This window comes from Jidongwangia harbinensis (assembly GCF_020216025.1).
Classification (GTDB): domain Bacteria; phylum Actinomycetota; class Actinomycetes; order Mycobacteriales; family Micromonosporaceae; genus Actinoplanes; species Actinoplanes harbinensis.
The window spans coordinates 456,334-504,105 of record NZ_JAIWNC010000002.1; the positions used below are offsets into that span (position 1 = coordinate 456,334).

Here is a 47,772-nt window from a genome sequence, read left to right on the forward strand (position 1 = left end):
GGCGGCGGCGAGACCGGTCAGCGCGATCAGCCGGACCACGTCACAGACGATCATCGCCCGGCGGCGGTTGACCCGGTCGGCGAGAACGCCGGCGGGCAACCGGCAGATCAGCCGTACCACCAGCGCCAGCGTCCCGACCAGCCCGGCCTGCACCGGTGAGCCGGTGAGCACCAGCACCAGCAACGGCATGGCCAAGGTGGAGACCGAGGCGCCCAGGTCGGACAGCGCCTGACTGGTCCACAGCAGATTGAACTCGCGGTTGTGCCACAGGCCGGGCGCGGTCATTCCACGACCCTGCGCGGGTACGCCTGCAGCACGACCACCACGGACTCGGCGCCGTCGGCCGACCGGTCCGTCAGGTCATGCCGCGCGACCACCGCCTCGATCTCGTCGCGCATCGCGGTGAGACGCTCGGGCGTCAGGCGGACCACCATGTCGCCGGCGCCCGCGGCGTCGCGCCAGGCCGGCTCCCACTCGCCCCGGTCGACCTGATCGCGGTAGGTGTCGACAAGGTTGTCCCAGACCCGGCGGGCGGCGTCCGCCAGGGCCCGGACCGCGCCCGCCCCGTCCGGGCCGAGACGGTCGAGGTCCTCGGTCCAGTACGTGCTCCGAGTGGCCGCTCGCCACCAGCGTTCCCGTCCGCGCGGGCCCTTGCCGAGTTCGGGGGCCTCGACGACGAAGCCGTACCGGGCGAGCAACCGCAGGTGGTGGCTGGTCTGCCCGGAGTCGGTGCCGAGCCGCCGGGCGAGCACGGCGGACGTGGCCGGGCCGTCCACCCGCAACGACCCGATGATCCGCATGCGCAGCGGATGCGCCATCGCGCGCAGCGTCTGCACCTCGGTGAGATGGAGGTCGTGCGGTCCGTCCGGCGGTGTCATGGAATGCACAATAGTTAATGCATAAGACCTCTGCAATGGTTGTGACTGGCCGGGGCGGCAATCCATTCGAGCCGCACGTTCCGGGCCGCGCGATCCGGAGCCGCACGACCGAGGCCGGCCGTTGTCATCCGGCTTCACCGGGTCGGCCGGCGGCGGCCCGCGAGGACATGGACGAACAGGATCGCCATGACGCCGACTCCGGCCCACATGGCCTGGCGCCAGCCGTCCACGAAGGACTCCTGGGCGGCCCGGATCAGCGCGGGGGACGCGGCGCCGGCCTGGTCCGCACCGGCCAGGGCGTTGGCGATGCCGTCGCGGGCGGCGTCGGCGCTGCCGGCCGGAACCCCGTCGAGGCGGTCGTCGACGGCGCTGCGGTAGCCGGCGGACAGGACGGCGCCGAGCAGCGCCACGCCGAGGGCGGTGCCGAACTCGCGGGTGACGTCGTTGAGTGCGGACGCCACACCCTGCCGGTCGCGCGGCAACGCGGAGGTGATGGCCTCGGTGGCCGGCGTCATCGTCAGGCCCATGCCCAGCCCCATGGCGAGCATGCCGGGCAGCACCGACCGGTAGCCGCCGTCGACGGAGACGAAGCTGGCCATCAGCGCCAGGCCGGCACCGCCGAGGAGGATCCCGGACGTCATGGTCGCGCGGCCGCCGGCCCGCGCGGCCACCCGGGGAGCGAGGCCGGAGGCGACCATCATCAGCAGCGCCATCGGCATGAGGGCGAGCGTGGAGCGCAGGCCGGACCACCCGAGCACCGCCTGGAAGTAGGGGAAGAGCACCACGAAGATCCCCGCCAGCACGCCGAAGACGGCCAGCAGCGCCACCGACCCGTCGGCCAGGCCGCGCTCCCGGAACAGCCGGACGTCGAGCAGGGGAGCCGGGCGGCGGAGTTCCCACGCCACGAAGGCGGCCGTACCGACGACCCCGGCCAGCAGGCTGACCAGCGTCACCGGGGCGGACCAGCCCCGCACCGGGCCCTCGTGCAGTACGACGATGAAGCCCACCGCGCCGACCACGGACGCCAGCGAACCGACGGTGTCGTACCCGTGCGCCGACTCCTCGCGCGAGTCGGGCACCGACCGCAGCGCCATGACGACGGCCACCGCGACCAGCGCCACCGGCAGCACGAACAGCCACCGCCAGCTGGCCAGGTCGACCAGGACCGCGGACAGGAACATGCCCAGGATGCCGCCACCGCCGGCCACGCCGGTCCAGACGCCGATGGCCCGGGAGCGTTCCTCGTCCGGGAACGTCGAGGTGATCACGGCCAGGGTGACCGGCATGATCATGGCCGCGCCCACGCCACCGACGAGACGGGCCGCGAGCAGGACGCCGGACGACGTGGCGAGACCGGCCGCCGTGCTGGCCGCGGCGAAGACCACCAGGCCGGTGAGCAGCACCGGCCGGCGGCCCCACCGGTCGCCGAGCGCGCCGAGCGGCAGGAGCAGCGCGGCCAGGGTGATGGTGTAGACGTTGATGATCCACAGCACGGTGCTCTGCGAGGCGTCGAACGCGACGGCGATCTCCTGCTGGGCGACGTTCAGCCCGGAGACCGAGGCGATCACCGCCATCAGGGCGACGCACACCGCGACCAGGATCGCGCGCCGGCGGCGCGGGTCCTGGACCGTCGTGCCGGCGGTGCGCACCTGCGAGGGAAAACCGGGGGAGGTCACGTGCGGTTCCTTTCGGATCGGCCATGGGGTACGCGCGCCGGAACCGGCCGTCCCCGCCGCCGACTGTGAACGGGCCCCGGCCGATGCGCAAAGCTTCTTGCCGAATGGAAATATGGGGGGATGGACGAGGAAGTGGAACGCACTCTCGACGCGGTCGGGCACCGGCTGAAGCTCCTGCGGCAGCGTCGCGACATCACGCTCGCCGACCTGGCCGCGGAGACCGGCCTCTCGGCCAGCACGCTGTCCCGGCTCGAGGCGGGCGTGCGCCGGCCCACGCTGGAACAGCTCCTTCCGCTCGCCCGCGCCTACGGCGTCACCCTGGACGAACTCGTCGGCGCCCCGCCGACCGGCGACCCGCGGATCAACCTACGACCCATCGCCTGCGGCGACGGATCGATCATCCTGCCCCTGACCCGGCGGCCCGGAGGCATCCAGGCGTACAAGTTCGTCCTGCCGGCCGGCGCCGGCGACCGCGAGCCGGAGCTGCGCACGCACGAGGGCTACGACTGGGTCTACGTCCTCAACGGCACGCTGCGCCTGGTCCTCGGCGAGCACAACCTGACGCTCGGACCAGGGGAGGCCGCGGAGTTCGACACCCGTACCCCGCACTGGTTCGGCGCCGCCGGTTCCGGTCCCGTGGAGTACCTCAGCCTGATCGGCAAGCAGGGCGAACGCGCCCACGTCCGCGCCGCACCGAAGGGCCGCCCGGCCTGATCCGGCTGCCCGCCCGCCCGCCCGGCCTGGTCCGGCCGGCGGGTCAGCCGGGTCAGCCCGGGTCAGCCCGGGTCGGCCGGGCCGGCCTTCCGGGTCAGGAGGGCGGATTGCCGGCCCAGGTGGGCCAGCTGCCAGCGCAGATCCGGCGCCGGGCCGCAGGGCCGGCCGGGACGGCCGTAGTACCTGGCCAGAACGTCCCGGACGCCGAGGAACAGCCACGCCCGGAACGTCGGCCGCACGAGGTGCCACTCCAGATCGGACAGTGCGCGCACCTCGTCGTAGCCGCGGAGCACGTCGTCCTGGTACCCGCGCCAGGACAACGCGAAGTCGGCCACCTGGAACGTGTGGTGGGTGGCCTCGAAGTCCACCACGCCGGTCAGCCGGCCGTCGTCGTACAGCAGGTTCCAGGGTGTGAAGTCGCCGTGGATGACGCTGCGCGGCGCGGCCGGATCGGCGTGGTCGGCGAACCACTGCGCGGTCGTCTCCCGGACCGACCGCAGCACGGTGCCCTCGTCCGGGCGGACCGCCTCGTGCGCCCGCAGCCATCGGTCCAGTTCCGGGTCGGCCACCACGTCCGCGGGGGAGCGGAACCCGTCCCGCTGATCGGTGATGCCGGTGGCCAGCGCGTCCGCGTGCAGCTCGGCGAGCAACCGTCCGCGGGCCCGCTGCTCGGCGGGCCGGCCCCGGTCGCCCGGCCCGGTCGGGCTGCCGGGCAGCCGGCGGAACAGCACCCAGGTGCCGCCCGCACCGGTCAGCGGCTCCTCGGCCGGTTCCGGGGTGGGCCAGCCCCGGGCGCGCAGCGCGGCGGCGACCCGCAGCGTGTACCGCCAGCCCGGAAACGTCACGGGGTCCAGGTGCTTCACCACGAACGCCGCGTCGCCGCGGGTCGCCGCCCAGGTGCCGCTCGGCCGGTCGCCCAGCACCGGGCCGGGGACGAGCCGCCACCGCGCGCACACGTCCGGGTCGATCACTCGGGGCGTACCTCCGGGGGTGTCGGGGTGAACCGGTAACCGATACCGGGCTCGGTGCGAAGGTAGCGCGGGCTGGCCGGGTCGGGCTCGATCTTGCGGCGCAGGTTCGCGAGATGCACGCGCAGATAGTTCGTCTCGGTGTCGTAGGCGGGTCCCCAGACCTCGTGCAGCAGCTGCCGGTGCGCCACGACCTTGTGCCGGTGGCGGACGAGGATCTCCAGCAGGTGCCATTCGGTCGGGGTCAGCCGGACCGGCTCGCCGGCGGTGGTGCTGAGCCGTTTGGCGGCGAGATCGAGGACGAAGTCGGCGGTGGTGACGATCGCGGTGTCGGCGCCGGCGGCGGGGGCGGCACGGCGCAGGGCGGCCCGGATGCGGGCGAGGAGTTCGTCCATGCCGAAGGGCTTGGTGACGTAGTCGTCGGCGCCGGCGTCCAGCGCGTCGACCTTGGCGAACTCGGTGTCGCGGGCGGACAGCACGATGATCGGGACACGGGTCCAGCCGCGCAGGCCCTCGACCACCGTGACGCCGTCCAGGTCCGGCAGACCGAGGTCGATGATGGCCAGGTCGGGCGGATTGCGGGCGGCGACGGTGAGCGCGGTGGCGCCGTCCGCGGCCGTGCTCACGTCGTATCGCCGCGCGGTGAGGTTGATCCGCAGGGCGCGCAGCAGCGCGGCGTCGTCGTCGACGATCAGGATCCGGGTCACGGTGCACCCGGCCCGGTGGCCGCCAGCGGCAGCGTGATCGTCATGGTCAGTCCGCCGTCCGGGGTCCGGCCGGGGGTCAGCGTGCCGCCCTGGGCCTCGGTGAACCCCTTCGCGATCGCCAGGCCGAGGCCGAGGCCGCCGCGGTGGTGGTCGTCGAGGCGCTGGAACGGTGCGAACGCCCGGTCCTGGTCGTCCTCGGCGAGCCCGGGGCCGTGGTCGATGATGTGCAGCCGCAGGTGGTCCCGGCCGGCGCGGCCGGCCAGCCGCACCGGCCGGCCCGGAGGGCTCGCGGCGCAGGCGTTGGACAGCAGGTTCGCCACCACCCGCTCCAGCAGTCCCGGGTCGGCCAGGGCCCAGGGCAGGTCGTCGGGCACGTCGACCTCGACCGCCGTGCCGCGCGTGTCGGTGGTCAGCACGGCGCGGGCGACGACCGCGTCCAGGGCGGTCGGACCGGGGTGCACCGACAGCACGCCGGCCTGCAGGCGGCTCAGGGACAGCAGGTTGTCCACGACGGTGGTCAGCCGGTCGGTGGACTCCTCGACGGTGGCCAGCAGCTCGGCGCGGTCACCGGGGCTGAAGTCGACGTCGGACTGGCGCAGGCTGGACACGGCGGCCTTGATCCCGGCCAGCGGGGTGCGCAGGTCGTGGCCGACCGCGCCGAGCAGCGCGGCGCGGACCCGGTCGATGTGCGCCAGCTCGGCGGCCCGGGCGGCCTCGCCGGCCAGGCGGTGCGTCTGCCAGGTGCGTCCCGCGGCGGTGGCCAGCCGGGCCAGGGCGCGCCGGTCCTCCGCGAACAGGTGTGGTCCCCAGCCGAGCAGCCGGGATCCGCCGCCCGCCGCGACCGACAGGACCGGATCACCCTGCGGCGGCGGCCCGATCCGTTCGACGGTGCGGCCGTTGTCGGTGAGCGCGACGGTGCTCATCCGGTACGTGGTGCGGACCTGCTGCAGCAGACGGGTCAGCGATGCCTGCTCGATGGGCTGGGCGCTGGCCGTGGCCAGCAGTGCCGCCTCGGCGTCGCGGCGCTCGGCGGTGGCGCGGTGCCGGGCGGCGAGGTCGACGGCGACGCTGAGCGCGACGGCCACCCCGACGTAGACGGCGAGCACGACGACGTCGTCGCCGGTCGCCACCACGAAGCTCCGGTACGGGGGTACGAAGAAGTAATTGACGAGCAGGTCCGCGACCACCGCCGCGGTCACCGCCGGTACCCAGCCGCCCGCCGCGGCTGCCGCCAGCACCGGCACCAGGAACAGCAGCACCAAGCTGGCCAGGGACAGGTGACCGCGGGCCGGTGCCAGCACGGCGGTCGCGGCCACCGGGCCGATGGTCGCCGCCACCAGCCCGGCCGCGGTACGCCGCACTGGGCCGAAGCGCCGGCCGGCCGGCCCGGCCGTGGTCGAGATCCCCATGTCGATCAGGTCTACCCGATCGTGGCTACGGTTGGCGCCGACCGGCCGGAACCGGCTGCGGGTCGCCGGGCGGCCGGTGGCTGGACGCCAGCTGCCACGGCACGCTGACCACCATGACCCGGCGCTGGAACAGCAGGCGCGCCTTGAGCCGCAGGGCGCTCTGGTTGTGCAGCAGTTGCTCCCACCAGCGGCCCACCACGTACTCGGGGATGTAGACCACCACCAGGGCGCCGGGGTCCTCGGCGCGGAGCCGCGCGACGTGGTCCAGCACCGGACCGGTGATCTCCCGGTACGGCGACTCCAGGACCGTCAGCGGCACCGGCAGGCCCCGGTCCTCCCAGTGCTGCCGCAGGCGTACCGCCTCCTCGCGGTTGATCTCCACGGTCAGTGCGGTCAGCGTGTCCGGCCGGGTGGCCCGGGCGTACGCCAGCGCCTGCAGCGTGGGCCGGTGCACCCGGGACACGAGCACCACCGCGTGCACCCGGGCCGGCATCACCACTCCGCCCGGCTCGGGTTCCAGCTCGGCGCCGAACCGGTCGTAGTGGCCACGGACCGCCCGCATCAGCACGAACAACGCCGGCACCGCGATCACCACCAGGTAGGCGCCGTGGGTGAACTTCGTGACCAGCACGATCACCAGCACCAGTCCGGTGAGCGCGCAGCCCAGCGCGTTGATCGCCCGGGAACGGTGCAGCTGTCGCCGTACCCTCGGGTCCTTCTCGCCCGCCAGGGCCCGGTTCCAGTGCCGCACCATGCCGGCCTGGCTGAGCGTGAAGGACGTGAAGACGCCGAGGATGTAGAGCTGGATCAGCCTGGTCACCGACCCGTCGAACGCCCAGATCAGGCCGGCGGCGACCACCGCCAGCACGATGATGCCGTTCGAGAACGCCAGCCGGTCGCCGCGGGTGTGCAGCTGGCGCGGCAGGTACCGGTCCTGCGCCAGAATCGAGGCCAGCAGCGGGAAACCGTTGAACGCGGTGTTCGCCGCCAGGATCAGGATCAGCGCGGTCAGGGCCTGGATCGCGAAGAATCCGGCGCTGCCGTCGCCGAACACCGCCGCGGCCACCTGCGCGATCACGGTGCGCTGCGGGTCGGCCGCGCAGTCACCGGGGAAACCGATCAGGTCGCAGGTGTGCTCGGCGACCCGCACCCGGGTGATCAGGGCCAGGGCGGTGATCCCGGCGAACAGGGTGATCGCGGTGGCGCCCATCGCCAGCATCGTGCGCGCGGCGTTGGCGGCCTTCGGCGGCCGGAACGCCGGAACGCCGTTGGAGATGGCCTCCACGCCGGTCAGTGCGGTGCAGCCGGACGCGAACGCCCGCAAGGTCAGCAACGCCAGCGCCAGCCCGGTCAGCCCGACCTGCTCGGGGCGCACCTGCCACCCCGCCGACTCGGCGACCGGGGCGTCACCGGCCACCGCCCGGCCCAATCCGACCGCCACCATCACCAGGACCCCGGAGATGAAGAGGTACGTCGGCCAGGCGAACGTGGTGCCCGATTCGCGAACGCCGCGCAGGTTCATCGCGGTCAGCACCGCCACGAACGCCACGTTGATCAGCACCCGGTGCGGTTGCCACGACGGCACCGCGGAGATGATGTTGTCGACACCGGCGGCCACCGACACCGCCACCGTCATCACGTAGTCCACCATCAGCGCCGCGGCGACCACCAGACCGGCCGGCCGGCCCAGATTGCGCGACGCCACCTCGTAGGAGCCGCCGCCACTCGGATACGCCCGGACCACCTGCCGGTAGGAGGCCACCACCACCGCCAGCAGTACCACCACGGCCAGGGCCACCCACGGCGCCAGGTACAGGTACGCCAGCCCGCCCAGCGTCAGCACCAGCAGGATCTCCTGGGTGGCATAGGCCACCGAGGACAACGGGTCGGAGGCGAAGACCGGCAGCGCCAGCCGTTTCGGCAACAACGTCTCGCCCAGGCGGTCACTACGCAGCGGGCGCCCCACCAGGAGGCGTTTCACGGAGGTCGGCACCCGCCCAGTGAAGGCCGCGGCGGCGCCGGTGCCGGAGATCTTGACGCGTTCTTGACGCCCGGCCACCAGATCTTGACGGGACCTTGCCGGCCCGGCGGGATGCCACCTGCGGACGCGCGGTCAGGCGTACTGCCGGACCAGGCCGGCCAGGATGTCGCGGGTGCGGTGCAGACAGCTGATCTGATCCTCGACCCTGGCCAGTTCACCGCGCAGCCGCTCGGCGAGCCAGGGCGTGCGGATCGCCTCCTCGGTGATGCACGGCAGCACGTCGTGGATGGTGCTGCTGGACAGGCCGGCGGCCAGCAGGGACTGGATCAGTCGCACCCGCTCGACCGCGGACGGCGGGTAGCGCCGCTGCCCGCCGGTGGTGCGCTCGCTCACCAGCAGGCCCTGTTGTTCGTAGTAGCGCAGCGATCGCGCGCTCGCCCCGGTCGCCGCGACCAGGTCGCCGATCCGCATGGGGTCTCCTTCGTCACAGGGCTTGAACCTGACATATGTGTCAAGTTCTAGCGTGGGGTCATGACCGAGACAAGCACTCTGCTGAGCCCGCTGCTCCGGCCCACCACCCTGGCCGGGGTGCCGTTGACGAGCCGGTTCGTGATGGCCGCGATGACGCGTTCGCGGTCGCCGGGTGGGGTGCCGACGCCGGAGGTGGCGGCCTACTACCGGCGCCGGGCCGAGAACGGCATCGGTCTGATTGTCACCGAGGGCGTGCTCGTCGGCCACCCGAGCGCGGGCCACGAGACGGCCGTGCCCCGGATGACCGCGGGCCCGGCGGAGCGGGGATGGCGGCGGGTGACCGGCGAGGTGCACGCCGCGGACGGCCGGATTGCCGCGCAGCTCTGGCATGTCGGCAGCGCTCGCGAGGCGGTGGACGGCATCGCCGCCTGGACCCCGTCGGGCGTTCCCCGGGGCACCCACGCGATGACGCTCGCGGACATCGACGTCCTGCTCGCCGCGTACGCCGACGCCGCGCGGGTGGCGGTGCGCGCGGGCTTCGACGCGGTGGAGATCCACGCCGCGCACGGCTATCTGCTCGACGAGTTCCTCTGGCCGCACACCAACCGCCGCACCGACCGGTACGGCGGCTCCCCGGCCGCCCGGGCCGCCTTCCCGGCGGAGGTGGTCCGGGCGGTCCGGGCCGCGATTCCCGCGGGGATGCCGATCATCGTGCGGTTCTCGCAGTTCAAGGAGCGCGACTACGCCGCCCGGATCGCCGAGTCACCCGCCGAGCTGGCGGTGCTCCTCGGCGCCCTGGCGGAGGCGGGTGCCGACGCGCTGCACGCCTCCCAGCGGCACTTCGCCGATCCGGCGTTCCCGGGCTCGCCGCGCAACCTGGCCGGCTGGGCGCGCCACCTCACCGGCCTGCCCGCCATCACGGTCGGCTCGGTCGGACTGACCCGCGACTTCCTCGGGTCGCCGATGCTGCGCACCCTGGTCGAGCGTCTCGACGCCGGAGACTTCGACCTGGTCGCGCTGGGGCGTGTCCTGCTCGGCAATCCGGCCTGGGTGAGGCTGGCCGCGGCGGGCCGTCTCGACGAGATCCGCGACTACCGCAAGTCCGACGAGGACACCTACTTCTAGGCGGCTGTTCCGGCCCGCCGGACCGCTACACGACGTTGGTCAGCCGCATCAGGCGGACGACGGCGCCCAGGCGGAGGCGGGACGGAAACGCGACGTACTCCGGTGCGCTGCTCACCGGCTTCCACTTGCGTTTCCAGGCGACCGCACCCGCGACCGGATAGAGCGACTCTCCGTACCGGGCCAGCAGGCGCATCGCCCGGGTGCCCAGGCCGCTGGTCGGGATCCCGGGGGCGACATGGCCGTCGTCGAGGTCGGCGAAGGGGGTGAAGCCCAGGTGGAGATGCGCGACCCCTTCGTCCTGCAACCGCTTCATGACCGACCAGACCTGCAGGTTGCCCACGTCCGGGGAGCCGGGTATCAGGCGGTTCAGATCGTAGAGCCAGCCCGGCTGGGTACCGAAGGCCGGCGCGCACTGCGAGTAGCCGATGGTCCGGCCGTCGATCTGCACGACGAACAGGCGACGCTGATCGGCCAGCGGACCGCCGCGGCTGCCGACCAGGAACCGCAGGGCCTTCGCGGACTTGCCGTTCGCGCCGAGCCATTGTGCATCGACCGCGTCGAGCTGAGCGTGCAGCTCCGGGGTGACCGGGAGGTCCACGCCGGCCTCGAGGACCTGCGCGCCGGCCCGCTCTCCCCGCCGTACCCCCTGGCGGGTCTTGCGCATGGCGGCACCGTCCAGGGTGGCGTTCGCCAGGTCCACGACGTAGGTGGTGCCGACCTGATTCAGCACGAAACCGCGCTCGGCGAACATGGTCAGCGACCGCCGGGGCACCTGGATCGCGACGACGGTGCGGCGGGCCCGCCGGGAGTCGGCGAGGAACCGGTCGAGGATCCGCGGTTCCTGGGTGGTCTCGCCGACCGGTCCGGAGAACACGAAGCGGTAGCGGCCGGCGCTCCGGTAGGCCACGAACCCGTCGTGCTCGTCGTCGAGGAAGAACTCGTTGCCCTCCTCCAGCGCGAGAAAGCCGGACGGGTGGTCGCCGTGGCGACGCAGCGTGTCGAGCAGCCGGGCGCGGTGCGCGGCCGGCGACGTCGGTGTCAGGGTCATCTGATCCCGGCCATTCCCCGGTTCGGCGCGGCGTCGTCGGTGGGACCCCGGTCGGCGGGGATGACCGGACGGCGCGACGGGCGGCGGCCGGGCCACCAGTTCCCCCGGCCCATGAGCACCATCAGGGCCGGCAGCAGCGTGCTCCTGATGACCATCGCGTCGACCAGCACCGCGATGGCCAGGCCGGCGCCGAACATCTTGATCAGCGAGACCGACGACGTGGCCACGCCGAGGAACACGATGGCCATCAGCGCCGCGGCGGTGGTGATGACGCCGGCGGACCGTTGCAGGCCGCGTGCCACGGCCTCGCGGGTGTCGAAGCCGTTGTCGTACTCCTCCTTGACCCGGGAGATGACGAACACCTCATAGTCGATGGACAGACCGAAGGCCACGCAGAACATCAGGATCGGGGTGGTCGCCTCGAGCACGCCGGTGGGGGTGAAGCCCAGCAGGCCGGCCAGGTGACCGTCCTGGAAGACCCACACCATCAGGCCGAAGACCGCGGTCAGGCTCAGCGTGTTGAGGATGATCGCCTTCACCGGAACCAGGAACGACCGGAAGGCCCAGAAGAGGATGGCGAAGTTGACCAGGACGACCACCACGATCGCGGGCACCAGGCGGCTGGCGATGGCGGACTTGGCGTCGACCACGCTCGCCGAGTCGCCGCCGACCAGGACCTCGAACGGCGCGTCCAGGGCGCGGATGTCCTGCACCACCCGTTCGCCGTCGCTGCCCAGCGGTTCGACGTCGAGGGCGACCGACAACCAGGTGCCGGTCTCGTCGGCGAATCGCTGCGACAGCGCGTTCGGCGGGAAGGCACGCCTGCCGTCGACGAACGACCCGGTCAACGCGTCGACCCGGGCGACGTTCGGGATGGCCGAGAGCCGTACCGCGTAGTCGGTGACGGCCGTCCGTGCGGCGGCCGGTTCCCCGGTGTCCGGGACCACCACCGCGATGGGCTGGGCCTCCTTGGTGGCGAAGAGGTCCCGGACGGTGTCGTTGAACGCCCGCGCCCGGTTGTCCTCCGGCAGTGCCCGGTCGTCGACCGCGCCGGGTACCAGGCCCAGGAACGGCAGCAGCAGGGCGAGCAGGAAGCCGGTGACCGCGACCAGGACCATGCCGGGACGGCGCATGACCCGGTGCGAGAACCGATACCACCGGCCGCCGTCCGGTTCGCCGACGGCGACCTTCCGGACGGCGAAGCGATTGATCCTCGGACCGAGCACGGAGAGCAGCGCGGGTACCACGAGGAGGGCGCCCAGCGCCGCTCCGGTGACGACGGTGATCCCGGCGAGACCGAAGGACCGCAGGAACATGTGCGGGAAGATCAGCAGGGCGGCCATGCTGCCGATCAGGGTGGCGGCGCTCACCGCGATCGTCTCGCCGGCCGTCTTCATGGTGCGGATCAGCGCGGCTTCGGTGCTCGCCTGGCGGGGGAGTTCCTCACGGAACCGTCGGACGAGGAAGAGGCTGTAGTCGATCGCGAGTCCGAACCCCAGCGCCGTGGTGAGGTTGAGCGCGAAGATGTGGATGTCGGTGATCTGGGTCAGCGTCTTCAGTGAGACGTACGCGGCGAGCACCGCGACGATGCCGACGACCAGCGGCACCCCGGCGGCGACGACCGCGCCGAAGGCGACGACGAGCGCCAGCAGGGTGAGCGGGATGACCACCATCTCGGCCAGGCGGAGATCGCGGTCGATGGTCTCGGTCAACTCGTGGGACACGATCAGCGGACCGCCCACCCGGACCCGGAACGCCCCGTCGGCGCGTTCGAGTTCCTCCGCCAGCGTGACCGCGCGTGTGATCGCCGCGCCCTGCTCGCCGGTGACCCGGGCGATGATCAGCGCCTGCCGGCCGTCGGTGGAGACCAGTGCGGGTGCCGGCGTCGTCCAGTAGGAGTAGACGTCCACCAGGTCCGCCTCGCCGGCCAGGCGCTGGGTGAGGGCGAGACCGGCACGGGCCACCGCCGGGTCGGAGACCGCGGCGCTGTCGCTGCCGGCCATCACGACCAGATTGGGCGGCTGGATGCCGAACTGCTCGGTGGCCTGTTCCAGCGCCTCGGCCGACTCGCCGATCGCCGGGACGGACGTGCCGCCGCGCAGGTGCTCGGCGACGTCGCCGCCGAACGCACCGCCCGCGATCACGAAGCCCGCCGCCAGGATCAGGATCAGGATCCGGAACTTCACTACGGCCTTGGTTATGCGGCCCATCTCTCTACCTTTCGAAGTCTGTTCTGCGGACCTGGTCGGCGGGGGTCTCGTCGCCCGGCAGGCTCTGGAAACGGCCGCGGAAGAAGGTCAGTGGCGAGCCGGGCCGGCTCGCGCCCAGCCCGGCCACCCGGGCGACGAGGAGGTGGTGATCACCGACCGTGATGTCGTCGGTGATCGTGGCCTCGACCCAGGCGAGCGTCCGGTCCAGCAACGGCAGTCCGAGCACCGGTGACGGCCTCCAGTCCAGCCCGGTGAACCGGTTGACTCCCGGTGTGCCGAACCGGCGCGCCAACGGCTCGGCGGTTCGGTCCAGGATGTTGAAGCAGGCCACGCCCTCCGCCCGGAGCCGCGCGCCGGACGACGAGTCGCCGGCGACGGCCACGCCGACCAGCGGGGGATCGAGCGACAGCGGACAGAACGTCTGGCAGGTCAGGCCCGTGGGCCCGCGGGTGGTCACGATGACCACGCCGGTGGTGAAGGTCCCGAAGACCGCCTTGAGCGCACCTGTCTCGAACGTCTCCGGTGCCCAGGTCCGTGTCATCAGCCGGCGGCCCGCAGAGTCCGGAGCACGATCGAGGGGGCGAGCAGCGAGGCCGACGAACGCTCCAGGTTGATGACCCGGCCGAACGCGTGGACCAGCTTCTCGTCGTGATGCATGCCGCGCTGCAGGCGGGCCAGGTAGCGGTTCGCCAGGTCGGTTCCGAACGGCTTGCGACCCTCCGTCGCGGGGAAGCGGAAGTCGCCGCCGACGGCGACGCTCCACGGGATGTCGATGGACCGGGCGGCCCGCTTGAAGAAGCGCTGTGCGGTCCGGTCCAGTCCGCTGTGGAGCAGGGTGTCGCGCAGGTCGTGCGCCTGCATCGCGGCCGACGACATGCCCTGTCCGTAGGCCGGGTTGTAGCTGGTGATGGCGTCGCCCATGACGACCAGCCGGTCCGGGAAGCGGGACATCCGCTCGTAGCGGCGGCGGAGACCGGCCGGGAACCGGTGCGTGACGATGTCGGAGATGGGCTCCAGGTCCTGGATCGCCTCGAAGATGTCCGGGGCGGCGAGCGATTTGGCGTACGCGAGGAAGCCGTCGGGGTCGGACGGCGGCAGGTCCCCGGACCAGCCGGTCAGCGTCACCATCCACCGGTCGCCCTCGACCGGCACGATCATCGCCGCGCGGGTGTCCGGCGCGGTGGGCTGGACGCCGAGCGAAGCGCGTTCCCAGTCGATGGCGGTCCGGCGGTAGATGCGGGTCGCGTAACCGATGTTGACCTTGACCTCGTCGGAGGGCACCTGGCCGTAACCCGCCTTCGCCAGCCACGAGGCCACCGCCGAACCGCGACCGCGGGCGTCCACCACGAAGTCGGCGTCGATCCGGGTGGTGCGGCCGGTCTCCGGATCGTCCACCTCGACCGCGACCACCCGGTCGGCGGACGGCGCGGTGATCAGGTCCTGCACGGCGCGGCCGGGCGTGATCGTGACGTTGCCGATCGCGCCGACCCGGCGGCGCAGGCACCATTCGAACATCGGCCGGGTCGCCCAGAGCATCCGATAGTCCGTGGTGGTCTTCCGCGTGTAGCCGCCGCCGATGTGCCACACCAGTCCGCGCCCGGGGTCGAACTCGACACCTCCGGCGGCCAGCACGTCGTCGGTGAAGCCCGGGAAGAGCCGCTCGAAGCACTTGCGGCCGGCCTCCTGCAGGAAGTGGATGTGCCGGCCCTGCGGAACGGCCCGGCGCGGCACCGGCAGTTCCGGGATGTCGTCGCGGTCGAACACGTCCACCCGGGTGAAGAACTCGGCGAGCACCCGGGCCGCCAGAAGGCCGGCGATACTCCCTCCGACCACGACGGCACGCCCGCCGAGCTTGGAATCCATCATCGTTCACGTCCCCACAAACTAATTAGATATTGGACGATGAAATGAGGGGTGTTTTGCGTTCGTGAACGAACGCAGAAACCGTGAAACGTAGTACCGAAAAGTACGGGGCGAGCTCGTACATTACTCTAGGCGGGGTGCGCGGCCTTTTGGGGCTCGAGTCCACCGTATGTGTGTCTGCGACCCACTCAAGAATGCCCGGATATCGATAGTGGTGTGCCCTGCGCCGCCGAAGTCTCCGATATAGAAAATTGTCGAAGGAGTACGTGAAGAAAGTGATCAATCAGCATTGTCCCGCGGGTCGGCTCGCTCGGCCGGGTGCTCGTCGATGACCTTTCTCAGCGAGGCGGACCACGCCCTCGACACCTTGCTGCCCGGGCTGTCCGACCGGTTGCGTGACTACCCGATGACCACCCTGGAACGTCCGGGCGGCCCCGGCGTCAAGCTTTTCCGGGAGGCCGGCGGCTGCGGCCTGGTGATCCCCGCCGCGCTGGGCGGGGTGGGGGCCGACATCCGGTCGGCGATGCGGGTGCAACGGGCGCTGGGCGCGATCTCGCCGTCGCTGGCGATCGCCACCACCATGCACCACTTCTCGGTCGCCACGTTGGTGGCCATGTCCGAGACCGCGGACAGCCGCGAGGGTTTCCTGCTCACCGCGATCGCCGAACAGCGCCAGTTGCTGGCGTCGGGATTCGCCGAGGGCCGAGCCGGCCAGGGCGTGCTCGCCCCGACGATGCGGGCCCGCCGGCTGGGCGACGGGTACGTGCTCAGCGGCAGCAAGAAGCCGTGCAGCCTGGCGCACTCGATGGACCTGCTCACCGCGTCGGTGTGCCTCACCGGGGACGAGGGCGGTGACCAGGTGGGCGTGGCGATCGTGCCCGCCGGCGCGCCGGGGGTGAGCGTCGAACCCTTCTGGAACTCGGACGTGCTCGCCGGTGCGGAGAGCGACGCGGTCCTGCTCGACGACGTGTTCATCGAGGCCGAACTGGTGGTCGCGCTGCCCGGCGGGGCCGCCGACCGCATCCAGGCGACCGGCCTGGTGTGGTTCCAGCTGCTGATGTCCGCCGGGTACCTCGGTGCGGCGAGCGCGCTCGCCCGCCGCCTGCTCGACCGGGGGCCACGGGACCGCGGCGTCGAGGCGATCATCGACCTGGAGGCCGCGTACGCCGGGCTCGAATCGATCGGAATCCGGCTGATGCAGGGCGAGCCGGCGAACGAACTTCTCACCAAGGCGCTCATGTGCCGTTACGCGAGCCAGGATGCCATCAACCGAAGTGTCTCCGGTATCGTGGAGCAACTCGGCGGAATGGCATTCATCCGCGATCCCTCGGTCGGCTATCTGAGTGCGGTCACCCGTGCACTGGGCTTTCATCCACCGAGTCGTGCCGCGACCCTTTCATCGATCGGTGCCGCATTGACCGGAAAGGAACTGGAAATTTCGTGAATTCGCCATCGGGAACAATCGTGACGGGTGGCAGCGGAATGCTGGGCTCCGCCGTGGTGGAGCGCCTGCGCCCGCGCGGCCTGATCTGTCTGACCCGACGGCAGCCGGTCCCCGCCGTGCCGAACGTCGTCGTCGACCTCGCCGACGACCGCCTCGGCCTCGACCGTGCGGCCTACGACCGTCTGGTCGCCGAGACCGCCGTGATCGTCCATTGTGCCGCCCGCACCGGCTTCCGCGTCGGCCGGGAGACGATGATGTCCACCAACCGCGACGGCACCGGAAATCTGCTGAAGCTGGCCGAACGCGGCGGCGCCCGGTTCGTCCACGTCAGCAGCGCCTTCGTCGCGCGGCGGCGCTACGCACCGGCCGAACCGCCGGCGGGACAGCCGAGCCCGTGGCACTACCTCGACTCCAAACAGGCGGCCGAGGATCTCGTCGGCGCCAGCGCGGTGCCGAGCGTCATCGTCCGGCCGTCGGTGGTCATCGGTGACAGCGCCACCGGACAGATCACCACCCAGCAGGGCTTCCACACGATGTTGGAGTCGTTCTGCAAGGGGCTGCTGCCCATCGTGCCGTTCGAGGCGGAGTCCACGGTCGACTTCGTGCCCCAGGACATCGCCGCCGGGGCGATCGCCGACATCGTCGCCGATCCGGCCGTCACCGGCGAGCGCTGGCTGACGTCGGGGTCGCACGCGGTGACCGCCGAGGCGATCAGCGTGGCGTGCTGCGCCGTCATGGCCGAAGCGGGCCGTGAGCCACGCAGGCCGCGTTTCGCCCCGCCCGACATGGTCGACCGGCTCATCCTGCCGACGTTCGCCCCGGTCCTACCGCCCCGGTTGCTGCGCATGTTCCTCGGCCTGGTGGCCATGGGACGGCTCTTCGGACCGGATCGTGAGCCGTTCCCGACCTCGCTGCCGCCGCTGGTCGCCGGTGTCCCGCTCGGGCAGGTGATGCGGCAGGCGCTGGAGGCCAACATCCGATACTCCAGCGACCTGCCGGCGCACGTCCGCGACGAGGCGGCCTGACATGGTCACGTCGCAGAAGGCGCGGATCCTGCGCCAGTACCGTGACCATCTGGGAGCCGGGCGAGCGAGCCTCGCGCAGCTGATCGGCGGACGGATCGAGGTCCGCTCCGAAGGCGGCATCGTCGTCACCGACGACGGCAGCCGGCTCCTCGACTGCGGTGGTTACGGCGTCTTCCTGCTCGGGCACCGCCACCCCACGGTGGTCGCGGCGGTGGCGGAGCAGCTCGGCCGGCATCCGATGTCGTCCCGGATCCTGATCGAGCCGACCCTGGCCACGGCGGCCGCCGACCTGGCCCGGGTCAGCCCGGCACCGCTGCAGTACGTCTACTTCGTGAACTCCGGGGCCGAGGCCACCGAGACCGCGCTGAAGCTGGCCCGCCTGCACGGCCGGAAGACGGTGATCTGCGCGGAGGGCGGATTCCACGGCAAGACCCTCGGCGCGCTCAGCGTGACACCGAGGGCGCAGTTCCAGGAGCCGTTCCAGCCACTGCTCTCCGGCATCACCGTGGTGCCGTACGGCGACCTCGAGGCGATGGCCGCGGCGCTGGCCGCCGCACCGGATTCGGCGGTGGTGCTGGAGCCGATCCAGGGGGAGGGCGGGGTCAACATCCCGCCGGCGGGTTACCTGCGCGCGGTGCGGCAGTTGTGCGACCGGCACGGCGCGCTGCTGATCATCGACGAGATCCAGACCGGGCTCGGGCGGACCGGGCGGTGGTGGGCACACGAGCGGGACGGGATCACCCCGGACATCATGCTCGTCGGCAAGGGGCTGTCCGGTGGCGTGGTGCCGGTCGGCGCCGTGGTGGCGACGCCGGCCGCGTTCGCCCCGCTCGGCCGGGATCCGTTCGTGCACACGTCCACGTTCGGTGGGTCGCCGCTGGCGATGGCGGCGGTGTCGGCGACCGTCGCCGTGCTGGAGACCGAGGATCTGATCGCGCGCTCGGCCGCGGTCGGGGCCATCATTGTGGAGCAGTTCCGGGAGATCGTGGCCAGGTCCGGCGGCAACCTGATCAGCGAGGTTCGCGGGAGCGGGCTGCTCATCGGCATCGAGTGCCGGACGCCGCACGCGGCCGTCGAACTCTTCCTGGCGATGCTGGAGCAGAACGTCCTGGTGAACCACTCGCTCAACTCCCACACCGTCGTCCGGCTGACTCCGCCCGCGATCCTGGACGATGCGCAACTGGACTGGCTCTCCGCGGCTTTCGACAAGGCGGTCCAGCAACTGTGCTCGCTCGAGATCGCCGGGCAACACCTGAGGGAAGGGAACGAATGATGCACCCTGTTCGTGTCGAGAAGTGGGTGTCCGGCGTGTCCGCCGAGGCAATGTTCGAGCGGATCGTGGACTTCGCCTCGTACCCGAAGTATTCGGACGTCATCCGCAGCATCCGGATCGAGGAGGCGCCGGGGGGACGACTGCTCTCGCACTGGAGCGTCCGGTTCCGCAACGGTACGGCGGAATGGTCGGAGGTGGACGCCATCGACCGGGCCGCCCACGAGACCCACTTCGAGCAGACGGCGGGCGACTTCGCGCACTTCAGCGGCTACTGGCGGGCGATACCCGGCGGCACGGGCACGACCGTGCTGTTCGAGGCGAAGTTCGACATGGGCATGCCGTCGCTCGCCGAGCTGGTCAACCCGGTGGCCGAGCGTGCGCTGCGCGACAACATCGCGCTGCTCATCGACGGTTTCGCCGCAGCGGAGGGTGCGGTGGCGACGGAGCCGGCCGAGGCCCTCGCCGCGTCCTGCGGAGCGCCACCGGCGTGAGCCGCCGGCGGCCGGGCGCCGGTGGACCGGGTCGCCCCGGCCTACTGCTCCATCGGCGCCTCGGCCGCGGACACCGGCGGGCCCACCCGCACCGCGTAGGCGACGAGCCCGGCCAGGGCGAACGTCGCGGCCGTGACGGCGGCGACCCGGTTGTCCGGTTCCTGGACCATCCAGAGTGCCGCCTGCCGCCATTCCGGCCCGCCCGGCGCGGCCACGAAGCATCCGACCGCGGCCCAGCTGAGCGGCAGCTGCCAGGCGTTGCCGGCCCCGGCCAGCGCGGTGCCCAGCGCGGTGAGCCCGATCAGCCCGGCCGCGTTGCGCAGCAGCACCTCGGCCGGTCCGAAGTCGGCGCCCACGATCCGGGCGGCGGCCAGCATCCCGACCACGATCGCGGCGCAGACCACCAGGTGCGCGATCCGGCGCGGCGGCCAGGGCAGGGCAGCGGTCTTCTCCAACGCCGGGTCGGTCCCGGACAGCGTCGGCGCGAGCGGAGCCGCGGCGAGCGCGACGGTGAGGACCGCCAGTCCGGTGCCCACCGGACCGTCCTCGGCCAGGACCGACCAGGCGGTGGCCACCACGGCGACGGCGCCGGCGGACGCGGCCAGGGCGGCCGGCACCCGCCGGGACCGCAGATAGAGCGGCAGCCAGCGGCTCACGACGCCGCCTCGCCGGTCAGGATCGGCATCAGCTCGCGCTCACACCGCGCGGCCGCGTCGCGTACCGCGGTCACCCGCCGCAGTTGCTCGCGCTCGGGCAGGGCCCGCAGTGCCCGCACCCCGTCCCGGACCGCGGCCTCGGTGCGGGACGCGAACATGTCGCCGAAGACCGGATCCCACATCCGTACCGTTTCGGTGCCCAGCAGCCAGGCCCCGACGACGCTCATCGCCTTGTCGTCGATGTTCGCGCCGCAGCCGTTCCACCACATGCCGCCGCCCATCGCGATGCTGTCCGCCACGTCCGGGTCCTGACCCGTGTCCGGGTCCGGGTTCAGCGCGAAGTGCACCGTGCCCGGCTCCGGCGCCTTCCGCTGCCACTGTTCGCTGTCGTGGACGCCGGGGGTGTCCAGCCGTACTTCCACCGCGCGGGTCGGCGCGTTCGGCAGCTTGGCGATCGCGGCCAGCGCGCGTCGGGCCTCCGTGGTGACGTGCGGCAGGAGGTGCTCGTGGACGGCGGCGACGCACACCTGTGGGGTCCCGTCCGCGCAGACCAGGCGGTGCGCCGCCGGGTCGATCTGCCACCGGCCGGCCGGACCGGGCGCGGTGATCAGCAGCAGGCCGGCCACGCCCGCGGCCAGCGCCGCGCCGGCTCCCGCCCGCCGCGGCCACGACCGGCCCGCCGCCAGCAGCACCCCGGCCAGCAGCAGGCCGGCCGCCAGCGCGAGACGGCCCAGCAGCGCCGGAGTGGACACGGTCTCCCACGGCGCGTCCGGCGGATAGATGATCATGAGGGAGAGATTCTGCAACCGGTTCGGGTCGACGGAGACCGCCTGCGCGCCGAACTGCAGCACCAGGACCCCGGCGGCCAGCGCCGGGGGAAGCAGTGCCGAGGACCACCGGCGGCCGGCCGCGACCCCGGTCCAGGCCGCGCCGATCAGGATCAGCACGTCGATCAGCGGCGCGGCGAAGCCGCGAAGACCCAGGTAGCTGCCCGGGACCGCGATCAGGATCGCGCCGACGGCGAGGACGAGCAGGTGGGCCACCGCGACACCGATGCCCAGCGCGCTCATCGCCGGCAGGGTCCGCTGCCACCCGGGCCGGCCGGTGCTGTTCATCAGGTCCTCGGTGTGGGCCCGCCGGTCCCGGCGGCCGAGGGCCGCACCGCCGGCCAGGGCCAGCGGCACCAGGATGAACATGGTGGTGGTCTGTGCGTAGCCGAAGCGCAGCCACTGCCCCCGCCAGAAGCCGTACATGGTGGCGAGGACGAGGCCGCCGATGACGATCAGCAGCAGGGCGACCGTGGTGGCGTTGGAGCGGCGCAGCTCGATGCGGATCGGCCGGATCATCGCCCGCTCCGGTGCTGCATGAGCAGGTGGGAGTAGCCGCGCTCGGCCGGGCTGTCGCCGATGCCGTGGGTCTCGCCGAAGCGGGTCAGGTCGGCCGGAAGGCCCTGGAAGACCCGGGTGCCGTGGTTCATGATCACGACGTCGGCGCAGGCCGCCACCACGTCCTCGACCAGGTGGGTGGAGACCAGGACGCAGCTGTCCGCGCCGAGTTCCCGGATCAGTTCGCGGAACCGCACCCGCTGTTCTGGGTCCAGGCCGACGGTCGGCTCGTCGAGCAGCAGCAGCTCCGGCTCGTTCACGATCGCCTGGGCGATGCCCACGCGGCGCAGCATGCCACCGGACAGCGACTTGAGCCGGGCGTCGGCGCGGTCCGCGAGTTGTACCCGCTCGATGGCGCGCTGGGCCGCGGCCGGTACCGCCGCGGACGGCATCTCGCGCAACCAGGCCATGTACTCGACGCAGTCGCGGACGGTGAACCGGGGGTAGTAACCGAACTGCTGCGGCAGGTAGCCGAGCCGGCTGCGCAGGTCGCGCAGCTCTCGTCCGCGGGTGGCGTCCGTGCCGAGCAGCCGCAGCAGGCCGCCGTGCGGCTTGACGACCGTGCCGAGCGCGCGCATCAGGGTGGTCTTGCCCGCGCCGTTCGGGCCGAGCAGCCCGTGCACCCCGGTGCCGAGGGTGAGGTCGAGCCCGTTGACGGCCAGGTGTTTCCCGGCCTTCACGGTGAGGTTCACCGCCTCGACGGTCCAGGCGTGCCGCGTCGGCGCCACCTCGTGGGCGCTCACTGCGCGTACCATCTCGTCTCCTTCGCGGCCGTCCGGCGGACGGCCTGGTTGGGGGTCGCCTCAGCGCCAGTTGGCGGGGCTCCGCAGGTCATCGGCGCGCAGCAGGGTCAGCAGGGCCAGGATCACCGCGGCCGCCGCCCAGCCGGGCATGGTCTCGGCCCGCATCAGCGCCTCGGCCGGTGCGGCGGTGAGCGTGGGCCCCGGCCCGCCCGCGAACGACACCGCGGCGACGGCGGTCAGCCAGCCGCCGCCCAGGACGGCGGCCGCCACCGGCACCCCGATGCGGCTGCCCAGCAGCAGCGTCGCCGCGGTGAACGTCAGGCAGGGCAGCAGCCAGAGCGCGGGATTGCGGTCCAGGGCCAGTCCGGCAAGGATCAGCAGCGGCAGCACCGTCGCGAGGATGACCAGCGTGCGGCGCAGCATCAGGTCGAGGCCGGCCCGGGCGGTGCCGGCGAGCATCTCCCAGGACGGGTTGGCGCGCCGGGACCAGGCCACCGCGAGGCCGGCCAGCGGTGCCACCGGCGCCAGCAGCAGCACCAGGGACGGCCGGTCCGGGAAGGTCCGGTCGAGCTGGAACGCGGCGACGACGGCGCTGCCGGTGATGGCGATCCAGGCCAGCATCGACCAGTCCGTCCAGCGTTGGAGGAACCGCCGGACCCGGCGCCGGGGCACCGGTCGCGGGCCGGTCCGCGCCTGCTGGAGGATCGCCTCCCGGGCGTCGCCGAGCAGCTCCCGCAGCGGCGGTCCGGTCAGCCCGCCGAGCTGCCCGCGGCACTCGGCGCAGCCCTCCAGGTGCACCTCGACCGTCCAGCTCGCGGCGTTGTCGGGGCCGAGGTCGCCGGCGGCGTACGCCGCCAGGGCCGCGGCCGGTAGGTGAGCGGTCATGCGAGCGCCTCCCGTAGCGCATTGCGGGCGCGCCGCGCCCGGCTCTTCACCGTGCCCTCCGGCACCCCCAGCAGGACCGAGGTCTCGCGCACCGTGAGCCCGTCCAGGACCATCGCGGCCAGCACCGCCCGCAGTTCCGGGGCCAGCCGGTCCAGCGCCGCGCCGAGTTCCGAACCGATCACCAGGGCGAGGGCCTCGTCCTCGGCCGCCGGCACGCTGTGCACCGGCAGCACCTCGGTCGGCACCTCCAGGCGGCGGGCGCGCTTGCGCATGGCGTCCACCAGGCGCCGCGCGGCGATGGTCCAGATCCACCCGGCGGCACTGCCGCCCGGAGCGTCCGCACCGCCGGACTGCCGGATCCCGGCGAACGAACCGGCCGCCCGCCACACCGTGAGGTACGTGTCCTGCAGGACCTCCGAGACGATCGCGTCGTCCGAGCACCGGCGGCGCAGTCGCAGCGCGAGCCACGGGGAGGTGCGCCGGTACAGCTCGTCGAACGCGTCCAGGTCGGCCCGCGCGACGCGCCGCAGCAGCCGCTCCTCGTCGTGCCCGCTTTCTCCCACGTGCAGTTGGACGACCGCGGCACCCCGGATGGATCACGAACTCGGGTGACCTGGGTCACACTATGCGGATCCGGTCCCCGCCCGGTCGAGCCAGCGCTCGAACACCGCACGGCCGAGGTCGGCCAGCGCCGGTCCGTGCCGCCGGGCGTCGTCGCGCAGGGCGGCCAGGTCGACCCGGTTCGTGGCCAGCTCGTGGGCGTGGCCGATGAGCCACTGCTCCAGCCGGGTGTGGTCGGCCTCCAGGTGGAACTGCAGGGCGAGCACGGTGGGGCCGTACGAGAACGCCTGGTTCGGGTACCCCGGCGTCTCGGCCAGCCGCCGCGCGCCGTCGGGAATCTGGAACTCGTCGCCGTGCCAGTGCAGCACCGGCGTCACCCCGAGGGGGGCGAGCACGCTGTCCTGGCCGTCCGGGGTGAGCCGGAGCGGCGCGTAGCCGATCTCGGCGCCGCCCGCCGGTCCCACGTGGGCGCCGAGCGCGGCGGCGATGATCTGGGCCCCGAGGCAGACGCCCAGGACCGGCCGTCGGCGGTCGATCCGGTCGCGGACGGTGGTGATCTCCTCGGCGAGGTACGGGTACCGGCCGGCGTCGCCGATCCCGATCGGGCCGCCGAGCACGACCAGCAGGTCGGCGTCGCGCACCGAGGGGTGGTCGACCGGGTGCAGCCCGGCCTCGACGTAGCGGAACGTGTAGCCCCGCCCGGTCAGGACGGCGGCGAGGATCCCGAGGTCCTCGAAGGCGACGTGCCGGATGACGACGGCGTTCTTCACGGGCATCTCCCTGGGCGGAGTCGGGGCCGGCGGGGTCTCCGGGCCGCCCGGAGACCCCGCCGTCGTCGATGGTCCGGTCAGTGTCGGACGGCGACGCCCGGCACCGGCGGGAAGTCCAGCGTGGTCTGCCCGACCGAGTTGAAGTAGTTGGTGAAGGTGTTCAGCGCGACCGCCGCGACGATCTCTCCGATCTCCCCGTCGCCGTAACCGGCCTCGCGGACCGCGGCCAGGTCGTCGTCCGTGACGAAGCCCCGGGTCTCGATGACGGCCTTGGCGAACGTGAGTGCCGCCTCGGTCCGCGGGTCGGACGCACGGGCGCTGCGCCCGGCGACGAGGTCGTCCTCGGTCACGCCGGCCCGGGCGCCGAGCACGGTGTGGGCGGCCAGGCAGTAGCCGCAGTCGTTCTCGACGGCGGCGACCAGCGCGATCTGCTCCTGGACCCGGGCCGGCAGCCGGCCCTTGGACAGGGCGCCGCTGAACGACAGGTACGCGTCCAGGACGGCCGGCGAGCTGGCCATGGCGCGCATCATGTTCGGCGTGACGCCGAGCGCGCGCTCGACCTTGCCGAGCAGGGCGCGGGCCGAGGGCTCGGCGGTGGTGGGGTCGACGGTGGCGAGGCGTGACATGAGCGGTCCTTCCGACGGTTTGTTTGGCACTGCCAACTATAGAGCGCCGACGGAACCGCGCAAGCCTCTGTGGTGCGGCCGACACTCCGGCCGGATCAGTCCGGTCCCGGGGGGAGTTCGTGGTCGGGGCAGGTCACCCGCAACTCCGCGTCCCCGAACGGCGCATCGACGTAGTTGCAGTGGTGCGGCCGTCCGGTGTCCGCCGGATGCGCGTCCGGCACGAAGAAGCGGCAGGTCAGGCACATCTGCGAGACCGGGATCGACCGGCGGTCCTGCAGTTGGCGCATCAGGGTCACGGTGCCCCGGAGCATCGCGGCGAAATCGTCGGGGGACAGGGCCGACACGGCGCCGCCCAGGTTCTCCGACATGACGTTCAGCCGGGCCGCCTCGTCCCGCCCGGCCGGCGTCAGGGTGAGCAGGACCGCCCGGGCGTCACCCGGGTCGCGCGCCGCCTCCAGCAGCTCCTTGCGCCGCAGCACCTTCACGGCGTCGGAGACGGTCGGCGGCGTCGACGCCAGGGCCGACACGATGTCGCCCTGGCGCAGCGGCACCCGGCTGCCGTGCAGCAGGCCGATGATGTCGGCCTGCAGCGGGGACAGGTTGCGCGGGCCGGCGTTGCGCCACGCCTCCATGCGGACCGCCTGGCCGAGCCGGGCGAGCCCGATCAACAGCTGACTCGGCGGCGGCAGCCCCGGTACGTCCGCCATCTGACTCACCCCCCGACGCGCTCCCCGCATCCTACGAGGCCCGGCGTTCCCCCGGCCGCGACCGGCCCGGACGAGGACGGGAGGCGGGTGCGGACCCGGCCGGGTTTTTTCGCCGGACCCCGGAACCTGTGGCGGACGCCGGCCGTCAGACCGGGCATGACCAGATATCGCGGCACGTGGGCGGCCGCCGCCGTGGCCCTGTCTCTGCTCGCCGGCTGTGCCCGGACGGCGGCGGACGGTGTGCCGGCAGCCGCCGAGGGCGGCGCCTCCAGCGCACCGTCCGAGGTGGCGGCGGACGCGGTGGTCCTGCGGGTGCGGCACGAGGGCGGCTTCGTCCCGGTCGACATGGTGCCCGGGCGGGTGCCGACGGTCAGCGTGTACGGCGACGGCCGGGTGATCACCCAGGGGCCGCAACTCGCCATCTATCCCGGACCCGCCCTGCCCAACCTGCAGGTCCAGCAGCTCGACCCGGCCCGGGTGGCCGACCTCCTCGAGCGGGCCGTGGCGGCCGGCGTGCGCTCCGGCACGGACTTCGGCCGGCCGGGTGTCGCGGACGCCCCGGCCACCCGCGTCGACGTGCGGTACGCCGGCCGGACCTACAGCGTGGCGGCGGAGGCCCTGCAGGAGGCGCAGGCCGACGATCCGCGGCTGACCGAGGCGCAGAGGGCGGCCCGGACCAAGCTGGCGGCGTTCGTCAAGGAACTGAACGAGCTGCCCACCGCCCCCGGCATGCCACCGCCGCAGCCGTACCGGGCGGAGTCGGTGGCCGCGCTGGCCCGGCCGTACACCCGGCCTGCCGACGGCCTGCCCGCCCAGCCCGACCCGGTGGCCTGGCCCGGCCCGGCCCTGCCGGGCGAGTATCTGACGCCGCAGCTGAGGCTCGCCTGCGTCACCGCCACCGGCGCGCAGGCCGAGCAGGTGCTGGCCGCGGCGGCGAAGGCGAACGCCGTGACGCCCTGGACCTCCGGCGGCGACCGGTTCACCGTCACGTTCCGGCCGCTGCTGCCGGACGAGTCCGACTGCGCCGACCTGAAGGCGGCCCGATGATCCCGATCGGCGACCCCCTGGACGGTGACGCGTGGCGGCCCGGCGAGACCGATCGCGGCCGGGACGGCGGCGGGCCGGGACAGGCGGCGCCCGCCCCGGCCCGGCCGGCCTGCCGCCCGGTTACTTCACGCCGAGCAGGTCCACCACGAAGATGAGCGTCTCGTGCGGCTTGATCACGCCGCCGGCGCCGCGGGCGCCGTAACCCAGCTCCGGGGGGATGGTCAGCTTGCGGCGGCCCCCGACGCGCATGCCGGCCACTCCCCGGTCCCAACCGGCGATCACGTGACCGCCGCCCAGCGGGAAGTCGAACGCCTCGCCCCGGTTGTAGGAGGCGTCGAACTCCTTGCCGGACGAGTACGCGACACCCACATAGTGCACGCTCACGTTCTGACCCGGCTGCGCCTCCGGGCCGTCGCCGACCGTGATGTCCTCGATCAGCAGCTCGGCGGGCGGCTCACCGGTGATGGGGCCGACGTCGGGCTTGTCCATGAATCCTCCTGTGGTCGTCTTCGCGCCCATGCAATCACACGATCTTGCGCTTTCCGGCATTACCTCCCTCTGTCGGGCACGGCCCGGCGCCGATCGTCGTGCCTTCCGCCCCAGGTCGCGCCGTCCGCGTCGGCCGCCGCGACCGGGTTGCGGTGGCCGCCGCCGGGTGCGCGCCGCCCGGCCAAATCACCGTCGTCCGGAAATTGGTTGAACCGCATCGGATCGATCTTCGTACTGATGAGCGTCGACGACACAAGTCCCGCCCATCTCTGATCTGCGCACCCCCCTCCGCCGGCCCCGGCCGGCGGGACGCGCACTACGAAAGGCCGAGCATGAGTCGTGTCCAACACGGCAGCCGGGCGGTCAGCCGCCTGTCCCGCCGCCGGGTCATCACCATCGCCGCCTCCGTCGGCGTCGGCGCCTCCGTCGCCGGTGTCGCCGGGCTGAGCCTGGCGGGCGAGGAACCCGGATCGAAAGACACCGAGCCGCTGGTGCTCTCCCTCCGCGACGCGAGCAAGGGCACGTTCGACGTGTTCTCCGGCGGTTCCAAGGTCACGCTGACCGACCGCAAGCTCGCCGCCCAGCTGCTCAAGGCCGTCAAGCGCGGCTGACCGCTCGTCCTTTCCCGAAGGCCCCCGATCCCCTAAGGACCCTGGTTCATGTCTTCGCACCGTGAAGCGCCGGAGATCAGCAAGGACCCCGTCGCGGACAGTTCCGACCTGTACGCGTTCGTCAGCCCGGACGACCCGGACACCGTCACGCTGATCGCCAACTACGTGCCGTTGCAGTTGCCCGCGAGCGGCCCGAACTTCTTCGAGTTCGGCGACGACGTGCTGTACGAGATCCACGTCGACAACAACGGCGACGGCCGCCCGGACCTGACGTACCAGTTCCGGTTCCGCACCGAGTTGCGCAACGACCGCACGTTCCTCTACAACACCGGTCAGATCGAGTCGCTGGACAGCGAGAACTGGAACCGGCGGCAGTTCTACTCGGTCACCCGGGTGGACGCCCACGGCAAGCACGAGGTGCTGGCCCGCAAGCTGCCCTGCCCGCCGTGCAACGTCGGCAAGCTGTCCATCCCGGACTACGAGAAGCTGGCCGAGGACGCGGTGCACAAGCTGAAGACCGGCGAGACCGTCTTCGCCGGCCAGCGCGCCGACCCGTTCTTCGTCGACCTGGGCGCCATCTTCGACCTCGGCACGCTGCGGCCGTTCCAGAACGCGCACCTGGTCGGGCAGAAGCTGTTCAACTACGCCGGCAAGGCGGTCAACGCGACCGACAAGACCAACGTGCACAGCATCGCCGTCCAGCTCCCGCTGTCCGCGGTACGCAAGGACGGCAAGAAGAAGGTACGCGGGCGCGACGCCGGCGCGGTGATCGGCGTGTGGACCTCCGCCAGCCGCCGCCAGGTCCAGGTGCGGCAGGGCAAGAAGGACAACGACGACGTGTACGTCGGGCCGCAGACGCAGGTCTCCCGGCTGGGCAATCCGCTGTTCAACGAGGTCATCGTCCCGATGGCGCAGAAGGACCGGTGGAACAGCCTGCCGCCGAGCGAGGACAAGCGGTTCGCCGAGTTCGTGGAGAAGCCGGAGCTGGCGGCGCTGCTACCGGTGCTGTACCCGGGCCTGTTCGACAACCTGGCGAAGCTGAACGAGGCCGGCAAGGCCCGCGCCGACCTGGTGGCCATCCTGCTCACCGGCATCCCGGACGGCCTCATCGAGGGCTTCCAGAACAACACCGGCGACGTGCAGGCCGACATGCTGCGGCTCAACACGGCCATCCCGCCGGCCAAGAAGGAGAACAAGTTCGGCCTGCTCGGCGAGGACCTGGCCGGGTTCCCGAACGGCCGCCGGGTCGCCGACGACGTGGTGTCCATCTCGCTGCGCGCCATCGCCGGCGTCACCGTGCCGCTGGTGGACCCCAAGTTCAAGCCGGACGAGGCCGCGGCACTGGTGGAGCAGGGGCTGAGCATCAAGGACAGCGGGGCGAAACTGCTCGGCGAGTTCCCGTACCTCGGCACGCCCTTCGACGGCTTCAACAACCCGTCATGACCGCCGGCACCCACCATCACCACACGCTCGCCCCGTCCGGGCAGGGCACCGTGGTGCTGGCCATCGGCGCCGGGATCGGTGCGCTGGTCATCCACACCCCGGGCAGCCTGCACGGCCACGAGATCGAGGTGAGCCCGGTCGCCGATCCGGCGGTACGCACCCACGCCGCGGTCCGCGCCCGGTACGTGCGCGGCGGTGTGCTGTGGAGCGTCGTGATCGACGGCCTGCCCGAGGGCCGGTACGTGGTCTGGCGCGACCCGGTCACCCCGCTGGCCGAGGTGAACGTGTCCGGCGGGGCGGTCACCGAGTACGAGTGGCCGGCCGGGGTGGCAGCCGCGTAACCGGTGATTCCGTCACGACGGGACTACAGTCTGCAGGATGGACGCCGCGGCTATGCTCGGCCACCCGCCCGCCTCGTCCCCGTACGGTGACGACGCGATCCGGTCCGTCCTGCGGACCACCGACCTCGACGAGGCGCGGGTCTTCTGCCGGCGACTGTTCTACGACACGCTCCGGGTCCGGCCTCTCGGTGACGCCGAGGGGCTGGACTTCGTGGCCGGCGGGGTCCGGATCGGACCGGTCACCGTGGCCGAGGTCGGCTACGGCACCGACGTCTGCGTGACCACCGCTGAGCTGGAGACCGCGTACCACGTGCTGGCGCCGCTCACCGGCACGGTCCGCTGCGTGCAGGGCGACCGGGTGGTGACCGCCGATCCGGACTCGGCCGCGGTGCTGATGCCGACCGGCGACGTCGAGCTGGACTGGACCGCCGAATGCCGGCTGCTCAGCGTCAAGGTGGACCGCCGCACGCTGGAGCGCGAGGTGGACGCCGCGCTGGACCGGCAGCTGCCGTCGCCGCTACCGCTGGAACCGAGCTTCGGCGTCGGCTCCGGCCCGGGTCGCACGTTCGCGGCGCTGATCCGGGCGCTGCTGGCCGAGCTGCGTCAGCCGGACGGCCTGCTGGACCAGCCGGCCATGCTGTCCCGGTGGCGGGACCTGGTGCTGAGCGGCCTGGCGCTGACCGTGGAGCACCCGTACGACGAGGACGTCCCGGCCCGCCGGCCGCGGACCGTCAAGCGCACGCTGGACGCCATGCACGCCCAGCCGGGGCACCCGTTCACGGTGGCCGAGCTGGCCGCCATCGCCGGCGTGGGGGTGCGCGTGCTGCAGGAGTCGTTCCGCCGGCACGTCGGCATGTCCCCGCTGACCTACCTGCGCCGGTTGCGCCTCGACGGGGTGCACGCGGAACTGACCCGGGCCGATCCGTGGCAGGTCAGCGTGACCGAGGTGGCCGAGCGGTGGGGCTTCACCCACCTGGGCCGGTTCGCCGGGGCGTACCGCGACCGGTACGGCGTCGCCCCGTCGCAGACGCTGCGCGAGCGCGGCTGAGACGCGCCGGTGGCCCGGGCCGGCGTGCGGCCCGGGCCGGTCCCGGTCAGACGTTCTCGTGCCAGGGGTTGGCGAAGTCTCCGACCAGGCCGCGTACCGCCACCACCGGGCTGCTGGTGGTGAACGGGCCGGCGACGTTGCAGCCGAACTCCGGGATGACCCGGGTCAGCGTCTCGCCGTCCGCGAAGCGGACCTGGATCCGGACCACCTCGGTGCCGCTGGGGTAGCAGGCGATGGCGTAGCCGGTCTCCCAGTTGATGCTCAGCGAGCTGCGCTGCACGCCGTTCGCGTCGACGATCGGCCACGGTCCGCTGTCGGCCTGCGCCGCCGCGGTGACGTGGGTCGCCGCCACGGCGGGCGCGGCGGCCTGGGCGGTGCCGGCGGAGAGGCTGAGCAAGCCGGCCACCGCGGTGGCGACGGCCAGGCCGAGGGTGGTGCTCCTGCGGATCTTCATGTGGTTCCTTCGCACGTCGGTGAACATGACTAAGACGACGATAGGAGTGAATAGAGAACACCAAGTGCCAATTTCGAACGGATACGAACATAGATGTGCGACCTATGTCACCGGGGCGTTCAGTCGACTCACAGGCCACGCACAACGACCCGACAAGGGGCGCGGGAACCGTGGAGTCATGACCGAGATGACCGCCCTGCCCCCGTCCGCCGCCGCCGCCACCACCGTCGACGAGCCTCCGCCGCAACCACTGTCCGCCCGCCGCTGGCCCCGGCGTGTCGCCGGCGGCGCCGCCGTCCTGGCGCTGGTCGCCGGCGGCGGCACGGCCGGCGGCGCGCTGGCCGACCACTACCTCACCGGTACGGCCCCGGCCGCCGCCTCCGCCCCGTCCGCCGCGACCCCGATCCGCGCCACCACCACCGACACGCTCGCCACCGTCGCCGCGACGGTGTCGCCCAGCGTGGTCACCGTGCTGGTCGACGGCGCCCGGGAGTCGTCGCTCGGCTCCGGCGTGGTGCTCGCCGCGGACGGTCTGGTCCTCACCAACCACCACGTCGTCACGTCCGGCGGCACGGTGAGCGTCCGGCTCGCCGACGGCCGGACCGCGCCGGCCCGGGTGGTCGCCTCCGACACCGCCCACGACCTCGCCCTGGTACAGGCCACCGGACTGAGCGGGCTGACCCCGGCGACGTTCGCCCCGGACGGCAGCGTGGCGGTCGGCGACACCGTGCTGGCCTTCGGCTCGCCGCTGGGCCTGGCCGGCACGGTGACCTCGGGCATCGTGTCCGCCACCGACCGCACCGTGGACACCGGTACGGAGCGGCTGACCGGCCTGCTGCAGACCGACGCGCCGATCAACGAGGGCAACTCCGGCGGCGCCCTGGTCGACACGTCCGGCCGGGTGATCGGCATCAACGTGGCCACCGCCACCGCCGGCGACAGCACCGGCAGCGTCGGCGTCGGATTCGCCATCCCGTCCGGGACGGTGACCACCGTGGTCCGGCAGCTCACCGCCCGGGCCGGCTGACGTGCGCCGCCGCCGGTCAGCCCCGCCCGGCCGACCGCCGGCCCGGCCGGCCCGGCCGTCAGCCCGCCAGGTGGCCCCAGCGGTCCTCCAGCTCCCGCCACGTGCCCTGCGCCACGGCCCGCCCGCCGATCAGCACCACCACGTGGTCGGCCCGGCTGAGCGCGGCCCGCTTGGACGTCGAGCCGACCACCGTGACCCCGTGTTCGCGCAGCGCCCGCCACAGCTCCAGCTCCGTCGTGACGTCCAGGGCGGACGACACGTCGTCGGCGACCAGCAGCTCGGTGCGCGGCGCGAGCGCCCGGGCCAGCGCCAGCCGCTGCAGCTGACCGCCGGACAGGCGGGTGCCCTTGTGCCCGATCAGCAGCTGCAGACCACCGCCGGCCGCGGCCAGGTCGTGCTCCAGCTGGGCGGTGGTCACCGCGTCCGCGGCGTCCACCTGGTGGCCCAGCGCGATGTTGTCGGCCACCGTGCCGGACAGCACCCGGGGCAGCTGGGCCACGTACCCGACCTGGTTGGGCCGCAGGAACAACTCCGGCTCGTCCACCGGGCGGCCGTTCCAGCGCAGCCGGCCGGTGTGGTGCACGATGCCGGCCAGCGCCCGCAGCAGCGACGACTTGCCGGCCCCGACCGGGCCGACCACCAGCACCAGCTGGCCGCGGTTGACGGTCAGGTCGATGTCCTGCGCGCCCACCGTGCCGTTCTCGTGCACCGCGCTGAAGTTCTGCAGCTCCAGCCGGTGCAGCGGGTCGCGCGGCGCGGTCGGCGGCGCGGCGGCGGTTCCGGCCGCGAGGTCCACACCCGGCACCGCCCGGGAGTACTCGGCGATGCCGGACATGGCCACCGTGCGGCGGGTCCACACCCGGGCCGACGGCAGCTGCGACACCAGCGACGCGGTGGTCCAGGCGAACCAGCGGGCCGCACCCAGCGTGGCCACCGCGATCAGCGTCGCCGCGGCGGACAGGTGACCGGTCAGGTACATCGCCCAGGCCGCGATCGGCAGCAGGCCGCTGACGATGGACGGCGTGGACCGGGCCCACACCTGGATCGAGATCTCCCGGCGCTGCCGGTCGCTGCGGGCGCGGTCCAGCCGGGCCAGATGCTCCAGGACCGGCCGGGTGGCGCCGGCCAGCTTCACCGTGCGCGCCGCGGACAGCGACGACACCAGCGCGGTGGCGAACGCGGCACGGGCCGACACGGTGCGCCGGGCCGCCTTCTCCAGCCGCGGCCCGAACAACGTGGCGGCCAGGCCGGACACCACCATCGTGCCGAGGAAGAACGCGGCCGGCACGAACGAGCCGGACGCCCAGGTCATCGCCACGATCAGCACCAGGCTGGTGGTCTGGTCGACCACGTTGTCGGCCAGCATCACCACGCGCTCGGTGTCGCCGCCCTGCGCGACCACCTCGGCCGGGGTGTGCTTGCTGACCCGCCGCGGCCCGATCTGGCCGTGCACCAGCCGCAGGCTGATCCGCAGCATCTGCCGCACCCACCACTCCGGGAACCAGGCGGCGGTGTAGTACAGCGTCGGGATCGCCACGAACAGGCCGACCGCGATGCCGATCGCCGGGTACATCGGGTCGCCGACGCCGTCCACCACGTTCGCCCAGAGCAGCGGCATGATCGCGCCGTCCAGGCCGAGCAGCACCAGCACGATGAACAACCCGACCGCGCTGAGGCCGTACCGCGGATCGTTGGTGGCCAGCCGGAAGATCTCCCGCATGGTGCGCACCGGTGGCGGGTCCGGCAACGGCGGCGGGTCGGCCTTGGGCAGAGTGTTGGTCAGCGCGTCGGCGCCCAGCTCCGACGGGAGGTCGTCCCACTCGTCGCGTTCGGCCAGCAGCACCCCGCCGCCACCCGGCGCGGCCGGCACGGACAGGTTGCTGGTGGCCAGCAGCTCGGCGAAGCGCCGGGACTCCTGCATCGGCCCGGACTCCAGCACCTCGCCGTCGGCGAGCACCACGACCGAGTCGCAGCGCTGCACCGACGACAGCCGGTGCGCCACGATGATGCCGATCCGGCCGGTCAGCAGCCGGTCGGTGGCGCGCTGTACCCAGGCCTCGGTCACCGGGTCCATCCGCGCGGTGGCCTCGTCCAGGATCACCACGTACGGGTCGCGGACCAGGATCCGGGCGAACGCCACCAGTTGCTCCTGGCCGGCGGAGAGTTTGTAGCCGCCCTCGCCGAGGTTGGTGTCGATGCCGTCCGGCAGGCTGCCCGCCCACCCGGTCAGGCCCAGCTCCTCGAGCGCGCCGGCGGCCCGGGGCAGCAGCTCCGGGTCGAACAGCGCGATGTTCTCGGCCAGCGTGCCGGCCAGGATCTCGGTGCGCTGCGGCACGATCGCGGTGTGCCGGCGCAGCCCTTCCACCGCGATGTCGTTGATGTCGGTGCCGGCCAGCGACACCGTGCCGCGGGGCACGTCCACCGACCGTGTCAGCACCTTGGCCAGCGTGGACTTGCCCGAGCCGGTGCGGCCGACCAGCGCGTACGAGCGGCCCCGCGCGAAGGTCAGGCTGACGTTGCGCAGCGCCGGCGGGCGGCCCGAACCGGCCTCGCCGTAGTGGAACGTCAGGTCCCGGACCACCAGGTCGCCGTCGCGCGGCGGAATCCCGTCGGTGGGCTCCTGCCGGACGTCGCGCAGCAGCTGGACCCGGCTCCACGCACCGAGCGCGTTCTGCAGCTCGGGCACCATCCGGGTGACGTGTTCCAGGGTGCCGCCGAAACCCAGGGCGAGCAGCCACACCGCGGTCAGCCGGGCACCGTCCACCACGCCGGCGGCCAGCGCCCAGGCACCGGCCACCGCGACCCCGGCGATCAGGACGCGGGTGATGGCACCGGCCCACATGGTGATCTTCGCGGACAGGTGCCAGACCCGGCGGCCCCGGTTCAGCAGCTCCCGGGCCCGTTCGGCGAAAAGCTTGCGCACGTACGGCGCGGCCAGGCTGGTGCGGACGTCGTCCTGGCCGTGCACCGACTCCTCCATCACCGCGGCGAGGTCGGACCAGGCCTCCTCCTCGGCGATCCGGGCCGGCGAGATGCGCTGGACGGGCCGGCTCATGGTGACCACGAGCAGCACGGCGACCAGCAGCATGCCGATCCCGGCCGGCCACCACACGAAGAACGCCGTGACGATGGAGAGGGCCGCCACGCACAGCGACTGGGCGATCCGGACGCCGCCGCCGCGCAGCTGCGAGCCGACCTCGTACACGTCGCTGTCGATCCGGTCGAGCAGCTCGCCGACCGGCGTGCCCTCCAGCGTGGGCAGGTCCTGGCCGAACGCCACCCGGTTCAGGCCGCGCCGCACGCCCGCGGCCCAGTCGGCGGTCAGCCCGGCCGTGACCAGGCCGACCACCAGGTCGCTCAGCACGGACACCACGAGAGCCGCGGCCAGCAGCGTGAACACCGGGACCGACCGGTCCACCAGCACCGCTCCGGCCAGCGCGAGCGCGCCGGCCTGCCCGGCCGCCCCCAGCACGATGAGCACCGCCACGAAGAGCGTGCGGCGGGACGACGTGGCCCACAGATCACGGAGCAGGCGCATCGACAGTCCTCAAGGCGAAGGGGTGGGAAGCCTCCATCCTCCGGGCCGCCACCCGGCGGTACAACGCAATTACCTCGCCCCCGGCTGTCACGCGTGTCACGATCGCCGCCGTGGAACTGACGGTGCCGCCGGCGGTGGCGGCGAAGGCCCGGGTGGCCGGCTCCGGCGGCTGGCTGACCGGCCTGCCCGGGCTGGTGGCGGAGCTGTCCCGGGAGTGGGGCGTCACGGTGGGCCGGGCGTTCCCGGACGCCACCGAGGCGTTCGTGGCCGAGGCGGTGACCGCGGACGGCACCCCGGCGGTGCTGAAACTGCTGGTGCCACGGGCCGGCGGGCACGCCGGGCACGAGATCGCCGTGCTGCGGCTGACGGCCGGCTCCGGCTGCGCGACGCTGTTGCGCCACGACGAGGCGCGGCACGCCCTGCTGCTGGAACGGCTCGGTCCGTCGCTGGCCGACCTCGGGCTGCCGCTGGAGCGACGGCTGGAGATCCTCTGCGACGCGGCCGCCCGGGTGTGGCGTCCGGTTCCCGCCCCGGTGGCGCTGCCCACCGGGGCCGCCAAGGCCGAATGGCTGATCGGCTTCATCGAGCGGCGCTGGGCGGACCTCGGCCGGCCGTGTGCGGCGGCCACGGTGCGGCACGCGGTCCGGGCCGCCGAACGGCGGATCGCCGCGCACGGCGACGACCGGTCGGTGCTGGTGCACGGTGACGTGCACCAGTGGAACGCGCTGCGGGCCGGCGACGGATTCAAGCTGGTCGACCCGGACGGCCTGCGCGCCGAACCCGAGTACGACCTCGGCGTGCTGATGCGCGAGGACCCGGTCGAACTGGTCGCCGGCGACCCGCGGGACCGGGCCCGGTGGCTGGCCCGGCGTACCGGCCTGGACGCCACCGCGATCTGGGAGTGGGGCGTGGTGGAACGGGTCTCCACCGGCCTGGTGCTGGCCGCGATCGACGTGCAGCCGCTGGCCCGGCAGATGCTCGGCGCGGCGGACGCGATCAGTCGCGATGCAACGTCAGGACCGTGATCTCGCTGGGCGCGAAGATCCGGAACGGCGGCCCCCAGAACCCGGTGCCGCGGCTGGTGTACAGCTGGGTCCGGTCGCCGTGCCGGCTCAGGCCCTGCAGCACCGGCTGATCCAGGCGGACCAGGTAGTGGAACGGCCACATCTGGCCGCCGTGCGTGTGCCCGGACAGCTGCAGGTCGACGCCGTGCTCCACGGCACCGCCGATCTGCCGCGGCTGGTGCGCCAGCAGCAGCACCGGCAGCGCCGGGTCCGCGCCGGCCAGCGCCGCCGCGTGGTCGGCCCGGTGCCCGGGTACGCCGGAGCCGGCCGCGGTCCGGTCGTCCACGCCCGCGATCACCAGCCGGGCGCCGTCGCGTTCCACCACCAGGTGCCGGTTGTGCAGCCACTCCCAGCCCAGCGACGTCATGTGCTCGACCCAGCCGGGCGCCCCGCTGTAGTACTCGTGGTTGCCGGTCACGTACACCCGGGCCAGGCGGGCCTGCACGTCACCCAGCGGCGCGGCCTGGGCCCGGCGCTGCGCCACGTCGCCGTCCGCGATGTCACCGGTGTGCGCCACCACGTCCGCGCCGAGCGTGTTCACCACCCGGACCACGCCGGCCGACCAGCGGGCCCGGTCGATCGGGCCGTAGTGGGTGTCGGTCAGCAGCACCACCCGCAGCCCGTCCAGGCCGGCGCCGAGGCGGGGGAGGGTCACGTCGATCCGGCGTACCCGGGGGACCCGCATCGCCTCGGCGTACCCGTAGAACAGCAGCACCACGGCGACGGCGACGACCGTCGCGGCGACGATCCGGGAGCGCGCCGGGTCGGCCACGCCGGCCACCGCCAGGCCCAGGCGCAGCAGCAGACCGAGCACGGACCAGACGAACAGCACCCAGATCACGCCGAGCAGCGAGTCCGCGGCGACGGCCGCGCCGTCGCGGTGCCGGCGGCCGTGCCCGGTCATCATCAGCAGCGGGAACGTGACCAGCGCGAGCGCGAACACGGCGGTGCCGGCGGCGGTCACCGGCGCCGGCCACGACGCGGCCGGCACCAGGGTCCACCAGGGCACCCCGAACAGCAGCAGCAGGACCGCGCCGACCGTGGCGGCGAACCGCACCACCCGCAGGCCGCGCCGCCGCGGTTCCGTCTCCACCGTCTCACCGACCGACATCCGGTAAGAATGCCACGCCGTGGGGCGGGCGCGGTCCGTGCTGCGGGTGGTCCACCGGGGGCCAGCGGAAGCGGCAGCCGCGTCGCCAGGTCCGGTCCGGCGGGTCGTGCCTGCCGGTCTTACGGAGATTGCGTCAGTGGAGCGCTCCAGCGGTACGCCGGCGTCAGGACGGGCGGGCGCCGAGGCGGTGCAGCAGCGCCGCCGGGATCAGCAGGTCGGCACGGTGCCGGGTGGACGCGATGATCTCGGCGTTGCGCTCGTCGGTGCCGGTGGCCCAGACGATCGCGGCCGCCTCGTCCTTGCCGAACCGCCGGTGCCGGTCGATCAGCCGGTGCAGGCGTTCCGGTCGGTCCAGGTCGGCGTACCAGACCTCGTCCAGCAGCGACCGGACCGGCCCCCACCGGGCGTCGTCCACCAGCAGGTAGTTGCCCTCGCTGACGATCAGCCGGGCGCTGCGCGGCACGCCGATGGCGCCGGCGATCGGCTGCTCGATGACCCGCTCGAAGCCGGGCGCGTAGATGATCTCGTCGGCGTCCTCGCGCAGCCGGCGCAGCAGGGCGGCGTACCCGAGGGCGTCGAACGTGTCCGGGGCGCCCTTGACCGATCGCAGGCCGAGCCGCTCCAGTTCGGCGTCGGCCAGGTGGAAGCCGTCCATCGGCACGTGTGCCACCCAGCCGGGCGACGTGTCCGCCGCGACCGCCGCCACCAACTCCTCGGCCAGCGTGGTCTTGCCGGCGGCCGGGGCCCCGGCGATGCCGAGCACCGCCCGGCGACCGTCCCGGACCAGGCTGCGGGCGCGGTGGACGAGGTCGGCGAACTCGAGTGTCACGCCCGGTACGCTACCGCCGGCCCGGCCGGCCGCCGCCCCTCGTCCGGCCGTCCGCGGTCCCGCGCCGGCCGATGGGCCCCGACGAGGATCGCCGCCGTGCGGGCGCCGGTGTCACAGCCCGAGCCGCAGTCCCGCCACGCCGGCCGGGGACAGCGGCCGCGCGGTCGCGCGCAGCAGGTCGCCGTAGACGCCGGACGGCAACTGGGCGCCCAGCGCGCACAACGCCGGGTAGAGGTCGAGGACGTCCCGGTGGCTGAGCGCGCCGACGCCGATCAGCAGGCCGTTGACCGCGGTCGGGTTGCGGGCCAGTTCCGCGCACACGTCGGCGCGCCAGTCCGGGTCGTGTACCCGGGAGGCGAACTCCCGGGCGATCCGGTTGCTCGCGGTGCAGGCGAACTCGGCGGCGGCGTGCCGGCCGGAGCGGGCCAGCACCGGCGCCAGGCGGACCGCGATGCCCAGCCGCATCGCGAGTTCACCCACGGTGAGCACGTCGAGTCCGAAGGAACAGGTGTCGCAGAGCCGCTGGAACGTCTCCGTCTGGACCACGGTGGCCGGCCGCGGGCAGTCGCCCAGCGGCCCGCAGACCGTGTCCATGATGACTTCGGCGAGCGTGCCCTCGGCGTCGAACCGGCCCACACCGAAGAAGGTGGCCGGAGTGGCACGGTAACGGGCGAGTGCGGCACGTTCGCTGGCATAGGCGTCCGCGTCGACACCGATGCGGGGCATGCCGTGGTAGGCCTGGAGTTGAATGAGTCGGAACATGGTCGCTCCCCGGGGTCTAGAGCGGTCGTCGCCGGGGAATACGGTGCGCGAACCTCGGAGGTTCAGTCCTTACGCTGGGTGTAAGAAAAATAGGTCTCACGGGCATGTCCGGTCAGCCTAAAGTAGTCGAACGTCACGGCGTGTAACGCATACACGGCCGCCGTGAGGAGCGCCTGCATGCCGGCCAGCACGGCCAGCAGCGAGACGTCCAGGGTGCGCCACGCGACCGGCAGGGCCACCGCGGCGAGCACGAGCGCCGCCCCGCCGGCCGCCTCGGCGAGCCGTAGCGGGTCGATTCCGCGTCCTTCTGTCATGGGGTACACCCTGTCCCGGCGACCGGTTCCGCCGCTTCGGTCGCCGGTCGGATCAATGTCTATGACTTTCGGCAGAGGGGGCGGCAGAAAAACCCCAAAAACGCACGAGGGGTACGGGACTTGCCTACCGTGGACGTGTCGGCCCGTACCGGCGACGACGCCCCGCGACCGGCGAAAGGTGCCCGGAATGACCCTGCAGATTCCCGCAGCCCGCCACGACGACCTCGCCCTGCAGCTCGCCGCCGAGATCGAGAACCGCCTGGCCGGGCTCGCCGACGAGCTCGAGCACGCCGACGTGGTCGTCTACGGCGCCGACCGGGGACTCGCCACCCGGGGCGGCACGGTCCGGATGTCCCTGGCCGATCTGGCGGCCGTGGTTGCCGAGGTGGCTCTCGACGGATCATCCGTTGGTACCACGCTTGCCGCCGGCCGGCCGGACAGCTTCTGACCTGCGCGTCCGGCATCTATGCTGGCGCCGCTGGATCCGGCGCCCGGCCGGCCGAAGACGGTGCGCCGAACCTCGAAGCTGGCCGGGACTGCGACCGATAAGCGTCGTATCCAGCGGCTGAGGGAGGGACGGACGCGTGACCGACACGGTTCCGCCGAGGTGGCAGACCATGCCGGCGCTGATGTATCACTCCGTGTCCGCGGTCGACGGGCCACTGCGTGATCTCGCCGTTCCGCCGAAGCGCCTCGCCGAGCAGCTGACCGCGCTCACCGACGCCGGCTACCGCCTGGTCGGGCTGTCCGCGGCCCTCGACCAGCTGGACGCCGGCAGCACCGACAAGCTGCTCGCGGTGACCTTCGACGACGGCTACCGGGACTTCCTCACCGAGGGTGTCCCGGCGCTGGCCGCCGCGCAGGCCGGCGCCACGCTGTACGCCTCCGTCGGTCACCTCGGCGACGACGCCGACTGGCTGGGCCGGTACTCGCCGGACTTCGGGCGGCTGCTCGACTGGGCCGAACTGGCCGAGGTCGCCGCCGCCGGCATCGAGATCGGCAACCACAGCCTGGTCCACCACCCGCTCGACGTGCTGCCGCCGGCGCAGCTGCGCGAGGAGATCGTGCGCAGCCACGAGGAACTGGAACAGCGGCTGCAGAGCCCGGTCCGCAGCTTCGCCTACCCGCACGGCTACCACGGCCGCCGGGTCCGCGACCTGGTCCGGGAGGCCGGGCACGACAACGCCACCGAGGTCGGCCGCCGGCTGCACACCCCCACGGAGCACCGGTACGCCGTACCCCGGTTGCAGCCCACGCCCGACCTCACCGGCGCCGACCTGGTCCGCCTGGTCGCCGACGGCGGCCCGCAGCTGCTGCCCCGGGCCAAGCAGCTGGCCCAACCGGCCTGGCGCGCGGTCCGCAAGGTCGCGCGCGCGACCGGCCGGAACCTGACATGACGCCGGCCCACCGCCGCCCCGGGCGGCTACCCCGCCGCGCCGTGCTCGGCCTCGCCGGACTGGCCGCCATCCCGGCCGCCACGGTGGGACTGCAGCAGTGGCGGTCCAAGACGCCGCCGGCCGAGGCCACCACCGCGCCCCCGGTCCGGGACGTGCCGGCCGTCGTGCAGCCGTCGGCCACCCCGAAGCCCCGGCCGGTGGTCACCAGCGGCGGCGGCCCGGTGCCGTTCCGGCCGGGCAAGGCGCTGCTCGGTTCGTACCTCGATCTGAACGGCATGTCGGCCGAGCAGGCGCTCGCGCTGCGCCGCCAGCAGACCGGCCGGGACCAGCGGATCGTGCACGTCTTCTACGGCTGGACCGACACGCTGCCGCACCGGCTGCCCGGCCTGCCGGACAAGGCCGTACCCATGGTGTCCTGGCGCGGCACCCGGCACGAGGACATCCTGAACGGCTCCGCCGACGCGCTGATCGCCCGCGCCGCCCGCCGGCTGATCCGCTTCGGCCGCCCGGTGCTGCTGCGCTGGGGCTGGGAGATGAACGGCAGCTGGTACGCCTGGGGTGGGGCCCGCAACGGCAACAACCCCGGCGGGTACGTCGAGTCCTGGCGCCGGCTGCACGGCATCTTCGCCGAGGAGGGCGCGACCAACGTGTCCTGGGTGTGGAGCACGAACTGGAACAACAGCCCGAACGTGGACTGGAACAAGTTCCAGCGCTACTACCCGGGCGACCGGTACGTCGACTGGGTCGGCGTCTCCGGCTACAACCTGCACCGCGAGCTGCCCGGCGCGCTGTTCCGCGGCATCTACGACACCTACTCGGCGAAGAAGCCCATCATGATCAGCGAGGTGGGATCGGTGGACCGGGGCGGCCGCACCAAGGCCGACTGGATCGAGCGGTTCGCCGAGTGGGTGGAACAGCACCCGGCGGTCGGCGCGGTGGCCTGGTTCGACACCGACACCCACCCCGGCTACCACGAGCGGTGGCGGGTCGACACCGACGCCGCGTCGCTGGCCGCGTACCGGGAGATGGCGCGCTCGCCGCGCTTCGCCGGCTGAGCCGCCCGCCGGCGCCGGCTACTGGACCGGGGCCACGACCAGCGAGCGGTACGCGACCACGTCACCGGCCCGGAACAGCCCCACCTGGATCCGCTCGTCCGCCGGCAACGACAGCACCGCGGACCAGACGCCGTCGCCGTCCACCTCGACCACCCGCTCGACCAGCTGGGTGCCCACCGAGTCGGTCACCCGCAACGTGTACGGCCCCTCGTCCTCGACCAGGCCGCCCGCGGTGACCTCCACGCTGTGCACGCCGGCCGCGGTGACCGGTCCCGGCGGCGCCGCGGACAGCGACGTCACCGTCACGTCGTAGCTCTCGTGCGAGCTGACGTACGACAGGTAGCCCGCCCCGGCCAGCACCGCCAGCACCAGCACCATCGGCAGCAGCTGGCGCAGCACCAGGCGGATCTCCAGCCGCTGCTCCGGCGAGCGCGGCGCGAACGGCCCCGGCGGCACCGGCCGCGGCGCCGGGCGCTTCTTCTTCGGCACCGGCGGCGGGTCGCCGTCCCGGATCACCGGGATCAGCTCGGTGGGCGCGTCCTGCGCGCCGACCGCGATCCGCGCCGCGGCACCGACCGGCGCCTCCGCCGGGTCCTCGGCCAGGTCCGGCTCGTCGTCGTCCGGGCCGCGCCAGAACCTCGGCGGCGCCGCGGTCACGGTCACCGCCAGCAGCGTCACGCCGGCCGCGGCCAGGGTCCAGGAGAGGCGGTCCAGCCGGGCGCCGGCCACGTACAGCAGCAGGCCGGAGACCACCAGGACGGCCAGGCTCAGTGCCGGCGCCAGCACGGTCCGCTCCACCGCGGACAGCGTCCGGTGCCGGAACAGGATCTCGGTGAGGGCCAGGCCCGGCAGGACGAACCCGAGCAGCAGCCCACCGGCCAGCGGCAACGGCCCCGGACCGGCCAGCACCGCCGCCGTCGCGGCCACGGTCAGCGCCGCGATCAGCACCGGCATCGTGATCCTCGTGACGACGCGACCGACCACCGCGTTCACCGGGCCACCCCCATGCGGTAGATGCGGACGGTGCCGTTGTCGTACAGCCGGTCCACGTCGCGCAGGTTGTCGAACTTGGTGATCTGGCCGGCGCTCAACGGCTCGGTGATCCGCCCCGCCATCGGGTCGTTCTCGAAGTACGACTCGCTCTGCGGCAGCTGCGTGCTCAGCCGCCGGTCCACCACCAGATAGTCCACGTGCACCGACTGCACCAGCTCGTCCTCCGCCAGGCCCCACTGGACCGCGTAGTACAGCGCGCCGATCTCGCGGACCGGGTCCTGCCGGCCGTACGTCGACGACAGCGACACCGCGGTCACGTCGCCGCCGACCCGGTTGCCCGGGCCGAGCGTGTCCCGTTGCCACAGTGCGGCGTCCACCCCGTACGCGTCCACCGACCGCTCGAAGCCGCCGGCCAGGTACGGGCCGGGCAGCAGCGAACCCACCGGCGGCCAGCCACCGGCCCGCGCCCCGATCATCAGCAGCGTCACCAGCGCCGAGCCGGCCAGCACCCGGACCACCAGATTGCGCCCGGTCGGCGGCGGTGCCTCCAGCGCCGGAGCCACCCACCAGCGCCGCCCCTCGGAGTCCCGGGACGGGATGATCTGCACCGCCCGCACCAGCGCGATCGCCGCGATGATCGAGATCGGCACGTAGGTGAACGTGGACAACCGGCCGGCGATCTCCGGGCCCTGCGAACCCAGGAACCGCACCCCGTTGCCGAGGAAGAAGATCGCGCCGCCGACCAGCGCCGCCCACCGCCACGAGTCCCGGTCACGGCGGTTGACCATGTCCCGGCCCACCGCCACGTAGAGCACGAACAGCCCGAGCAGACCGGTGCCCTGCAACGCCAGCTGGGCCAGCGACGCGGCCGGTGCGGTGGACGCGTTCTCCGAGTCCGTCATCATCGTCCGCACCGTGGTGATCACCTGGTTGACCGGCTCCTCCAGGTACCCGATCACGTCCTGCGCCACCAGCAGGATCCAGGCCGCCACCACGGCCAGCGCGACCGCCGGCATCACCAGCGCCGACCACCGCCGCGGCCGGTCCGTCCACAGCTCCGCCCCGGCCAGCAGGGTCAGCGTCGCGATCAGCGCGAACGCGGTGACGTGGTGGCTGACCGACGTCATCGCGATCGACCCGACGGCCACGATCGCGAACGGCCAGCCGCCCTCCTCGCGCCAGCGCCGGGTCGCCCAGATCGCCAGCATGAAGAACGGCAGCGCGGCGGTCTGGTAGAGGAACATCGAGCTGAAGAACAGGTAGTGCAGGGCGGTGGCGTACGTCGCGCAGGCCACGCCCGCCACCGCCGGCGAGTTGCTGGTCCGCAGGACGCAGACGAACAGCACGCCCACGAACACCAGGTGCGCGACGCCCGCCACCAGCGTGCCCGCCCAGGTGACCGAAAGACCGGTCATCGACGCCAGGGCCGCCGCCATCTCCGCCAGTCCCGGGAAGTGCACCGCCGGCGGCAGCGCCCGGTTCGGCTGGAACAGCTCGCCGGACTCCATGATGATCGTGGTGGCCAGCCAGTGCTGCAGCTCGTCCGGGAACCGGAACTGGTCCGGACTGTACATCCACTTCAGCAGATACTGGTTGATCGCCAGGCCCATGACCAGCAGGAACGACTCGGCCACCCCGGCCATGCGGCGACTCAACAGGCGCAGCACCACCGGGGTGAAGACCACCACCTGACCGATCCAGTACGCGATCGTGGCCCCGCCGGTGCCTTCCCGGCCACCGGTGTACGCCAGCGCCACCAGCAGCACGCCGAGACTGGACAGCAACAGCACGGCCGGCGCATGTCCCAGGTCGCCCGGCCCGCCCCGCGGCACCCGGCGCCGGTCCGGCGGCACCACCTCGGGCTGCGGCAGTCGCGCCGGCACCGGCAGGCGGGCGGTGCGCTCGAAGCTGCCCGGCACCACCGGCGTCTGGATCCGTTCGGTGCGTGCCTCGCCCGGCACCCGCGGAATGATCTGCGTCCGCGCCTCGCCCGGAATGATCACCTGGGTCTGCTCGGCCGAGGTGCCGGGCGCGGCGCCGGTCCGGGCCGGGGGAGGGGCGACGGTGGCCTTGGCGGCCGGGCGGCCGGTGGCCGCCGGCTTCGGTTCGGCCTTGCCCGGCGCGGCCGGGCCGCCGGACTCCGCCCGGCTGCCGTTCGCGGCGTTGCGGTCGGACGGGGTTCGGGTCTCGGTGCCGGTCTTCCGATCGGGCGCGGTGGCGGTGCGCTCGGGCACGGCGGCGGTGCCGGTCTGGCGGTCGGCCGTGGTTCCGGTGTCCGGGGCGGCGGTGCCGTGGGGCGTGGTTCCGGTGTCCGTGGCGGCGGTGCCGTGGGGCGTGGTTCTGGTGTCGGTCGCGGTCTTCTGGCCGGGCCGGGCCTCGGGTCCGGTCGCCGCCTCGCCCTCGGTCGCCGCCTCGCCCTCGGTCGCTGCCTTGCCGTCAGCCGGAGCCGAAGCAGGGGCCGAAGCCGTGGCTGGGGCCGGGACAGGGGCCGGCGGGGCCGCCTTGGTGGCGGCTATGTTCCCCTCCCGGGCCGTCGTGTCGTCGGCGGGTGCTCCGGGCGGCTGCGGCCGGTCCGTCGGCGTGACCTTCGCCGCGGACTTGCGGTCCTTGCTCCCCGCCTTGCGGTCCAGCTTCAGCGACGCGGCCGTGCCGGCCGGCAACGGGATGGCCGGGCGCCGGGCCGGTCCCGGCGGCATCGGAATGGCCTTGCGCTCGGTGCCGGCCGAGGGCGGCAGCGCCTTGCTGTCGGCCGTCCCGGCGGGAAGCGGGACCGCGCGGGGCGGCGCCACGTCCGTGGTGTCCGGCGTGGCGGCTGAAGAAGCCGCACCCGGTGCCTTTCCGGCGGGCGTCGTCGTGGCGGGGCCGGGTGCCTTTGCGGCGGGCGTCGTCGTGGCGGGGCCGGGTGCCTTTGCGGCGGGCGTCGTCGTGGCGGGGCCGGGTGCCTTTGCGGCGGGCGTCGTCGTGGCCGGGCCCGGTTCGGGAGCGCCCGCGCCGTCCGGTGCGGAGCGTGTGGCGCCGGAACCGTTGTGCGGCACCGGAACCGACGGCCGGATCGCGCCGGGCGGCGTGACTGCGGGCGACCCGTTCGGTGCCGTGGGGGCGCCGGCCGGGGGACGCACGGTTGCGGATCCGCGGGCGGTCGGTGCCCCGTTGACCGGCCCGCCGCCTTCGGCCGCCGTCGGCGACTTATCCGGCTTGGGGGGTTCGGCGCGGTCCGTGCCCGAGCGCTGTTCCCGAGCGTTTCCCACCGGCGTTTCCGTCGCCGGCCGGGCAGCGTTCTCCCCGGTGTCGGCCGGTGTTTCCGTCGTCGGCCGGCCCGTGTTCTCAGTCGTCGACCGGCCCGCGTTCTTGTCGGCATCGGCGGTTGTTTCGGTCGTCGGCCGGGCAGTGTTTTTCTCGGCGTCGGCGGGTGTCCCTGCCGTTGGCCGGGCCGTGTTCTTGTCGGTGTCGGCGGGTGTTTCGGTCGCCGGTCGGGCGGTGTTTTTCTCGGTGTCGGCGGGTGTTTCGGTCGCCGGTCGGGCGGTGTTCTTGTCGGTGTCGGCGGGTGTTTCGGTCGCCGGTCGGGCGGTGTTCTTCCCGGTGTCCGCCGGTGTTTCGGTCGCCGGCCCGGCAGCGTTTCTCCCGGCATCCGCCGGGACGTCACCCGGTGCCTCGCGGATCGGGGTGGCCGGCACGCCGGTGGTCGTCTGGATGTCCGTGATCGCCGGACGGGACCCCGCCGGTCCGGTCGACGGCGCCGGCCGGACCCGGGCCGAACCCCGCGCCGCCTCCGGCCGGACCCCGGGGACGGCCGCCGATCCGCGCGCCACCTCCGGCACCCGGGCGCTGCCGCGGGCCGCCTCCGGCTTCGTGCCGTTCTGGTCCGTGGTGGCCGTCTCGGCCGCACGCTGTTCAGCCATCGCTGCGGCCTCCGCGGCGTCGGGCGACTCGTACTGCTGGATGGAGGTCACCGGAGCGGTCGACCGGTCGGTGGGCGCCGGACCGTCGGCAGACGGTTCGGAACCGGCCGGTGGCGGCTCGGGCGAGTGGTCCATCAGCATCAGGGTCCCCGTAGACATGGACCGGACGGTCCTCGGACGTGGGCCGCGCGGCCCGAAGAAGATTCACGGTAGCGGTACAACCTGGGATTTGAGGCGCTGGCAGGGGCCGTACGCAGGCGAAACGGACACCAGGGCGGGAGCCGGGCGGTAATCCGTCCGAACGGCCCGCCGGGGCGCGCCGAGCGGGTGTGGGGCCGGACAGCCGAAGGGCCGCCCCGGCCGGTACGGCCGGGGCGGTGACCTCAGTGCCGATCCTTCGCGCCATGTGCGTCCCCATGACCGAGGATGCCCGGTGCGGGGTCGAGTTTCCGGTGAACGGCGGAGGAAGCACGATCAGCGGCTGCTCCGGGTCTGGGCGCGGGCCGCGCGCCGGCCCCTGAGGTACGCCCGCGGTCCGGCCAGCATGCCGCGGCGGTTGGCTTTGAGCAGGTGGCGGGGGAAGTCGTGTTGCAGGGTGGAGACGCGGGGGCTGTCGGGGCTGGTGAGGTCGCGGAGGGCGCCGGGTGCGAGTTTGAGCAGGGGCCAGAGCAGGGTGGGGCGGTGCAGGAGGAGGCTGGTGTAGGCGGCGGTGAGGCCGGTGCCGTAGCCGAGCA

The 47,772-nt window shown here is 73.3% G+C and carries 46 protein-coding genes and 1 pseudogene (1 of these 47 only partly in view); 17 read left to right on the top strand and 30 right to left on the bottom strand.

Annotated features, from left to right (window positions below):
- From LDL48_RS04575 to LDL48_RS04585, 3 genes are all read right to left on the bottom strand, one after another.
- Positions 1 to 285, bottom strand: partial view of an MFS transporter gene (locus LDL48_RS04575; protein WP_225253710.1) — the start only. 942 nt of this gene lie to the left of the window's left edge; the window shows 285 of its 1,227 coding nt (coding positions 1–285); the start codon lies at positions 283 to 285; the stop codon falls past the left edge of the window.
- Positions 282 to 878 carry a winged helix-turn-helix domain-containing protein gene (locus tag LDL48_RS04580; protein ID WP_225253711.1) on the bottom strand — a complete coding sequence of 199 codons (597 nt, stop codon included), beginning with the start codon at positions 876 to 878 and terminating at the stop codon, positions 282 to 284. The genes LDL48_RS04575 and LDL48_RS04580 overlap by 4 nt, the downstream gene beginning before the upstream one ends.
- A gap of 134 nt (positions 879 to 1,012) precedes the next feature.
- The gene (locus tag LDL48_RS04585; RefSeq protein WP_225253712.1) at positions 1,013 to 2,554 is read right to left on the bottom strand and encodes an MFS transporter; all 1,542 of its coding nucleotides are present in this window, start codon (positions 2,552 to 2,554) and stop codon (positions 1,013 to 1,015) included.
- 120 nt (positions 2,555 to 2,674) lie between these two features.
- Between LDL48_RS04585 and LDL48_RS04590 the strand changes: the two genes are divergently transcribed.
- Positions 2,675 to 3,268, top strand: coding sequence for a helix-turn-helix domain-containing protein (locus LDL48_RS04590; protein WP_225253713.1), 594 nt, complete (start codon positions 2,675 to 2,677; stop codon positions 3,266 to 3,268).
- A gap of 62 nt (positions 3,269 to 3,330) precedes the next feature.
- On the opposite strand, the gene LDL48_RS04595 is transcribed toward LDL48_RS04590, so the two are convergent.
- From LDL48_RS04595 to LDL48_RS04615, 5 genes are all read right to left on the bottom strand, one after another.
- Positions 3,331 to 4,239, bottom strand: coding sequence for a phosphotransferase enzyme family protein (locus LDL48_RS04595; protein ID WP_225253714.1), 909 nt, complete (start codon positions 4,237 to 4,239; stop codon positions 3,331 to 3,333).
- Complete coding sequence (locus LDL48_RS04600; protein WP_225253715.1) at positions 4,236 to 4,943, bottom strand: response regulator; 708 nt, start codon at positions 4,941 to 4,943, stop codon at positions 4,236 to 4,238. Before LDL48_RS04600 ends, LDL48_RS04595 begins: the two co-directional genes overlap by 4 nt.
- Entirely contained in the window at positions 4,940 to 6,352 is a 1,413-nt protein-coding gene (locus LDL48_RS04605) for a sensor histidine kinase (RefSeq protein ID WP_225253716.1), read from the bottom strand. Before LDL48_RS04605 ends, LDL48_RS04600 begins: the two co-directional genes overlap by 4 nt.
- Positions 6,353 to 6,377: 25 nt before the next feature.
- The gene (locus LDL48_RS04610; RefSeq protein ID WP_225253717.1) at positions 6,378 to 8,345 is read right to left on the bottom strand and encodes an APC family permease; all 1,968 of its coding nucleotides are present in this window, start codon (positions 8,343 to 8,345) and stop codon (positions 6,378 to 6,380) included.
- A 120-nt stretch (positions 8,346 to 8,465) separates the two neighbouring features.
- Positions 8,466 to 8,804, bottom strand: a complete 339-nt coding sequence (locus LDL48_RS04615; RefSeq protein WP_225253718.1) for a MerR family transcriptional regulator — start codon at positions 8,802 to 8,804, stop codon at positions 8,466 to 8,468.
- Between the two features lie 60 nt (positions 8,805 to 8,864).
- On the opposite strand from LDL48_RS04615, the gene LDL48_RS04620 reads away from it, so the two are divergent.
- The gene (locus LDL48_RS04620) at positions 8,865 to 9,929 is read left to right on the top strand and encodes an oxidoreductase (protein WP_225253719.1); all 1,065 of its coding nucleotides are present in this window, start codon (positions 8,865 to 8,867) and stop codon (positions 9,927 to 9,929) included.
- Between the two features lie 25 nt (positions 9,930 to 9,954).
- Here the strand turns inward: LDL48_RS04620 and LDL48_RS04625 are convergent, their stop codons facing one another.
- The 4 genes from LDL48_RS04625 to LDL48_RS04640 are packed head-to-tail and all read right to left on the bottom strand — an operon-like array spanning position 9,955 to position 15,053.
- Positions 9,955 to 10,977, bottom strand: coding sequence for a phosphatidylglycerol lysyltransferase domain-containing protein (locus LDL48_RS04625; RefSeq protein ID WP_225253720.1), 1,023 nt, complete (start codon positions 10,975 to 10,977; stop codon positions 9,955 to 9,957).
- Positions 10,974 to 13,187 carry an MMPL family transporter gene (locus LDL48_RS04630; protein ID WP_225253721.1) on the bottom strand — a complete coding sequence of 738 codons (2,214 nt, stop codon included), beginning with the start codon at positions 13,185 to 13,187 and terminating at the stop codon, positions 10,974 to 10,976. Before LDL48_RS04630 ends, LDL48_RS04625 begins: the two co-directional genes overlap by 4 nt.
- Positions 13,188 to 13,191: 4 nt before the next feature.
- Complete coding sequence (locus LDL48_RS04635; RefSeq protein ID WP_225253722.1) at positions 13,192 to 13,728, bottom strand: flavin reductase family protein; 537 nt, start codon at positions 13,726 to 13,728, stop codon at positions 13,192 to 13,194.
- Complete coding sequence (locus tag LDL48_RS04640; RefSeq protein WP_225253723.1) at positions 13,728 to 15,053, bottom strand: FAD-dependent oxidoreductase; 1,326 nt, start codon at positions 15,051 to 15,053, stop codon at positions 13,728 to 13,730. The genes LDL48_RS04635 and LDL48_RS04640 overlap by 1 nt, the downstream gene beginning before the upstream one ends.
- Before the next feature lie 325 nt (positions 15,054 to 15,378).
- On the opposite strand from LDL48_RS04640, the gene LDL48_RS04645 reads away from it, so the two are divergent.
- Genes LDL48_RS04645 through LDL48_RS04660 form a run of 4 tightly spaced genes read left to right on the top strand, consistent with a single transcriptional unit; the run spans position 15,379 to position 19,283 of the window.
- A complete protein-coding gene (locus LDL48_RS04645; protein WP_225253724.1) occupies positions 15,379 to 16,494 on the top strand; it encodes an acyl-CoA dehydrogenase family protein in 1,116 nt (371 codons plus the stop codon).
- 20 nt (positions 16,495 to 16,514) lie between these two features.
- Positions 16,515 to 17,519 (top strand): SDR family oxidoreductase, encoded by a 1,005-nt coding sequence (locus LDL48_RS04650; RefSeq protein WP_225253725.1) that lies wholly within the window; start codon positions 16,515 to 16,517, stop codon positions 17,517 to 17,519.
- 1 nt (position 17,520) lies between these two features.
- Positions 17,521 to 18,792, top strand: a complete 1,272-nt coding sequence (locus LDL48_RS04655) for an aspartate aminotransferase family protein (RefSeq protein WP_225253726.1) — start codon at positions 17,521 to 17,523, stop codon at positions 18,790 to 18,792.
- On the top strand, positions 18,792 to 19,283 hold the full coding sequence (locus LDL48_RS04660) for a type II toxin-antitoxin system RatA family toxin (RefSeq protein WP_225253727.1): 492 nt from the start codon (positions 18,792 to 18,794) through the stop codon (positions 19,281 to 19,283). The genes LDL48_RS04655 and LDL48_RS04660 overlap by 1 nt, the downstream gene beginning before the upstream one ends.
- Positions 19,284 to 19,324: 41 nt before the next feature.
- Here the strand turns inward: LDL48_RS04660 and LDL48_RS04665 are convergent, their stop codons facing one another.
- From LDL48_RS04665 to LDL48_RS04700, 8 genes are all read right to left on the bottom strand, one after another.
- The gene (locus LDL48_RS04665) at positions 19,325 to 19,939 is read right to left on the bottom strand and encodes a hypothetical protein (RefSeq protein ID WP_225253728.1); all 615 of its coding nucleotides are present in this window, start codon (positions 19,937 to 19,939) and stop codon (positions 19,325 to 19,327) included.
- Positions 19,936 to 21,285 carry a hypothetical protein gene (locus tag LDL48_RS04670; protein ID WP_225253729.1) on the bottom strand — a complete coding sequence of 450 codons (1,350 nt, stop codon included), beginning with the start codon at positions 21,283 to 21,285 and terminating at the stop codon, positions 19,936 to 19,938. The genes LDL48_RS04665 and LDL48_RS04670 overlap by 4 nt, the downstream gene beginning before the upstream one ends.
- The gene (locus LDL48_RS04675; RefSeq protein WP_225253730.1) at positions 21,282 to 22,079 is read right to left on the bottom strand and encodes an ABC transporter ATP-binding protein; all 798 of its coding nucleotides are present in this window, start codon (positions 22,077 to 22,079) and stop codon (positions 21,282 to 21,284) included. The genes LDL48_RS04670 and LDL48_RS04675 overlap by 4 nt, the downstream gene beginning before the upstream one ends.
- Before the next feature lie 48 nt (positions 22,080 to 22,127).
- A complete protein-coding gene (locus LDL48_RS04680) occupies positions 22,128 to 22,952 on the bottom strand; it encodes a zf-HC2 domain-containing protein (RefSeq protein ID WP_225253731.1) in 825 nt (274 codons plus the stop codon).
- A complete protein-coding gene (locus tag LDL48_RS04685; RefSeq protein WP_225253732.1) occupies positions 22,949 to 23,515 on the bottom strand; it encodes an RNA polymerase sigma factor in 567 nt (188 codons plus the stop codon). The genes LDL48_RS04680 and LDL48_RS04685 overlap by 4 nt, the downstream gene beginning before the upstream one ends.
- 60 nt (positions 23,516 to 23,575) lie before the next feature.
- Positions 23,576 to 24,283: a glutamine amidotransferase gene (locus tag LDL48_RS04690; RefSeq protein ID WP_225253733.1), complete on the bottom strand. Its 708-nt coding sequence runs from the start codon at positions 24,281 to 24,283 to the stop codon at positions 23,576 to 23,578.
- A 77-nt stretch (positions 24,284 to 24,360) separates the two neighbouring features.
- Positions 24,361 to 24,909 (bottom strand): carboxymuconolactone decarboxylase family protein, encoded by a 549-nt coding sequence (locus LDL48_RS04695; RefSeq protein WP_225253734.1) that lies wholly within the window; start codon positions 24,907 to 24,909, stop codon positions 24,361 to 24,363.
- A gap of 95 nt (positions 24,910 to 25,004) precedes the next feature.
- Complete coding sequence (locus LDL48_RS04700) at positions 25,005 to 25,616, bottom strand: MarR family winged helix-turn-helix transcriptional regulator (RefSeq protein WP_225253735.1); 612 nt, start codon at positions 25,614 to 25,616, stop codon at positions 25,005 to 25,007.
- 156 nt (positions 25,617 to 25,772) lie between these two features.
- Between LDL48_RS04700 and LDL48_RS04705 the strand changes: the two genes are divergently transcribed.
- Positions 25,773 to 26,663: a hypothetical protein gene (locus LDL48_RS04705; RefSeq protein WP_225253736.1), complete on the top strand. Its 891-nt coding sequence runs from the start codon at positions 25,773 to 25,775 to the stop codon at positions 26,661 to 26,663.
- 120 nt (positions 26,664 to 26,783) lie between these two features.
- Here the strand turns inward: LDL48_RS04705 and LDL48_RS04710 are convergent, their stop codons facing one another.
- Positions 26,784 to 27,152 carry an FKBP-type peptidyl-prolyl cis-trans isomerase gene (locus LDL48_RS04710; protein ID WP_225253737.1) on the bottom strand — a complete coding sequence of 123 codons (369 nt, stop codon included), beginning with the start codon at positions 27,150 to 27,152 and terminating at the stop codon, positions 26,784 to 26,786.
- Positions 27,153 to 27,484: 332 nt separating this feature from the next.
- Between LDL48_RS04710 and LDL48_RS04715 the strand changes: the two genes are divergently transcribed.
- Genes LDL48_RS04715 through LDL48_RS04730 form a run of 4 tightly spaced genes read left to right on the top strand, consistent with a single transcriptional unit; the run spans position 27,485 to position 30,595 of the window.
- A complete protein-coding gene (locus LDL48_RS04715; protein WP_225253738.1) occupies positions 27,485 to 27,763 on the top strand; it encodes a hypothetical protein in 279 nt (92 codons plus the stop codon).
- A gap of 48 nt (positions 27,764 to 27,811) precedes the next feature.
- On the top strand, positions 27,812 to 29,206 hold the full coding sequence (locus LDL48_RS04720) for a DUF4331 domain-containing protein (RefSeq protein ID WP_225253739.1): 1,395 nt from the start codon (positions 27,812 to 27,814) through the stop codon (positions 29,204 to 29,206).
- On the top strand, positions 29,203 to 29,547 hold the full coding sequence (locus LDL48_RS04725; RefSeq protein ID WP_225253740.1) for a phospholipase: 345 nt from the start codon (positions 29,203 to 29,205) through the stop codon (positions 29,545 to 29,547). The genes LDL48_RS04720 and LDL48_RS04725 overlap by 4 nt, the downstream gene beginning before the upstream one ends.
- A gap of 37 nt (positions 29,548 to 29,584) precedes the next feature.
- Positions 29,585 to 30,595 carry an AraC family transcriptional regulator gene (locus tag LDL48_RS04730; protein WP_225253741.1) on the top strand — a complete coding sequence of 337 codons (1,011 nt, stop codon included), beginning with the start codon at positions 29,585 to 29,587 and terminating at the stop codon, positions 30,593 to 30,595.
- A 46-nt stretch (positions 30,596 to 30,641) separates the two neighbouring features.
- Here the strand turns inward: LDL48_RS04730 and LDL48_RS04735 are convergent, their stop codons facing one another.
- Entirely contained in the window at positions 30,642 to 31,049 is a 408-nt protein-coding gene (locus LDL48_RS04735) for a hypothetical protein (RefSeq protein WP_225253742.1), read from the bottom strand.
- 178 nt (positions 31,050 to 31,227) lie between these two features.
- Between LDL48_RS04735 and LDL48_RS04740 the strand changes: the two genes are divergently transcribed.
- Complete coding sequence (locus tag LDL48_RS04740; protein WP_225253743.1) at positions 31,228 to 32,076, top strand: S1C family serine protease; 849 nt, start codon at positions 31,228 to 31,230, stop codon at positions 32,074 to 32,076.
- A gap of 58 nt (positions 32,077 to 32,134) precedes the next feature.
- Here the strand turns inward: LDL48_RS04740 and LDL48_RS04745 are convergent, their stop codons facing one another.
- Positions 32,135 to 35,614: an ATP-binding cassette domain-containing protein gene (locus LDL48_RS04745; RefSeq protein WP_225253744.1), complete on the bottom strand. Its 3,480-nt coding sequence runs from the start codon at positions 35,612 to 35,614 to the stop codon at positions 32,135 to 32,137.
- Positions 35,615 to 35,724: 110 nt separating this feature from the next.
- On the opposite strand from LDL48_RS04745, the gene LDL48_RS04750 reads away from it, so the two are divergent.
- Positions 35,725 to 36,639: an aminoglycoside phosphotransferase family protein gene (locus LDL48_RS04750; protein ID WP_225253745.1), complete on the top strand. Its 915-nt coding sequence runs from the start codon at positions 35,725 to 35,727 to the stop codon at positions 36,637 to 36,639.
- On the opposite strand, the gene LDL48_RS04755 is transcribed toward LDL48_RS04750, so the two are convergent.
- The 4 genes from LDL48_RS04755 to LDL48_RS04770 all read right to left on the bottom strand — a co-directional run bounded on the left by LDL48_RS04755 (position 36,611) and on the right by LDL48_RS04770 (position 39,694).
- Positions 36,611 to 37,789, bottom strand: coding sequence for a metallophosphoesterase (locus tag LDL48_RS04755; RefSeq protein WP_225253746.1), 1,179 nt, complete (start codon positions 37,787 to 37,789; stop codon positions 36,611 to 36,613). The two genes, LDL48_RS04750 and LDL48_RS04755, sit on opposite strands and share 29 nt — an antisense overlap.
- A 163-nt stretch (positions 37,790 to 37,952) precedes the next feature.
- Positions 37,953 to 38,618, bottom strand: a complete 666-nt coding sequence (locus LDL48_RS04760; protein ID WP_225253747.1) for a nucleoside/nucleotide kinase family protein — start codon at positions 38,616 to 38,618, stop codon at positions 37,953 to 37,955.
- A gap of 111 nt (positions 38,619 to 38,729) precedes the next feature.
- Complete coding sequence (locus LDL48_RS04765; protein ID WP_225253748.1) at positions 38,730 to 39,380, bottom strand: hypothetical protein; 651 nt, start codon at positions 39,378 to 39,380, stop codon at positions 38,730 to 38,732.
- 62 nt (positions 39,381 to 39,442) lie between these two features.
- Positions 39,443 to 39,694, bottom strand: a complete 252-nt coding sequence (locus LDL48_RS04770; protein ID WP_225253749.1) for a hypothetical protein — start codon at positions 39,692 to 39,694, stop codon at positions 39,443 to 39,445.
- A 187-nt stretch (positions 39,695 to 39,881) separates the two neighbouring features.
- Here LDL48_RS04770 and LDL48_RS04775 point away from each other — a divergent pair, with 187 nt between their 5' ends.
- The 3 genes from LDL48_RS04775 (at position 39,882) to LDL48_RS04785 (ending at position 42,146) form a co-directional block, all read left to right on the top strand.
- Complete coding sequence (locus LDL48_RS04775; RefSeq protein WP_225253750.1) at positions 39,882 to 40,142, top strand: hypothetical protein; 261 nt, start codon at positions 39,882 to 39,884, stop codon at positions 40,140 to 40,142.
- Between the two features lie 136 nt (positions 40,143 to 40,278).
- Positions 40,279 to 41,091 carry a polysaccharide deacetylase family protein gene (locus LDL48_RS04780; RefSeq protein ID WP_225253751.1) on the top strand — a complete coding sequence of 271 codons (813 nt, stop codon included), beginning with the start codon at positions 40,279 to 40,281 and terminating at the stop codon, positions 41,089 to 41,091.
- On the top strand, positions 41,088 to 42,146 hold the full coding sequence (locus LDL48_RS04785; protein ID WP_225253752.1) for a glycoside hydrolase family 26 protein: 1,059 nt from the start codon (positions 41,088 to 41,090) through the stop codon (positions 42,144 to 42,146). Before LDL48_RS04780 ends, LDL48_RS04785 begins: the two co-directional genes overlap by 4 nt.
- An 18-nt stretch (positions 42,147 to 42,164) precedes the next feature.
- Here LDL48_RS04785 and LDL48_RS04790 read toward each other — a convergent pair whose 3' ends face one another.
- Together LDL48_RS04790 and LDL48_RS04795 are read right to left on the bottom strand one after the other, a co-directional pair.
- Positions 42,165 to 43,139: a DUF1616 domain-containing protein gene (locus LDL48_RS04790; RefSeq protein ID WP_225253753.1), complete on the bottom strand. Its 975-nt coding sequence runs from the start codon at positions 43,137 to 43,139 to the stop codon at positions 42,165 to 42,167.
- Positions 43,136 to 45,928: a putative glycosyltransferase family protein gene (locus LDL48_RS04795; protein WP_225253754.1), complete on the bottom strand. Its 2,793-nt coding sequence runs from the start codon at positions 45,926 to 45,928 to the stop codon at positions 43,136 to 43,138. Before LDL48_RS04795 ends, LDL48_RS04790 begins: the two co-directional genes overlap by 4 nt.
- Before the next feature lie 16 nt (positions 45,929 to 45,944).
- Between LDL48_RS04795 and LDL48_RS04800 the strand changes: the two genes are divergently transcribed.
- On the top strand, positions 45,945 to 47,330 hold the full coding sequence (locus LDL48_RS04800) for a hypothetical protein (protein WP_225253755.1): 1,386 nt from the start codon (positions 45,945 to 45,947) through the stop codon (positions 47,328 to 47,330).
- Between the two features lie 182 nt (positions 47,331 to 47,512).
- Here LDL48_RS04800 and LDL48_RS04805 read toward each other — a convergent pair.
- Positions 47,513 to 47,772 (bottom strand): annotated as a pseudogene (locus LDL48_RS04805) (glycosyltransferase family 2 protein); the annotation flags it as partial.

What these genes read in the sequence shown, in the direction of transcription:
- LDL48_RS04580 (WP_225253711.1), bottom strand. Translation starts at nt 878, where the DNA reads ATGACACCGCCGGACGGACCGCACGACCTCCATCTCACCGAGGTGCAG.
- LDL48_RS04590 (WP_225253713.1), top strand. Translation starts at nt 2,675, where the DNA reads ATGGACGAGGAAGTGGAACGCACTCTCGACGCGGTCGGGCACCGGCTG.
- LDL48_RS04605 (WP_225253716.1), bottom strand. Translation starts at nt 6,352, where the DNA reads ATGGGGATCTCGACCACGGCCGGGCCGGCCGGCCGGCGCTTCGGCCCA.
- LDL48_RS04615 (WP_225253718.1), bottom strand. Translation starts at nt 8,804, where the DNA reads ATGCGGATCGGCGACCTGGTCGCGGCGACCGGGGCGAGCGCGCGATCG.
- LDL48_RS04620 (WP_225253719.1), top strand. Translation starts at nt 8,865, where the DNA reads ATGACCGAGACAAGCACTCTGCTGAGCCCGCTGCTCCGGCCCACCACC.
- LDL48_RS04625 (WP_225253720.1), bottom strand. Translation starts at nt 10,977, where the DNA reads ATGACCCTGACACCGACGTCGCCGGCCGCGCACCGCGCCCGGCTGCTC.
- LDL48_RS04630 (WP_225253721.1), bottom strand. Translation starts at nt 13,187, where the DNA reads ATGGGCCGCATAACCAAGGCCGTAGTGAAGTTCCGGATCCTGATCCTG.
- LDL48_RS04635 (WP_225253722.1), bottom strand. Translation starts at nt 13,728, where the DNA reads ATGACACGGACCTGGGCACCGGAGACGTTCGAGACAGGTGCGCTCAAG.
- LDL48_RS04640 (WP_225253723.1), bottom strand. Translation starts at nt 15,053, where the DNA reads ATGATGGATTCCAAGCTCGGCGGGCGTGCCGTCGTGGTCGGAGGGAGT.
- LDL48_RS04645 (WP_225253724.1), top strand. Translation starts at nt 15,379, where the DNA reads ATGACCTTTCTCAGCGAGGCGGACCACGCCCTCGACACCTTGCTGCCC.
- LDL48_RS04655 (WP_225253726.1), top strand. Translation starts at nt 17,521, where the DNA reads ATGGTCACGTCGCAGAAGGCGCGGATCCTGCGCCAGTACCGTGACCAT.
- LDL48_RS04660 (WP_225253727.1), top strand. Translation starts at nt 18,792, where the DNA reads ATGCACCCTGTTCGTGTCGAGAAGTGGGTGTCCGGCGTGTCCGCCGAG.
- LDL48_RS04670 (WP_225253729.1), bottom strand. Translation starts at nt 21,285, where the DNA reads ATGATCCGGCCGATCCGCATCGAGCTGCGCCGCTCCAACGCCACCACG.
- LDL48_RS04675 (WP_225253730.1), bottom strand. Translation starts at nt 22,079, where the DNA reads ATGGTACGCGCAGTGAGCGCCCACGAGGTGGCGCCGACGCGGCACGCC.
- LDL48_RS04680 (WP_225253731.1), bottom strand. Translation starts at nt 22,952, where the DNA reads ATGACCGCTCACCTACCGGCCGCGGCCCTGGCGGCGTACGCCGCCGGC.
- LDL48_RS04695 (WP_225253734.1), bottom strand. Translation starts at nt 24,909, where the DNA reads ATGTCACGCCTCGCCACCGTCGACCCCACCACCGCCGAGCCCTCGGCC.
- LDL48_RS04700 (WP_225253735.1), bottom strand. Translation starts at nt 25,616, where the DNA reads ATGGCGGACGTACCGGGGCTGCCGCCGCCGAGTCAGCTGTTGATCGGG.
- LDL48_RS04705 (WP_225253736.1), top strand. Translation starts at nt 25,773, where the DNA reads ATGACCAGATATCGCGGCACGTGGGCGGCCGCCGCCGTGGCCCTGTCT.
- LDL48_RS04710 (WP_225253737.1), bottom strand. Translation starts at nt 27,152, where the DNA reads ATGGACAAGCCCGACGTCGGCCCCATCACCGGTGAGCCGCCCGCCGAG.
- LDL48_RS04715 (WP_225253738.1), top strand. Translation starts at nt 27,485, where the DNA reads ATGAGTCGTGTCCAACACGGCAGCCGGGCGGTCAGCCGCCTGTCCCGC.
- LDL48_RS04720 (WP_225253739.1), top strand. Translation starts at nt 27,812, where the DNA reads ATGTCTTCGCACCGTGAAGCGCCGGAGATCAGCAAGGACCCCGTCGCG.
- LDL48_RS04725 (WP_225253740.1), top strand. Translation starts at nt 29,203, where the DNA reads ATGACCGCCGGCACCCACCATCACCACACGCTCGCCCCGTCCGGGCAG.
- LDL48_RS04730 (WP_225253741.1), top strand. Translation starts at nt 29,585, where the DNA reads ATGGACGCCGCGGCTATGCTCGGCCACCCGCCCGCCTCGTCCCCGTAC.
- LDL48_RS04735 (WP_225253742.1), bottom strand. Translation starts at nt 31,049, where the DNA reads ATGAAGATCCGCAGGAGCACCACCCTCGGCCTGGCCGTCGCCACCGCG.
- LDL48_RS04740 (WP_225253743.1), top strand. Translation starts at nt 31,228, where the DNA reads ATGACCGAGATGACCGCCCTGCCCCCGTCCGCCGCCGCCGCCACCACC.
- LDL48_RS04745 (WP_225253744.1), bottom strand. Translation starts at nt 35,614, where the DNA reads ATGCGCCTGCTCCGTGATCTGTGGGCCACGTCGTCCCGCCGCACGCTC.
- LDL48_RS04755 (WP_225253746.1), bottom strand. Translation starts at nt 37,789, where the DNA reads ATGTCGGTCGGTGAGACGGTGGAGACGGAACCGCGGCGGCGCGGCCTG.
- LDL48_RS04765 (WP_225253748.1), bottom strand. Translation starts at nt 39,380, where the DNA reads ATGTTCCGACTCATTCAACTCCAGGCCTACCACGGCATGCCCCGCATC.
- LDL48_RS04770 (WP_225253749.1), bottom strand. Translation starts at nt 39,694, where the DNA reads ATGACAGAAGGACGCGGAATCGACCCGCTACGGCTCGCCGAGGCGGCC.
- LDL48_RS04775 (WP_225253750.1), top strand. Translation starts at nt 39,882, where the DNA reads ATGACCCTGCAGATTCCCGCAGCCCGCCACGACGACCTCGCCCTGCAG.
- LDL48_RS04785 (WP_225253752.1), top strand. Translation starts at nt 41,088, where the DNA reads ATGACGCCGGCCCACCGCCGCCCCGGGCGGCTACCCCGCCGCGCCGTG.